General features: G+C 71.6%; 40 protein-coding genes (1 of these 40 running past the window's edge). 29 read left to right on the forward strand and 11 right to left on the reverse strand.

Going from position 1 to position 43,861, the window contains the following annotated elements:
• The 4 genes from IEZ31_RS34710 to IEZ31_RS34725 form a co-directional block, all read left to right on the forward strand.
• Positions 1–468, forward strand: the 3' portion of a protein-coding gene (locus IEZ31_RS34710; protein ID WP_190254291.1) for an LppX_LprAFG lipoprotein. 330 nt of this gene lie to the left of the window's left edge; the window shows 468 of its 798 coding nt (coding positions 331–798); the start codon falls outside the window, past its left edge; the stop codon is at positions 466–468.
• A gap of 296 nt (positions 469–764) precedes the next feature.
• On the forward strand, positions 765–1,550 hold the full coding sequence (locus IEZ31_RS34715) for a hypothetical protein (RefSeq protein ID WP_190254292.1): 786 nt from the start codon (positions 765–767) through the stop codon (positions 1,548–1,550).
• Positions 1,551–1,739: 189 nt separating this feature from the next.
• Positions 1,740–2,468 carry a hypothetical protein gene (locus IEZ31_RS34720; RefSeq protein ID WP_190254293.1) on the forward strand — a complete coding sequence of 243 codons (729 nt, stop codon included), beginning with the start codon at positions 1,740–1,742 and terminating at the stop codon, positions 2,466–2,468.
• A gap of 104 nt (positions 2,469–2,572) precedes the next feature.
• The gene (locus IEZ31_RS34725) at positions 2,573–3,715 is read left to right on the forward strand and encodes an acyl-CoA dehydrogenase family protein (RefSeq protein ID WP_190254294.1); all 1,143 of its coding nucleotides are present in this window, start codon (positions 2,573–2,575) and stop codon (positions 3,713–3,715) included.
• Here the strand turns inward: IEZ31_RS34725 and dhaL are convergent.
• Together dhaL and dhaK are read right to left on the reverse strand one after the other, a co-directional pair.
• A complete protein-coding gene (gene dhaL, locus IEZ31_RS34730) occupies positions 3,690–4,307 on the reverse strand; it encodes a dihydroxyacetone kinase subunit DhaL (protein ID WP_190254295.1) in 618 nt (205 codons plus the stop codon). The genes IEZ31_RS34725 and dhaL overlap by 26 nt on opposite strands.
• Positions 4,308–4,309: 2 nt before the next feature.
• Entirely contained in the window at positions 4,310–5,308 is a 999-nt protein-coding gene (gene dhaK, locus IEZ31_RS34735; RefSeq protein ID WP_190254296.1) for a dihydroxyacetone kinase subunit DhaK, read from the reverse strand.
• A 44-nt stretch (positions 5,309–5,352) separates the two neighbouring features.
• Between dhaK and dhaM the strand changes: the two genes are divergently transcribed.
• From dhaM to rny, 7 genes are all read left to right on the forward strand, one after another.
• Positions 5,353–5,745: a dihydroxyacetone kinase phosphoryl donor subunit DhaM gene (gene dhaM, locus IEZ31_RS34740; protein WP_190254297.1), complete on the forward strand. Its 393-nt coding sequence runs from the start codon at positions 5,353–5,355 to the stop codon at positions 5,743–5,745.
• On the forward strand, positions 5,729–5,989 hold the full coding sequence (locus IEZ31_RS34745) for an HPr family phosphocarrier protein (protein ID WP_190254298.1): 261 nt from the start codon (positions 5,729–5,731) through the stop codon (positions 5,987–5,989). Before dhaM ends, IEZ31_RS34745 begins: the two co-directional genes overlap by 17 nt.
• Positions 5,990–6,021: 32 nt before the next feature.
• Complete coding sequence (locus IEZ31_RS34750) at positions 6,022–7,290, forward strand: MFS transporter (protein WP_190254299.1); 1,269 nt, start codon at positions 6,022–6,024, stop codon at positions 7,288–7,290.
• A gap of 9 nt (positions 7,291–7,299) precedes the next feature.
• Entirely contained in the window at positions 7,300–7,500 is a 201-nt protein-coding gene (locus IEZ31_RS34755; RefSeq protein WP_190254300.1) for a DUF3046 domain-containing protein, read from the forward strand.
• Between the two features lie 157 nt (positions 7,501–7,657).
• On the forward strand, positions 7,658–8,707 hold the full coding sequence (recA, locus tag IEZ31_RS34760) for a recombinase RecA (RefSeq protein WP_190254329.1): 1,050 nt from the start codon (positions 7,658–7,660) through the stop codon (positions 8,705–8,707).
• A 375-nt stretch (positions 8,708–9,082) separates the two neighbouring features.
• Positions 9,083–9,784: a regulatory protein RecX gene (locus tag IEZ31_RS34765; protein WP_229836112.1), complete on the forward strand. Its 702-nt coding sequence runs from the start codon at positions 9,083–9,085 to the stop codon at positions 9,782–9,784.
• A gap of 1,507 nt (positions 9,785–11,291) precedes the next feature.
• Complete coding sequence (gene rny, locus IEZ31_RS34770) at positions 11,292–12,989, forward strand: ribonuclease Y (RefSeq protein ID WP_444542474.1); 1,698 nt, start codon at positions 11,292–11,294, stop codon at positions 12,987–12,989.
• 74 nt (positions 12,990–13,063) lie between these two features.
• On the opposite strand, the gene IEZ31_RS34775 is transcribed toward rny, so the two are convergent.
• From IEZ31_RS34775 to IEZ31_RS34795, 5 genes are all read right to left on the reverse strand, one after another.
• On the reverse strand, positions 13,064–15,811 hold the full coding sequence (locus IEZ31_RS34775) for an ABC transporter substrate-binding protein (protein WP_190254301.1): 2,748 nt from the start codon (positions 15,809–15,811) through the stop codon (positions 13,064–13,066).
• 83 nt (positions 15,812–15,894) lie between these two features.
• Complete coding sequence (locus IEZ31_RS34780) at positions 15,895–16,764, reverse strand: amino acid ABC transporter permease (RefSeq protein ID WP_190254302.1); 870 nt, start codon at positions 16,762–16,764, stop codon at positions 15,895–15,897.
• Positions 16,761–17,417 (reverse strand): amino acid ABC transporter permease, encoded by a 657-nt coding sequence (locus IEZ31_RS34785; protein ID WP_190254303.1) that lies wholly within the window; start codon positions 17,415–17,417, stop codon positions 16,761–16,763. Before IEZ31_RS34785 ends, IEZ31_RS34780 begins: the two co-directional genes overlap by 4 nt.
• A gap of 60 nt (positions 17,418–17,477) precedes the next feature.
• Positions 17,478–18,446 carry a glutamate ABC transporter substrate-binding protein gene (locus tag IEZ31_RS34790; RefSeq protein WP_190254304.1) on the reverse strand — a complete coding sequence of 323 codons (969 nt, stop codon included), beginning with the start codon at positions 18,444–18,446 and terminating at the stop codon, positions 17,478–17,480.
• A gap of 67 nt (positions 18,447–18,513) precedes the next feature.
• Positions 18,514–19,257 carry an amino acid ABC transporter ATP-binding protein gene (locus tag IEZ31_RS34795; protein ID WP_190254332.1) on the reverse strand — a complete coding sequence of 248 codons (744 nt, stop codon included), beginning with the start codon at positions 19,255–19,257 and terminating at the stop codon, positions 18,514–18,516.
• A gap of 115 nt (positions 19,258–19,372) precedes the next feature.
• On the opposite strand from IEZ31_RS34795, the gene surE reads away from it, so the two are divergent.
• Together surE and miaB are read left to right on the forward strand one after the other, a co-directional pair.
• Positions 19,373–20,158 carry a 5'/3'-nucleotidase SurE gene (gene surE / locus IEZ31_RS34800; protein WP_190254305.1) on the forward strand — a complete coding sequence of 262 codons (786 nt, stop codon included), beginning with the start codon at positions 19,373–19,375 and terminating at the stop codon, positions 20,156–20,158.
• 13 nt (positions 20,159–20,171) lie between these two features.
• Entirely contained in the window at positions 20,172–21,641 is a 1,470-nt protein-coding gene (miaB, locus tag IEZ31_RS34805; protein WP_229836107.1) for a tRNA (N6-isopentenyl adenosine(37)-C2)-methylthiotransferase MiaB, read from the forward strand.
• A gap of 267 nt (positions 21,642–21,908) precedes the next feature.
• Here the strand turns inward: miaB and IEZ31_RS34810 are convergent, their stop codons facing one another.
• Complete coding sequence (locus IEZ31_RS34810) at positions 21,909–23,117, reverse strand: DUF349 domain-containing protein (protein WP_190254307.1); 1,209 nt, start codon at positions 23,115–23,117, stop codon at positions 21,909–21,911.
• Between the two features lie 195 nt (positions 23,118–23,312).
• Between IEZ31_RS34810 and IEZ31_RS34815 the strand changes: the two genes are divergently transcribed.
• From IEZ31_RS34815 to dapF, 3 genes are read left to right on the forward strand one after another with little or no spacing between them, the layout of a single operon-like run.
• Positions 23,313–23,990, forward strand: coding sequence for a class III extradiol dioxygenase subunit B-like domain-containing protein (locus IEZ31_RS34815; RefSeq protein ID WP_190254308.1), 678 nt, complete (start codon positions 23,313–23,315; stop codon positions 23,988–23,990).
• Complete coding sequence (miaA, locus tag IEZ31_RS34820) at positions 23,981–24,874, forward strand: tRNA (adenosine(37)-N6)-dimethylallyltransferase MiaA (RefSeq protein WP_190254333.1); 894 nt, start codon at positions 23,981–23,983, stop codon at positions 24,872–24,874. The genes IEZ31_RS34815 and miaA overlap by 10 nt, the downstream gene beginning before the upstream one ends.
• A 4-nt stretch (positions 24,875–24,878) precedes the next feature.
• The gene (gene dapF / locus IEZ31_RS34825) at positions 24,879–25,733 is read left to right on the forward strand and encodes a diaminopimelate epimerase (RefSeq protein WP_190254309.1); all 855 of its coding nucleotides are present in this window, start codon (positions 24,879–24,881) and stop codon (positions 25,731–25,733) included.
• Positions 25,734–26,476: 743 nt separating this feature from the next.
• Here dapF and IEZ31_RS34830 read toward each other — a convergent pair.
• The gene (locus IEZ31_RS34830) at positions 26,477–27,949 is read right to left on the reverse strand and encodes an NAD-dependent malic enzyme (protein WP_373294740.1); all 1,473 of its coding nucleotides are present in this window, start codon (positions 27,947–27,949) and stop codon (positions 26,477–26,479) included.
• A 110-nt stretch (positions 27,950–28,059) separates the two neighbouring features.
• Between IEZ31_RS34830 and hflX the strand changes: the two genes are divergently transcribed.
• Both hflX and IEZ31_RS34840 read left to right on the forward strand, forming a co-directional pair.
• On the forward strand, positions 28,060–29,478 hold the full coding sequence (gene hflX, locus IEZ31_RS34835) for a GTPase HflX (RefSeq protein ID WP_373294738.1): 1,419 nt from the start codon (positions 28,060–28,062) through the stop codon (positions 29,476–29,478).
• A gap of 231 nt (positions 29,479–29,709) precedes the next feature.
• Positions 29,710–31,182 carry an SdiA-regulated/phytase-like domain-containing protein gene (locus IEZ31_RS34840; protein WP_190254311.1) on the forward strand — a complete coding sequence of 491 codons (1,473 nt, stop codon included), beginning with the start codon at positions 29,710–29,712 and terminating at the stop codon, positions 31,180–31,182.
• A gap of 114 nt (positions 31,183–31,296) precedes the next feature.
• Here the strand turns inward: IEZ31_RS34840 and lexA are convergent, their stop codons facing one another.
• Positions 31,297–32,085 carry a transcriptional repressor LexA gene (gene lexA / locus IEZ31_RS34845; protein ID WP_190254312.1) on the reverse strand — a complete coding sequence of 263 codons (789 nt, stop codon included), beginning with the start codon at positions 32,083–32,085 and terminating at the stop codon, positions 31,297–31,299.
• Between the two features lie 299 nt (positions 32,086–32,384).
• Between lexA and IEZ31_RS34850 the strand changes: the two genes are divergently transcribed.
• The 3 genes from IEZ31_RS34850 (at position 32,385) to IEZ31_RS34860 (ending at position 36,397) form a co-directional block, all read left to right on the forward strand.
• Positions 32,385–32,672: a LysM peptidoglycan-binding domain-containing protein gene (locus tag IEZ31_RS34850; RefSeq protein ID WP_229836108.1), complete on the forward strand. Its 288-nt coding sequence runs from the start codon at positions 32,385–32,387 to the stop codon at positions 32,670–32,672.
• 278 nt (positions 32,673–32,950) lie between these two features.
• The gene (gene nrdR, locus IEZ31_RS34855; RefSeq protein ID WP_190254313.1) at positions 32,951–33,502 is read left to right on the forward strand and encodes a transcriptional regulator NrdR; all 552 of its coding nucleotides are present in this window, start codon (positions 32,951–32,953) and stop codon (positions 33,500–33,502) included.
• 57 nt (positions 33,503–33,559) lie between these two features.
• Positions 33,560–36,397: a vitamin B12-dependent ribonucleotide reductase gene (locus IEZ31_RS34860; protein WP_190254314.1), complete on the forward strand. Its 2,838-nt coding sequence runs from the start codon at positions 33,560–33,562 to the stop codon at positions 36,395–36,397.
• On the opposite strand, the gene IEZ31_RS34865 is transcribed toward IEZ31_RS34860, so the two are convergent.
• Entirely contained in the window at positions 36,398–38,125 is a 1,728-nt protein-coding gene (locus IEZ31_RS34865; protein WP_190254315.1) for a hypothetical protein, read from the reverse strand.
• Between the two features lie 185 nt (positions 38,126–38,310).
• Between IEZ31_RS34865 and IEZ31_RS34870 the strand changes: the two genes are divergently transcribed.
• The 8 genes from IEZ31_RS34870 to IEZ31_RS34905 form a co-directional block, all read left to right on the forward strand.
• Positions 38,311–39,501, forward strand: a complete 1,191-nt coding sequence (locus IEZ31_RS34870) for an acyltransferase family protein (RefSeq protein WP_190254316.1) — start codon at positions 38,311–38,313, stop codon at positions 39,499–39,501.
• A gap of 135 nt (positions 39,502–39,636) precedes the next feature.
• A complete protein-coding gene (locus IEZ31_RS34875) occupies positions 39,637–40,086 on the forward strand; it encodes a hypothetical protein (protein ID WP_190254317.1) in 450 nt (149 codons plus the stop codon).
• Between the two features lie 14 nt (positions 40,087–40,100).
• The gene (locus IEZ31_RS34880) at positions 40,101–40,574 is read left to right on the forward strand and encodes a hypothetical protein (RefSeq protein ID WP_190254318.1); all 474 of its coding nucleotides are present in this window, start codon (positions 40,101–40,103) and stop codon (positions 40,572–40,574) included.
• A 10-nt stretch (positions 40,575–40,584) separates the two neighbouring features.
• On the forward strand, positions 40,585–41,034 hold the full coding sequence (locus IEZ31_RS34885) for a hypothetical protein (protein ID WP_190254319.1): 450 nt from the start codon (positions 40,585–40,587) through the stop codon (positions 41,032–41,034).
• 31 nt (positions 41,035–41,065) lie between these two features.
• Positions 41,066–41,407 carry a hypothetical protein gene (locus IEZ31_RS34890; protein ID WP_190254320.1) on the forward strand — a complete coding sequence of 114 codons (342 nt, stop codon included), beginning with the start codon at positions 41,066–41,068 and terminating at the stop codon, positions 41,405–41,407.
• A gap of 17 nt (positions 41,408–41,424) precedes the next feature.
• A complete protein-coding gene (locus tag IEZ31_RS34895; protein WP_190254321.1) occupies positions 41,425–42,888 on the forward strand; it encodes a DUF7782 domain-containing protein in 1,464 nt (487 codons plus the stop codon).
• Complete coding sequence (gene dtd, locus IEZ31_RS34900; RefSeq protein ID WP_190254322.1) at positions 42,888–43,310, forward strand: D-aminoacyl-tRNA deacylase; 423 nt, start codon at positions 42,888–42,890, stop codon at positions 43,308–43,310. The genes IEZ31_RS34895 and dtd overlap by 1 nt, the downstream gene beginning before the upstream one ends.
• A gap of 87 nt (positions 43,311–43,397) precedes the next feature.
• On the forward strand, positions 43,398–43,861 hold a 464-nt coding region (locus IEZ31_RS34905), incomplete at its 3' end, for a sigma-70 factor domain-containing protein (protein ID WP_373294739.1).

Raw genomic sequence — 43,861 nt, forward strand, 5'->3', positions numbered from 1 at the left:
TACTACGCGAAGATCAGTGGGCTGCCGCTGCCCGGCTTCGACGGCAAGAAGTGGCTCAAGCTCGACCCGGCCAAGCTGACCGTGAAGGACGCGCTCGGCTTCGGCGACCCCAAGGACCCGGTCGAGCTCAAGTCGCTGCCGAGCAGTGTCGCCACCGCGGAGACCACCGACGGCAAGACGATCAAGGGCACGATGGACTTCAGCAAGAAGACCTGGGGCTCGGTCGACGACGACGCCGTCAAGGCGCTCGGCGACAAGGCGAAGACCGTGCCGTTCGAGGCGACCGTCGACGACAAGGGCAACCTCGCGTCGCTGAAGGTCAGCGTGCCGGCCTACGGTGACACCAAGGCGGAGGAGATCGCGCTCACGTTCAGCGACTTCGGCGCGCCGGTCACGGTCACGACGCCGGCCGCGGCCGAGGTCATGGAGGCGCCCGCCTCGGTCTACCAGATGCTCAACCAGGCGTAGGACCACCGCACCCGGGGCCGGCCGTGAGCCTGGCGGGCCCCGGGGCTCCATCCGGGCCGGTCGTCCACGTGTGCGCGGGCCGAGGAAAAGCCGCTGTCCGCCGCGGGCGCGGTTGGCTCGGGGCCGCTACCGTCGAGCGGGTTGCCGTTGCCGAGGTGCGGTCCGCGGCGGCCGGTGGCGGGGCGACATTCCGCTCGCTTCGGTGGGTTGTGAGGAGGCGGGGAGACACGGGCTGACGGCTGGGGACCGACCGGGATTGGCGGCGTCGCGCGGGCGTCGATGCGAGGAGGGGATGTATGCGTACCAGCAGGATCATGGCGGCCGTCGCGGTGGCGGCGATCGCGTTCACGAGCGGTTGCGGAGGCGGCGACGAGCCGAAGACCGGGGCCACGAGCGGCAAGGCACCGGCATCCGCGTCGCCCTCGCCGGCGGACGCGAAGAGCGTGCTGGACAAGGCGGTCAAGGGCCTCAACGCGTCGACGTATACGTATCGGATGGCGATCGCCGAGGGCACGTTCTCGGGTGCGATCGATCCGGCCGGCAAGCAGCAGGTCAAGGCCGAGGGCGCGGTCGGCGGGGTGAAGTTCACGATCGAGGGGATCGTGGTCGGCGCCGACTACTTCTACAAGAGCAGCGCGGCGGCGCCGGGCATCGACCCGAAGAAGTGGTACAAGCTGGATCGGTCGAAGGTCACCAAGCCGGAGATCGTCGGGCTGATCGAGGAGAAGGACCCGACCGGGAGCCAGACCTTCGTCGGGCGGGTGGGCAGCGCGAAGCTGGAGAGCCCGACGACGGTCACCGGCACGTTCGACCTGAGCGCCGGCGGTGACCTCGGGATTGACGACAGTGCGGTGCTGGCGGCGCTCGGCGAGAAGGCGAAGAACGCGCCGTTCACCGCGACGCTCGACGACCAGCAGCGGCTGACGGCGCTGAGGATCACGGTTCCGGCGTACGGGACGGTGGGGGAGCAGGCGATGACGGTCGAGTACGCCGGCCACGGCCAGCCCGTCGCGGTCGCCGCGCCGAAGGCCTCGGACGTCTTACCGGCCACGGCCGCCGTCTACGCCCTGCTGAACCGCTGACCCGGCCTCCCTGGCGCCCGCTCAAGGGAGCGCGGTGCTGGGAGGGTTGGTTGTTGGCGCGGAGAGTGCGCGGCTCGGAGCGGGTGCGCCGGCCCGCGAGTTGCCGGGGCGCTGCGGGCGGAGGGCGCCGGCCGCCCTGAGCGGACCGGGAAGAGCGGGGCGGGGCGGGCAGGCACTACGCTGCGGCAGATGAGGTCGGCATTCGTCGCGCTCGTTGCGCTGTTGGCGCTGGCTGGGTGTTCGTTCGGGGCCGACCCGGACAGGCCGAAGGCGTCCCCGGCCGCTTCGGCCTCGCCGACCGGGCTGGCGGCCGGCCTGTCGGCGTTCGGGATGGGCAGCTACCGGTTCAGCGTGACGGCCAACGAGGGGAAGTACCAGGGGGCGATCGACCCGGTCGCCGACCTGCTCGACGCCTCCGTGGCGGTGACGTCCGACGGGGCCAGCCTGAAGATCGACACGGTGTCGGTGGGCGGGGTGGCGTACACGCGGCTGACCGGGTTGCCGATGCCGGGTTTCGACGGGAACACCTGGTACAAGGTCGATCGGGCGCGCATGACCCGGCCCGGGGCGCTCGGGATCAGCGCGATCGAGGACCCGACCGGGGTGCAGGCGTTGGTCGCGGCCACGCACGACGTGCGGCGGGACGGGGACCGGTACAGCGGGACCGTCGACATGACCCGGGTCGCCGCCTGGGGGCCGGTCAACATCGCCCGGGTGCTGCAGCTCGGGGAGGCGGCGAAGGCGGTGCCGTTCGAGGCGACCCTCGACGGGCAGGGGCGGCTGGTCACGATGAAGGTCAACATTCCGGACAATACGGTGCAGGCCACGTACTCGGACTTCGGGGCGCGGGTCAGCGTGACGGCGCCGACGGGAGCGGAGCCGCTGCCGGACCACCTGTACGGCATGCTCGGGCTGTGACGAGCCTAGGCCCTGCCTGATGCCGTCCTGCCTGATCGCCGTCCTGCCTGATCGGCAGGACAGGACCTAGGCGAGACCGTGTCTCGCGTCGCACACTTGCGCGCATGGAGCAGCACCTGTATGAGGCGGAGCATCAGGCCTTCCGGGAACTGTGCAAGGAGTTCCTGGCCCGCGAGGCGGTTCCGTTCAACGACGCGTGGGAGAAGGCGGGGATCGTCGACCGGGAGGTCTGGCGGAAGGCCGGGGCCGCCGGGCTGCTCGGGATGGACGTCGACGAGGCGTACGGGGGCGGCGGGCAGCGTGACTTCCGGTTCAACGCCGTGCTCGTCGAGGAGATCGTCGCGGCGGGCGCGTCCGGGCTCGGGTTCGGGCTGCACAACGACGTCGTCGCGCCGTACCTGACCGAGCTGGCGACCGACGAGCAGAAGAAGCGGTGGCTGCCCGGGTTCTGCTCCGGCGACATCGTCACCGCCATCGCGATGAGCGAGCCCGGGGCGGGCTCCGACCTGGCCGGGATCCGGACGACCGCCGTGCGGGACGGCGATTCCTGGGTGCTCAACGGGCAGAAGACGTTCATCACCAACGGCGAGATGGCCGACCTGGTGATCGTCGTGGCCAAGACCGACGCGGCGCGCGGGGCGCACGGCATCAGCCTGTTCGCGGTCGAGACCGGGACGCCCGGGTTCAGCCGGGGGCGGCGCCTGGAGAAGGTCGGGCTCAAGGCCAACGACACGGCGGAGCTGTTCTTCGACGACTGCCGGATCCCGGCCGACCACCTCCTCGGCCAGGAGAACCAGGGCTTCTACCACCTCATGGCCAACCTGCCGCGCGAGCGGCTGGGCATCGCCGTCGCCGCGGTCGCGGCGGCCGAGCACATTCTCGGGATCACGCTGGAGTACGCGCGGACCCGGGAGGCGTTCGGCCGGCCGATCGGCCGGTTCCAGCACAACCGGTTCCTGCTGGCCGAGCTGGACACCGAGGTGACGATCGCGCGGACCTTCCTGAACGCCTGCATCCTCGAGCAGAACGCGGGGCGCCTGTCGGTCGTCGACGCGGCCAAGGCCAAGTGGTGGACGACGGAGCTGCAGAACAAGGTGGCCGACCGCTGCGTGCAGCTGCACGGCGGGTACGGGTTCATGCTGGAGTACCCGGTCGCCAAGGCCTGGCTGAACAGCCGCGTCCAGACGATCTACGGCGGCACGACGGAGATCATGAAGGAGATCATCGGCCGGGGTCTGGGCCTGTAGCCGCGGTCGCGGCCGCAGCGTCGGCCAAGGCGGCGAAGACCAGCGACATCGAGGTGGCGCCCGGGTCCTGGTGGCCGACGCTGCGCTCGCCGAGGTACGACGCGCGGCCCTTGCGGGCCTGCAGCGGCACCGTGGCGCGCATGCCGTCCGCCGCCGCCCGGGCCGCCGCCGCGGCGTCGCCCGTCGCCTCGAACGCCTCAACGGCCGGCACCAGCGCGTCGACCAGCGTCTTGTCGCCGGGGACGGCCTTGCCGAGCTTCTGCACGGCATCCAGCCCCGCCCGCAGCGCCTCGGCGAGGGTGGCGTCCTGCTGCAGCGCCTTCCCGATCGCGCGGAAGGCCTGACCGTACAGCGGGCCGGAGGCCCCGCCGACCTTGGACACGAGCGTCGTCCCGGTCTTGACCAGCACCTCGCCGCCGGTCGCCAGGTCGGCGCCGGCGAGCGCCGCGACGACGGCGTCGAAGCCGCGGCGGAGGTTCACGCCGTGGTCGCCGTCGCCGATCGCGGCGTCGAGCTGGGTCAGCTCGTCGGCCCGCTCGCGCACGGCGGCCGCGATCCCCTCGACCCAGGCGCGGGCGAGATCCGCCTCCATGCTCAGGCCCCCCAGCGCAGGCCGGGCGTGCGGACCGGCGCGTCCCACAGCCGCAGCAGCTCGTCGTCCACCCGGCAGACCGTCAGGGACAGGCCGGCCATGTCGAGGCTGGTCACGTAGTTGCCGACGAGGGAGCGCGCGACGCCCACCCCGGCCTCGTCCAGCAGGCGGGAGATCTCGCCGAACATGAGGTACAACTCGATGAGCGGGGTCGCCCCGAGCCCGTTGACCAGGACGATCGCGGGCTCGCCGGACGGGATCGGCTTGGCGGTCAGGATCGCCTCGACGACCAGCGCCGCGATCTCCTTCGCGGGGCGCAGCTGCTGCCGGCTGCGGCCGGGCTCGCCGTGGATGCCGACGCCGACCTCGATCTCGTCGGCGGGCAGGTCGAACCCGGGCTTGCCGGCGGCGGGCGTGGTGCACGCGGTGAGCGCGACGGCGAACGACGCGGACCGCTCGTTCACGCGGCGGCCGACGGCGGCGACGTCCGCGAGCGGCGCGCCCTCCTCGGCGAGCGCGCCGGCGATCTTCTCGACCAGCAGCGTGGCGCCCGTGCCGCGCCGCCCGGCGGTCCACGTCGAGTCCTCGACCGCGACGTCGTCGTCGACGAGCACCGTCTCGACCCGGATGCCCTCGTCGTCGGCGAGCTCGGCGGCCAGCTCGAAGTTCATGACGTCGCCGGTGTAGTTCTTCACGATGTGCACGACCCCGGCGCCGCCGTCGACGGCCTTCGTGGCGGCGATGATCTGGTCGGGGACCGGCGACGTGAACACCTCGCCCGGGCAGGCGGCGTCGAGCATGCCCGGCCCGACGAACCCGCCGTGCAGCGGCTCGTGCCCCGACCCGCCGCCCGAGACGAGGCCGACCTTGCCCGCCCGGGGCGCGTCGGCGCGCACCACGAACTGCTGGTCGAGGTCCACACGAAGTTCCGGATGCGCGGCGGCCACCCCGGCGAGCGCCTCCCGCACGACGTCCGCGGGGTCGTTCAAGAACTTCTTCATGCCAGTCATTTTGGCGGTACGGCGGGCACATAGCATTGCCCGACATGGGGCAACCGGTGGGAATCGTGCTCGTATCGCACAGTGAGCGGCTGGCGCACGGGCTGCGCGACATGCTCGTCCAGGTGGCGGGCGAGCAGGTGCCGATCGAGGCGGCCGGCGGCACCGACGACGGCGCGCTGGGGACCAGCTACGACCGCATCCTGGTGGCGATCGACCGGGCCGACCGGGGCGCCGGCGTGCTCGTGCTCACCGACCTGGGCAGCGCCGTGCTCACCGCGCAGACCGTGCTCGAGGACCGGGTCGCCAACGACGCCGTGCTGGTCGACGCGCCGTTCGTCGAGGGAGCGGTCGCCGCGGCGGTCCTGGCCAGCACCGGGGCCGACCTGGAGGCCGTCACGCAGGCGGCCGTGGAGGCCCGCGATGTCCGCAAGCTCTGAGCTGCCGGTCGTCCTGCCCGTCGACCTGCACGCCCGCCCTGCCGCGGCACTTGTCCGGGTTGTCGCGGGATTCAGCAGTACCGTCGAAATCTCCCAAAATGGGAAACAGGCCAACGCCAGGAGCGTCCTCGCGGTGATCGGGCTGGGGGCGCGGGCGGGATCGACGGTCGTCGTGCGCGCGACCGGAGACGACGCCGAAGCGGCGCTCAACGCCGTGGCATCGACGCTGGAGAACACCGAGTAAGGAGTGGTGCGGGTCGCGGTGCGTACGCGACGATGTCGTGCGTGACCGCTCTCGCTGCTCCGCCCGCCACCGACGTCCCTCGCCTGCAACGCCGCACGCTCGGCCTGCTGGTCTCGATGCAGGTCGTCGGCGGCCTCGGCGTGGCCAGCGGGGTCTCCGTCGGCGCGCTGCTGGCCGCGTCGATGGCCGGTCCGACGGCCGCGGGCCTGGCCGGCAGCTCGGCCGTGATCGGCGCCGCGTTGATCGCGATCCCGGCCACTCGGCTCATGCGGACCGGCGGGCGGCGGCCCGGGCTGGCGTTCGCGTACGCGGCCGGGGCGCTCGGCGCACTGCTCGTCGCGGCGGCGGTGTGGTGGGACAGCGTGCCGCTGCTGTTCACGGGGACGTTCCTGTTCGGCGGGTCGAGCGCGGCCAACCTGCAGTCGCGGTACGCGGCGGTGGACCTGGCGGCGCCGGACCGGCGGGCGCGGCACCTGTCGGTCGTGGTCTGGGCGACGACGCTCGGCGCGGTGGCGGGGCCGAACCTGGCGCCGTGGGCGGACCGGTGGCTGGCCCGGTTCGGTGTGCCAGAGTACGGGGGGCCGTACTTGTTCAGTTTTGTGGTGTTCGTGCTGGCGTGTCTGGTGTTGCTGGTGTTCTTGCGGCCCGATCCGTTGCTGACGGCTCGTTCCCTGTCCGAAGTTCCGGGCAAATCGGACTCCGCGTCTCGTGGGGTGTGGCGGGCTGCGGTGCGGACGGTCCGGGCGAGCCCCGGGGCGCGGGTCGGGGTCGTGTCGGTCGCGGTCGGCCACGTGGTGATGGTCGGTGTGATGTCGATGACGCCCGTGCACATCGGCGACTACGTGCACGACCACGGCGACCTGCTGCGCGTGGTCGGGCTGGTGATCAGCATCCACATCACCGGGATGTACGCGCTGTCCCCCGTCATCGGCTGGCTCGCCGACCGCTTCGGCCGCCGGCCGGTGATCCTGGGCGGCGTCGGGGTGCTGCTGCTTGCCTGCTTGTTCAGCGGTACCGCCGGCGACAACACCCCGCGGCTGTCCATCGGCCTGGCGCTGCTGGGCCTGGGCTGGGGCTGCACGATGGTGGCCGGTTCGACGCTGCTGACCGAGTCGGTGCCGGTGGAGCAGCGGGCCGGCGTGCAGGGGCTCTCCGACGTCGTGATGGGCGTCGCCGGGGCCTCCGCCGGAGCGCTGGCCGGCGTCGTGGTCGACCTGTTCGGGTACCCGGCGCTGACGGCCGTCGCCGCGGTCGGGGTCGTGCCGTTGCTGGCGATGGTGCTGCGCCGGTCGGCTGCTTAACTTGATGCCGTGCGTTTGACGGATTTCTGGCAGCGACTGGATCAGGTGTTCGGCGTCGGGTACGCGAAGAGCATCGCCCACGACCAGGTGCTGTCCCAGCTCGGGGGCCGCACGATCGACGAGGCGCTCGCCGGCGGGGAGGAGACCGCCGTGGTGTGGCGGGCTGTAGTCGCCGCATACCCGGAGCGTGTCCCTGCCCGCCTGAAGTGATGTTTTTCGGCGTGTCAGCATGTTGATCGTACAGATGTACGGGTACTCTCCTCACTCGTTGGGCGCCACTGCGGCAGTTTTTGTCATACCCGGCGCTTAGCGTGTCAGCGTGACCAAACGAACGCCGACGAAGACCGCGAACCCAGGGGTGACGGACATGGCAGTACAACCCGATCGGGAGAAGGCGCTCACGCTCGCCCTCTCGCAGATCGACAAGCAGTTCGGCAAGGGCTCCGTGATGCGTCTCGGCGAGCGTGTCATTGCCCCACAGGCGGTGATCCCGACCGGCTCGATCGCCCTCGACGTGGCGCTCGGCATCGGCGGCCTGCCCCGCGGCCGGGTGATCGAGGTCTTCGGACCGGAGTCGAGCGGTAAGACGACGGTGGCGCTCCACGCGATCGCCAACGCGCAGGCACAGGGCGGCATCGCGGCGTTCATCGACGCGGAGCACGCGCTCGACCCCGACTACGCCAAGGCGCTCGGCGTCGACACCGACGCGCTGCTCGTCTCCCAGCCGGACACCGGTGAGCAGGCGCTCGAGATCGTCGACATGCTGGTGCGCTCCGGCGCGCTCGACATCATCGTCATCGACTCGGTCGCCGCGCTCGTGCCGCGCGCCGAGATCGAGGGCGAGATGGGCGACAGCCACGTCGGCCTCCAGGCCCGCCTCATGAGCCAGGCGCTGCGGAAGATCACCGGTGCCCTCAACAACTCGGGCACGACGGCGATCTTCATCAACCAGCTGCGGGAGAAGATCGGCGTCATGTTCGGCAGCCCGGAGACCACGACCGGTGGTCGCGCGCTGAAGTTCTACGCGTCGGTCCGCCTCGACGTGCGGCGCATCGAGAGCCTGAAGGACGGCACCGACGTCGTCGGCAACCGGACGCGCGTCAAGGTGGTCAAGAACAAGGTGGCCTCGCCGTTCAAGCAGGCCGAGTTCGACATCATGTATGGCAAGGGCATCTCGCGCGAGGGCTCGCTGATCGACGTCGGCGTCGAGCAGACGATCATCCGCAAGTCCGGCGCGTGGTACACGTACGATGGCGACCAGCTCGGCCAGGGCAAGGAGAACTCGCGCAAGTTCCTGCGCGACAACCCCGACGTGGCGGCCGAGATCGAGAAGAAGATCAAGGAGAAGCTCGGCGTAGGGGTCGGCCAGGCCACCGACGCGGCCGGCGGGCCGGAGACTGCTTCCGTCGACTTCTGATCGGCGTTGCTGATCGTCGCCGAGACCACCCGGTGCCGGCGGGCGTGGGCCAAGCCGCGCCAGGCCGGCACCGGGTCTCGGTGCTCTGCAGAGCGCTGGCTACGGGGGCCGGAGGTGAACGGTATGCCGGACGACGGCGAGATCGCGCTGCCGTCGTGGTTGGTCGACGCGCAGAACGACGACGGGCCGAATCCCTGGCTGTCGCCGCCTGCGGCGGATGCGCGGCCGGCTCGGGCGGGGATGAGCCGGGAGCGCCGAAAACCCGAGGTGCCGTCGTGGGCGGGGCCGGAGTCGGGGACCGGGTCGCCTTGGGCGGACGCGGTGCCCGGTGCGCCGGCTGATGCTGCCGCCGGGGACGCTCGCGTGGACGCCCCGGTGGCTCGTGTTCCGGATGGCCGCTCGGCCGGGGGGCGGGCTCGGGACGCTCGGAGCGCTCGGGGGCGAGCGCGGGGGGATCGGAGCGCTCGGCCGGATCGTGCCGGGGCCCCGGATCGCGCCGGGGCTGCGGATCGGTCGGGGCGCGGTGCGTCGCCGGTTGATCCGCGGGAGGCGGCGCGGGAGATCTGCCTGCGGCAGCTGGCGATCCGGCCCCGCACTCGGGCGGAGCTGGCCACCGCGATGCGCAAGCGCGGCGTGGACGACGAGATCGCCACGGAGATCCTCGACCGGTATGACGAGGTGGGCATCATCGACGACGCCGCCTTCGCCCGGGCGTGGGTGAGCAGCCGGCACCACGGGCGGGGCCTGTCCCGCCGGGCGCTGGCGGGCGAACTGCGGCGCAAGGGCGTCTCGTCGGACGAGGTCGGGGAGGCGCTGGAGCAGGTCGCCCCGGACGTGGAGGAGGAGACGGCGCGGGCGCTGGTGGTACGCCGCCTGCGGGTCGAGTCGAGGTCCACTCCCGAGGTGGCGTTCCGGAGGATCGTGGGGATGCTGGCCCGGAAGGGGTATCCGCCCGGGCTCGCCATCCGCCTGGTCAAGGAGGCCATGTCCGAGCGCGACGCCGAGGCGGCCGAGTTCGCGGAGGCTGTCGACCCGGACGCGCTGGCCGACGCCACGTACGACCCGGACGCCGGCTGACCCTGCCGCCTCGCACGTCGGCCGCTGGGGCGCGTGGTTGCCCGCGAACGTGCGGGCTGTCCGTCCGCGCGCCCGCCGTGGGCCTCGTGCTCGCCGCGTGTGTGCCGCCTGCCCGTCTGACCGCCTGTCCATGTGCGGTCGGGCTGTTCGCACGCCTGCTTGAGCGGTGCCGGCTTCGTCCGCCCGCTTGCCGAGGGCCTGCCTGGCCACCCGCTGGTTCCCGCGTGTCCGGCCGCCCACTTGCTGTCCACTTGATGGCCCGGCCACCCGATTGCCACAGGTGTCCGTTCGTATGCCGGGTACCGGCAGGTTCTGGGCGTTTCTGCCGGTTGGCCGTTCATGATCGCGGACGTTTGTGGGTCGTACTCGACACGGAAGACCTCGGCGGAGGGTGATCGTGACCAGTGGCTGGCTGCCGGGTAGCTTCTACGACGGTCGTCGATGGGGTGTTGGCCGGGACCACGCACTGTGGTGGAATGGTCGCTGGTTCTTGGGTCGCCGCGGTGGCGCGTTGTTGTTACTCGGTCACCTCACGTCGAACATTGGTGCCGCTCGTCGGTTGACATGCCGGAAACATCCGGGCAAAAGACCCTGATAGGGTGTTTCGGCCGGGGAAGGTACTTGACGGACTTACGTCCCGTATGGTGCCCGATCATGAGTCCTTGACCGAAGCGCCCTTGACGACCTAGCCTCGGCGTTACCAGATGGAGACCGCCCAACCACCGCGGGTTTACCGCACAACATAGATCGCGTCACAGATCAGCAACACTTACGAGATTTTGCACTGGAACGATGCGCCGCGCCTTGCGGGAGGTGGCGGCGCTGGCAGCGACCCAGCAGCGGGGCTTTCTAAGCCTCGATATCGATGTACCTTGATGGCACCTAGGTCGGGCGTCTCCTCCCCATCACCCGCGTCGCACCTCGTTGTGCGGCGCCGAGCGGAGCGAGGTGACGTCGTGACGGAATGCGCCCGTGTCATCCTCTGCGACCCGAACGCCCCACCGGGCGGCCGCGCCGGTCGGGCCGAAGCCGTCCGGGATACCGTGGACATGTCCGGCACCGCCGACGCCGCGGACGATCCCACCAGCGAACGCCGTAGGGCCCTAGCCGTCCAGACGTGGCGCGGCGCCGGAGCCTTGGGTGCCGGTGGAGCTGACACTCTCGGGAAGAGTGGCGCCCCCGACCAGCCCGGCGAGCGAGGCGAGTCCGACGAGCGAGGCGAGTCCAGCGAGCGAGGCCCGAAGACCCGCGGGCCGGCCCGGAGGCGCCGCCGCAAGGCCGGCAGAGAGCGCCGGGACGCAGCCGCAGGCCGGGCTGGAAGGTCTGTTGCAGTAACGGTGCGCGGTGGGGATTGTGTGCCTCCGCCGCACGCCGGGCAAGGCGTGCGCACACAGAACAGTGGGGCCTACCGCTTCGAGGTGACCGCGTGACCGGGCAGATCGTCCTGACGGCCGCCGTGGCCGTCCTCGTCGTCGTGGTTGTCGTCGTGCTCGTCGCGGCGCTCAAGGTGATCCGCAAGCTCAACGTTCCCCTGGGACCGGTGCAGGTCCCCGCGGATGATCCCGCCTTCCTCGCCGAGAAGGATCGGCAGGAGCACTCGCTCGCCAGCCTCCGGACGGCGGCCGAGGACGCGACCGCGGCGGTCGACGAGGCGCGGGCGGCCGCGGCGGCGGCGCGGACCGAGGCGGCGGCGGCCAAGGCCGAGGCCAGCGCCGCCCGGTCGGAGGCGCGCCGGATCCTCGACGCGGCCCGGGCCGAGGCCGACTCGCTGCTCGAGCGGGCCCACCGGCAGGCCGAGGCCGACGCCGAGCAGGCCCGGGCGGCGGCGCGGAAGGCGGGCGAGCGCGAGGTCAACCAGCTCACCGCCGTGGCGAAGGAGCAGTCGCAGGACGCCGAGCGGCGGCAGCGGCGGCTCGACGAGCGGGAGCGGCTGCTGGCCGAGGAGGCCGAGCGGCTGGCGGAGCGGGACCGGCGCATCAGCGGTACCGAGGCGGATCTGGCGGACCGGGAGGGCAACGCGGTCCGGCGGGAGGCCGAGCTCGCGGAGGGCGAGGAGCGGCACCGCGCCGAGCTGGAGCGGATCGCCGGGCTCACCGCCGACGCGGCCCGGGTCGAGGTCGTCGAGACGATCGAGGGGCAGGCCAAGCGCGAGGCGGCGCTGCTCGTGCGGGACATCGAGAACGACGCGCGGAACACGGCCGAGCAGCGGGCCCGGCACATCGTCGTCGACGCCATCCAGCGGGTCGCCAGCGAGCAGACCGCGGAGAGCGTGGTCAGCGTGCTGCACCTGCCCAGCGACGAGATGAAGGGCCGGATCATCGGCCGCGAGGGGCGCAATATCCGGGCGTTCGAGTCGACGACCGGGGTCAACCTCATCATCGACGACACGCCCGAGGCGGTGCTGCTCTCCTGCTTCGACCCGGTGCGGCGCGAGATCGGGCGGCTGACGCTGGAGAAGCTGGTGCTCGACGGGCGGATCCACCCGCACCGCATCGAGGAGGTCTTCGAGCAGGCGAAGCACGAGGTGGAGCGCCTCTGCCTGCGCGCGGCCGAGGATGCGCTGGTCGAGGTGGGCATCACCGACCTCCACCCGGAGCTCATGACGCTGCTCGGGCGTCTCCGGTACCGCACCAGCTACGGCCAGAACGTCCTCAAGCACCTCGTGGAGACCGCCCACATTGCCGGCATCATGGCCTCCGAGCTGCGCCTGGACCCCGCGCTCATCAAGCGCTGCGCGTTCCTGCACGACATCGGCAAGGCGCTCACGCACGAGGTCGAGGGCAGCCACGCGCTCATCGGGGCCGACGTGGCCCGCAAGTACGGCGAGTCGGACGAGGTCGTGCACGCGATCGAGGCCCACCACAACGAGGTGCTGCCGCAGACCATCGAGGCGGTCCTGACGCAGGCCAGCGACGCCTGCTCCGGCGGGCGTCCGGGCGCGCGGCGGGAGAGCCTGGAGGCGTACGTCAAGCGCCTCGAGCGCATCGAGGAGATCGCCGGCGGCAAGTCCGGCGTCGAGAAGGTCTTCGCGATGCAGGCCGGCCGCGAGATCCGGGTCATGGTCCGCCCCGACGACGTGGACGACATCGGGGCGGCCGTGCTGGCCCGCGACGTGGCGAAGCAGATCGAGGAGGAGCTGACCTACCCCGGCCAGATCCGCGTCACCGTCGTGCGCGAGTCCCGCGTCACGGAGATCGCCCGTTAAGGCCTGTTCATAGCTGGGCCCGCCGCGGCCCGGCCTCAGTGACGAACAGGCCGCAGTCGAGTCCGGACCAGGACCTACGCCGGCGGGATCGCCGTGTCGATCTTCATGTAGGGGTTTGCCACCTTGTAGGACCAGATGACCGGGTCGGGGACGTCGAGGTTGCCGCTCGCGTCGAACTTGATCTCCCGAGCCACGCCCTTGCCGGTGTACGCGCGGACGTACTTCACCATGTCCTCCCGCGTGGCCTTGCCGGCCTGCAGGCCCGCCAGGAACACGTTGGCGGCGTCGTACGACTCCGGGCCGTAGTAGGTGGGCGTCTGCTCGAACTTCGCCTGGTACTTCGAGGCGAAGTCCCCGCCCGCCTTCTCGGCCGGCAGGCAGGGGCAGGTCGCGATGAGGCCGTCGGCGACACCGGCGGTGTTGTTGACGAAGCCCTGCGTGAACACCTTGTCGGAGGAGACGATCGGGAAGTTCGGCTTGGCCGTGCGCAGCGCCTTGACGAAGACGGCGCCGTCGTCGGCCTGGCCGGCGAAGTACACCGCGTCGTTGCCGCCGTCGGTGACCTGCTTGACCGCCGACGCGAAGTCCTTGTCGGCCCGCTTGATCGACACGGTCGTGCCGGCCAGGCTGCCCAGCGTGTTGGACACCGCCTTGCGCCCGACCTCGCCGAAGGCGGTGTCGTCGTAGACGATCGCGATCTTCTTGGCCTTGATCGTGTTCTTGAGGTACCGCGCGCCGGCATTGGCCTGGTCCTCGTCGGAGCCGATGATCCGGTAGAACGTGCCCCAGCCCATGGTCGTCAGGTCCACGTCCGCCGCGAACGGCGCGATCATCGGGATGCCGGCCGTGTTGAGGATCGGGCCGGCGCTGATGATCTCGTTGCGGTACACCGGACCGATCACGCCGATGATCTTCGAGTCGGCGACGAGGTCGTTGGCCTTCGACTTGCTGAGGTCTTCCTTGCCCTGCGTGTCGAACTCAGCGAAGGTCACGGGGCAGTCGGTGTGCTTCAGGTTGTACTCGTCGACCGCCATCCGGACGCTGTTGCGCATCATGATGCCGTCGTCCGAGCCGGTGCCCGACGCCATGCCGAGGTACGCGATCTTGTAACCGCACGCGGGGGAGGCGGGCGGCGCCGCGGCCTGCGACGTGCCGCCGTCGCCGCCCGGGGTCTCGCCTCCGCCGCCGTTGCGGTTGCCGAACCACACGATCCCGCCGATGACCAGCAGCAGCGCGAGCACGCCACCGCCGATCGCCAGGAAGGTGCCGGTCCGCTTCTGCGGCGGCGGAGGAGGCGGAGCCTGCCATGGGGGAGTCTGCTGTACCACCGGAGGCACCACCACCGGCGGGCGCTGCTGCACGACGGGGGGCGGCGGCGGCTGGTACACGGGCGGGCGCTGCTGCGGGAACGCCACGGGCGGGCGCTGCATCGGCGGCGGGCTCACCGGCGGCGTGCTGACGGGCGGCGGGCTCACCGGCGGCGTGCTCACCGGAGGAGGCGTCTGCTGCGCCGGCACCGCCGGCATCGTGCCGGTCTGCAGCACCGGCGGCAGGTGCGGGGTCATCGACGGCATGCTGAACGCCGGCGACACGGGCTGGCCGGACACCGGGGCGGCCGAGACCGGCGCGGCCGCCACGTCGCCGCTCACCTCCATGCCCCCGCCCGACGTGGGGCGCGGGCCGCCGGAGGTCGGCGACGGGACGATCGGCGTGCCGGTGGTGCCGCCGACCGAGGCCCGCCCGGTCGGCGGGGCCAGGTGCAGCGCGCCCTCGGCGACGACCAGCTCGGGCTGCTCGATCGCGGTCGGGGCCAGGCCCAGCGCGCGGTGCAGGAGGGTGGCGGCGAGCGGGATGCGGCTCGAACCGCCGACCAGGAAGACGGCCGCGACCTGCGACTGGGCGGCGCCGGCCGACTGGATGGCGATCTGGGTGGCGGTCACCGTCCGGTCGAGGATCGGCTTGGCGAGCTGCTCCAGCTGCTCCCGGCCGATCGGCACGCTCTCGTCGAAGAGGGGCACGTGGACGTACGTCGTCGCGGCCCGGCTCAGCATCTCCTTGGCCAGCCGGGCGTCCTCCCACAGTTGCCAGGCGGCCCGGCGGTCGGACTCGCTCTCCGGGTTGGTGAGCCGGCGCCACTGGTCGCCCTCGCGGCCGGCGAAGTTGCGCCCGAGGTACGCCACGACGGCCGCGTCGACGTCGAGGCCGCCCGCGTCGGGGAGGCCCTCGCTCACCAGCATGTCGAAGCCGCCGCCGGCGTTGCGGCGCACGACGCTCGCGTCGAAGGTGCCGGCGCCGAAGTCGTAGACGACGGCGATGCCGCCGACAGGCACGTGCGTGCCAACGGTGCCCACGAAATAGGAGGCGGCGGCGACCGGCTCGGAGGACAGCAGCGGCGCGGGCAGGCCGGCGGCCGTGGCGGCCTGGGCGAGCGTCTGGCGGCGCTGCTGCGGCCAGGTCGCCGGGTGGGTGATGTTGACCTGGCCCGGCTTGGCGCCCGCGACCCGCTCGGCCTCGGTGGTGACCCGGCGCAGCACGCTCGCGACGAGCTCCAGCACGGGCACGTCGCGCTCGCCCAGCCAGACGGTCCCCTCCTCGACCCGCCGCTTGGGATACGGCTCGAACCGGTGCGGCTGGAGGCGCGCCGAGTGCATGGCGTCACGCCCGGTGAGGATCGTGCCGTCGGCGTTGACGTACACCGCCGACGGCAGCAACGGCGAGCCGTCGAAGAGCAGTGGCTTCGTTCGCCCGTCCGGCCAGCGCAGGACGGCGACGGTGTTCGAGGTGCCGAAGTCGATGCCTAGCCTGAAGCCACTGTCCGCCACGCGGGCAGCGTACGCAGCGGACGCAACCTTGCCAATGCCGGGTCCAGAGCCGACTGGCCCCGACCGAAATGGGCTAGAGCTGCTCAAACGGCCGCACTGCCGGTCTCGGTGGTCACCGGAACGGGCCGGGCGGTGGTCTTGATGCTGCGGCTCCCGCGGTTCATGCGCCGCTGCAGCCACCACGCGAACCAGCTCAGCAGGCCGCAGGTCGCGATATAGATCGCCGCGACGATGAGGTAGCTCGGCACGTACGGCAGCCCGAACGCGAGCCGGCCGCCGATCTGCTTGCCCACGAACAGCAGCTCGGGCACGGTGATGATGAAGCCGAGCGCCGTGTCCTTGAGCAGCACGACGAGCTGGCTGACGATCGCCGGGAGCATCGAGCGCACCGCCTGCGGGAGCAGGATGAGCGTCATGACCTGCGTCTTGCGCATGCCGATCGCGTAGGCGGCCTCCGACTGGCCGCGGGCGACCGCCTCGATGCCGGCCCGGAAGATCTCGGCGAGCACGGAGCCGTTGTACAGCGTGAGCCCGACCACAAGCGGCCAGAACGGCTCGATCTTGAAGCCGAGCTGGAGCGGGCCGTAGTAGGCGAAGAAGATCAGGATCAGCAGCGGGATCGCGCGGAAGAGCTCGACGACGACCGTCGACGGCGCGCGGAACCACGCGTGGTCGCTCAGCCGGGCGGCGGCGAAGATCGCGCCGAACAGCAGTGCCAGGACCGCCGCGGCACCGGCCGCGCGCAGCGTGGTCAGGTAGCCGTCGAGCAGCTGCTCCTGGATCGCCGTGTACTGGAACTGCTGCCACTTGATCGCGTCGAACTGGCCCGTCTCGTTGAAGCGCCACACGATGTACACGAGGAGCGCCACGATCCCGACGGCGCTCACCACGCCGATGATCCGGTTGCGGATCCGCGCCTTGGGGCCGGGCAGGTCATAGAGGACGTTCGTCATCGCGCGACCTTCCAGCGCTGCTCCAGCCGCCGCTGCAGGTAGACCAGCGGGGCGATGATGACCAGGAAGCCGATGGTGACCCAGAGCAGGACCTGGATCTGGTTCTCGCCGCGCTCGGCCAGGTAGGCCCGGATGGCGCCGGCCTCGGCGACCGAGAAACCGGCCGCGATCGTGGTGTTCTTCAGCATCGCGATGAGCACGCTCATCATCGGCGGCACGATGTTGCGGAACGCCTGCGGCAGCACGACCGAGCCGAGCACCTGCGTGAACGTCATGCCGAGCGCGCGGGCGGCCTCGGCCTGCCCGACCGGCACCGTGTTGATGCCGGAGCGCAGCACCTCGCAGACGAACGCGCTGGTGTAGGCGATGAGTGCGACGCAGGCGCTCGGGAAGTAGTCGATGTTGACGTCGAGCTTCGGCACCGCGAAGACGAGCAGCGCGAAGACCAGCGTCAGCGGCGTGTTGCGCAGCAGCAGCACGTACGACGTGCCGAACGCGCGCAGCGCCGGGACCGGCGACACCCGCATCGCGGCGAGCAGCGTGCCGACGACCAGGGAGCCCGCGGCGGCGATCAGGAACAGCTCGACTGTCGCCAGGAAGTGCGGGCCGATGATGTCCCAGTTGTCGGTGAGAACACTGAGGAACGAACCCATGCAGACCTCGGTCTTCGATGGAAGGGGCGCCGCGCGAGCGGCGCCCCTTCACGGTGTCGACTAGTACTTCTCGAGCGCCGGCGGCTTGCCCGCGGAGCCGGACTTGCCGAGCGTTCCGTCGTAGATCTTCTGCCACGTGCCGTCGCCGAACGCCGACTCCAGGGCCGCGTTGATCGCGTCACGCAGGGCCTTGTCGTCGTGGTTCAGGCCGATGCCGTACTTCTCGGGGTACGGCTGGCTCGTCGCCGGGTTGATGAACGGCTTGCCGACGACCTTGAGCAGCGAAGGGTTCTGCGCCGCGTAGCCCTTGAGGATCGCGTCGTCGGTGGTGACCGCGTCGACCTTCTTGTCGATCAGCTGGGACACGCACTCCGAGTAGGTGGCGAACTCGACGATCTTGCCGCCGGGCTCGGTCAGCTTCTGGTCGCGCACCCGCTGGATCGGGGTGGAGCCGGTCACCGAGCAGACCGTCTTGCCCTTGATCGAGTCGGAGCCGGTGATCGACGAGTCGTCCTTGCGGACCAGCAGGTCCTGCGCGGCGATGAAGTACGGGCCGGCGAAGGAGACGTCGGCCTTGCGCTTGTCGGTGATCGAGTAGGTGCCGACGTAGTAGTCGATCTCACCGCTCTTGATCGCCGTCTCGCGGTTGGCGGACGGGATCTCCTTGAACTCGATCTTGGCCGGGTCGACGCCCAGCTTCGACGCGATGTACTGCGCGATCTCGATGTCGAAGCCGCAGCGCTTGCCGCTGGCGTCCTTGTAGCCCAGGTTCGGCTGGTCGAACTTCACGCCGACGACGACCTTCGAGGCCGACTTGATCTTGTCGTACGTCGGGCTGCCCGTGATGGCGACGTTGCTCGCCGGCGTGAACGTCGTCCCGGACGAGGTGCAGGCGTCGCTGGCCGGCGCGTTCGAACCCGTGGCGCCACCGGGGGTCTCGGGGACCGGGTCGCCCTCCTTGCCACAGGCGGCAAGGCCCAGCGCCAGCGTGGCGACGGCGGCAACCGCCGCGATCCGCGTGATTCGCATGTCTTGCGTGCTCCTTCCATTACCGCTAAGCCGCCCGGGATCGCCGGGCGGCCGGGAAACGCACCGGTCAGTGCGTCAGGATCTTCGAGAGGAAGTCTTTGGCGCGGTCGCTGCGGGGATTCGCGAAGAAGTCGGCGGGCGGTGCCTCCTCCACCAACTGGCCGTCGGCCATGAAGACGACGCGGTTGGCGGCGTGGCGGGCGAAGCCCATCTCGTGGGTGACCACGACCATGGTCATGCCCTCCCGCGCCAGCCCGGTCATCACGTCGAGGACCTCGCCGACCATCTCCGGGTCGAGGGCGCTCGTCGGCTCGTCGAAGAGCATGGCCTTCGGCTGCATGGCCAGGGCGCGGGCGATCGCCGCGCGCTGCTGCTGGCCGCCGGAGAGCTGCGCCGGGTACTTCTGGGCCTGCTGCCCGATGCCCACCCGGTCGAGCAGCGACATGGCCCGCTCGCGCACCACGGCCGCCTTCTCCTTGCGCACCTTGACCGGGCCGAGCATCACGTTCTCCAGCACGGTCTTGTGCGCGAAGAGGTTGAACGACTGGAAGACCATGCCGACCTCGCTGCGCAGGCGCGCGAGCGGCCGGCCCTCTTCGGGCAGGCGCGTGCCGTCGAAGACGATCTCGCCCTGGCTGATGGGCTCCAGTCGGTTGATCGCGCGGCACAGCGTCGACTTGCCCGAACCGGAGGGCCCGACGACCACCACGACCTCGCCACGGCCGATCGACAGGTTGATGTCCCTCAGAACGTGCAACTCGCCGAACCACTTGTTCACGCCATTGAGCACGATCAAAGGTTCGTCCGTCATCGTCCGCCTCACTGCGTCGGTCGCTTTCGTGGAAACGTTAGCGGTGCCAATACCCTCGATCCGCCGCGAAGCGGTCACGGACGGATAACGGCGGCACCCTGCGACACTGTTGACCATGCGAATCCTGGTCACGAACGACGATGGCATCGACAGTCCCGGCCTGCACGCCCTCGCCGCGACCGCCGTCCGCTTCGGGCACGAGGTCGTCGTCGCGGCTCCGGCGAAGGAGGCCAGCGGTGCCAGTGCGTCACTCACCGCGGTCGACGCGGGGGGACGCATCGCCATGGCCGAGCGGATGCTGCCGGGGGTGCTGTCGGCGGTACCGGCGTTCGCCGTCTCCGCGTCGCCCGCGTTCATCGTCCTCATCGCGACCCGGGGCGCGTTCGGCGAGCCGCCGGACGTGGTCCTGTCGGGGATCAACCGCGGGCCGAACACCGGCGCCGCCGTGCTGCACTCCGGCACCGTCGGAGCGGCGTTCACCGCGGTCGACAACGGCTGCCGGGCGATGGCCGTCTCCCTGGCCGTCTCCTTCGACCCGCGGTCCGACGCGGTGCCGCACTGGGACACCGCCGCCGAGGTGGCCGGCGACCTCATGCCGCTGCTCACCGGCCCGTTCGTGCTCAACGTCAACGTCCCCAACGTCGAGGCGGGCGCCCTGCGCGGCTACCGGCGGGCCCACCTCGCCGAGTTCGGCACGGTCCAGATGACGCTGCTGGAGCAGGGCCACGGCTACGTGCGCATGTCCCTGGAGCAGCTCGACTCCGGCGCGGAGCCGGGCAGCGACGACGCGTGGCTGTTGGACGGGTATGTCGCGGTCACCCCGATCCGCCCGCCGCACGAGGCGGTGGACGTACCGCTGCCCGGGTTGGTGGATCCGGCCGGCGACCACGTCGGGGGCTAGACTTCACGCTGCCATGACTGCTTCCCGCACCTTCAAGGTGATCACGTACGGCTGCCAGATGAATGCGCACGACTCCGAGCGCATCTCCGGGCTGCTGGAGGACGCCGGCTACGTGCCGGTGGGCGCCGACGCCGACCCCGACGTCGTCGTGTTCAACACCTGCGCGGTGCGGGAGAACGCGGACAACCGGCTCTACGGCAACCTCGGGCACCTGCGCCCGACAAAGAACGCGAAGCCGGACATGCAGATCGCCGTGGGCGGCTGCCTGGCCCAGAAGGACCGCGGCGAGATCGTCCGCAAGGCGCCCTGGGTCGACGTCGTGTTCGGCACGCACAACATCGGCTCGCTGCCGGTGCTGCTGGAGCGCGCCCGGCACAACGCCTCGGCCGAGGTCGAGATCCTGGAGTCGCTGGAGGTCTTCCCCTCCACCCTCCCGACCCGCCGCGAGTCGACCTACGCCGGCTGGGTGTCGATCTCGGTGGGCTGCAACAACACGTGCACCTTCTGCATCGTCCCCGCCCTGCGCGGCAAGGAGAAGGACCGCCGGCCGGGCGACATCCTGGCCGAGGTCCGGGCGTTGGCCGCCGAGGGTGTGCTGGAGGTGACGCTGCTCGGCCAGAACGTGAACTCGTACGGGGTCGAGTTCGGCGACCGCTTGGCCTTCGGCAAGCTCCTGCGGGCCTGCGGGGACGTCGAGGGCCTGGAGCGGGTCCGCTTCACCAGCCCGCACCCGAAGGACTTCACCGACGACGTGATCGCGGCGATGGCCGAGACGCCGAACGTCTGCCACTCCCTGCACATGCCGCTCCAGTCGGGCTCCGACACGGTCCTGCGCGCGATGCGCCGCTCGTACCGTTCCTCGCGCTACCTGGAGATCATCGACAAGGTCCGCGCCGCGATGCCCGACGCCGCCATCACGACGGACATCATCGTCGGCTTCCCGGGCGAGACCGACGACGACTTCGAGCGCACCCTCGACGTGGTCCGCGCGGCCCGTTACTCGAGCGCCTTCACCTTCCAGTATTCGAAGCGTCCCGGCACCCCGGCCGCCACCATGGACGACCAGGTGCCGAAGGCCGTGGTGCAGGAGCGCTACGACCGCCTGATCGCCACCCTCGAAGAGATCAGCTGGGACGAGAACAAGAAGCTGGTCGGCTCGTCGCTCGAGGTGCTGGTCGCGGTCGGTGAGGGCCGCAAGGACGGCGCGACGGGCCGCCTGTCGGGCCGCGCGCGCGACGGCCGCCTGGTCCACTTCGCGGCCGACCCGGCGGCGGGCATCCGCCCGGGGGACATCGTTCACACCACGGTCACCTACGCCGCCCCTCACCACCTGAACGCGGACGGTCCGATCCTCACCCACCGCCGCACCCGGGCGGGCGACGCCTGGGCGGCCGGCCGGGTGACCCGCACGCCGGGGGTGACGCTGGGCATGCCGACGATCGGCGCCCCGCCGCCGCAGCCCGCGGCGACGACCTGCGGCTGACCGCCGCCCGCCTCCGCATTCTCCGGCAGCCGCCCCGCCCCCCGCCCCGGCTCATGATCGTGGGAAACATCTGGTTGCCGGGGGACAGCCAAGTTCTCCGCACGATCATGGGCGCGGACCGGGGCTCCGGCCGCGGTTCGGCGCGGATTGGCCGAACTGCCCGCGGTGACCGGGGCGGAAAACGACGTTGACCACTACACGCAGGACGCGTGTAGTGGTCAACTTTTTTATGTCGGACGGGCTGTGCCCGTCACTGAGGATGCCTCGTCAGCCGGTGTGCTCGGCCATCGCCAGGAACTTGCGCTTCGACTCCAGGGCCTTCTCCGCCTCCCGGATGCGGCGCTGGTCGCCCGCCGCCTGGGCGCTCGCCAGCTGCTGCTCCGCCCGCGCCACCTGCTCGCGCATCTGGGCCAGGAGGGGGCTCGCCTCGGGCGGGGTGCGGCGCCAGGCCGCGTCCATCGCCGTCTTCACCTTGTCCTCGACCGCGCGCAGGCGACGGTCCAGGCCGGTCTGCGCCTCGCGCGGGACCCGCCCGACATCGTGCCAGGTGCCCTGGATCTCCCGCAGCTTGGCCTGGGCGGCCTTCGGGTCGCCGTCGATGTCGAGGCTCTCGGCCTGGGCGAGCAGCTCCTGCTTGCGGTCCAGGTTGCCCTTGAACTCGGCGTCGCGGGCGCTGAAGACGTCCGAGCGGCGCTTGAAGAAGGCGTCCTGGGCCGCGCGGAACCGCTCCCAGAGGCGCTGCTCGGTCTCCTTCGCGGCGCGCGGCGCGGCCTTCCACTCGGTCATGAGCTCCTTGAGGCGGGCGGCGGTCGCGTTCCACTCGGTGGAGTCGGCGATCTGCTCGGCCTCGGTGACCAGCTCTTCCTTGCGGCTCTGGGCCTGCTTGCGGCTCGCGTCGAGGGACGCGAAGTGGGCGCCGCGGCGGCGGGTGAAGGCGTCGCGAGCGGCAGCGTACCGCTTCCAGAGCTCGCCCTCGGCCTTCTTCTCGACGCCGTGGATCGACTTCCACTCGTCGAGGATCTCCTTGAGGCGGTCGCCGGCCGTCTTCCAGCCGGTCGCCTCGGCGGCGATCTGCTCGGCCTCCTCGACCAGGCCGGTCTTGCGGGCCAGGGCCTCGGCGCGGGCCGCGTCGCGCGCCGCGCGGGCGGCGCCGGCCTTCTCCTCGGCGATCGTGGTCAGCTTGTCGAGCCGGGCGGCGAGCCCGTCGATGTCGCCGACGACGTGCGCCTCGTCCAGGCCGCTGCGCAGGCGGCGAATCGTGGACAGCGACTGACCGGCGTCGGCCGCCCCGCTGCCGAGCCGCGCCTCGATGAGGTCGACCTCGGTCACCAGATCGGCGAACCGGCGCGCGAAGTGCGCGAGGCCCTCCTCCGGCGTCCCGGCTTGCCAGGAGCCGATGGCTCGTTCCCCCGCGGCCGTCTTCACGAACACGTTGCCGTCAGCGTCGATCCGTCCAAACGTCGTAGGCTCGCTCATCTGCCATCCTCGCTCCCGGCGCCCGCAGGATCGGGTATCCCACCGTCGCGCCGCCATCGCACAGCAAAGTTCCCCAGGGCATTGTCACAGGTGTGCCCCGGGGCCGGTCGAGGGCCTGCGGCCGAACCGTGACCATTCCGGTGCCAAGCACGGGTCGCACGGCCGGGCAGCGACCGTCCCCGATAACGTTATGCCGTGTCACTCGTCGCCGCCGCGGTCTGCCCACATCCGCCGTTGTTGCTGCCGGAAGTGGCCGCCGGAGCGGCGCACGAGCTCGACGACCTGCGGTCTGCCTGCCACGTTGCCGTGACCCACCTGACCAGCGCCTCGGTCGACTTGCTCATTGTCGTTGGTGCCGATACCACGACGGTACGCCGTCGTCCTCCCTTCGGTGGGACCCTGTCCCCGTGGGGGATCGACCGGCCGGTCGGTGAGCTCGGTGGCGATCAGCTTCCCCTCAGCCTGCTCATCGGCGCCTGGCTGGCCCCGGCCGCGAGCGGCTTCCAGAGCGTCGCGGCGACCGCCTCGCCGGACGAATGCGCACAACTCGGTCGGGGGCTGGCCGCCGAGGCCGCGCGCGTCGGGCTGCTGGTGCTCGGGGACGCGTCCGCCTGCCGCAGCGAGAAGGCGCCCGGATACCGAGACCCGCGCGCCGAGCCCTTCGACGCCGCCGTGGCCGGCGCCCTGGCCAAGGCCGACACCGAGGCCCTCCTGCGGGTCGACCCGGGGCTTGCCGGCGAGCTGCTCGTCGCCGGGCGGGCGCCGTGGCAGGTGCTGGCCGGGGCGGCCGAGGGGGTCGCCTGGGCGCACACCGAGCTGCTGTATGACGACGCTCCGTACGGGGTCGGTTACCTGGTGGCGAGCTGGCGGTGACCACAGTCGTCGCCATCGTCGGCCCGACCGCCGCCGGCAAGTCCGCCCTGAGCCTCCGCCTGGCCCACGCCCTCCGCGGTGAGGTCATCAATGCCGATTCGATGCAGCTGTACCGCGGGATGGACATCGGCACCGCCAAGCTCACCGTCGCCGAGCGGGAGGGCGTCCCGCACCACGTCCTGGACATCTGGGACGTGACCGAGCCGGCCAGCGTGGCCGTCTACCAGGAACTGGCCCGCGCGGCGATCGACGACGTGGCGGCCCGCGGACGGGTGCCGCTGCTCGTCGGCGGCTCCGGCCTCTACGTGCGGGCCGTGCTCGAGGACTTCGAGTTCCCGGGCACCGACCCCGACCTGCGGGCCGAGCTGGAGGCGGAGCTCGAGCGGGTGGGCCCGGCGCCGCTGTACGCCCGGCTCGCCGCGGCCGACCCGCTCGCCGCCGAGCGGATCCTGCCGAGCAACGGCCGGCGGATCGTCCGCGCGCTGGAGGTCAACGCGCTCACCGGGTCGACGTTCACGGCGCGGCTGCCGGAGCCGCGCCCGGTGTACGACAGCATCCAGATCGGCGTGGACGTCGACACCGCCGAGCTCGACGCCCGCATCGCCCGCCGGGTCGACGCCATGTGGGCGGCCGGGCTGGTCGCCGAGACCCGCGAGCTGGAGCGCCGGGGGCTGCGGGAGGGGCGGACGGCCGGCCGGGCGCTGGGGTACCACCAGATTCTCACCCTCCCGGAGGAGGAGGCGCGGGCGGAGACCGTGCGCGCCACCCGGCGGTTCGTGCGGCGGCAGCGCTCGTGGTTCCGCCGCGACCCGCGGATCGTGTGGCTCGACGGGGCGGCGGCGGACATCACCGAGGCGGCGCTCGGGCTCGTACGGCAAGATTGACGCCATGCGCTTCGCGAAAGGCCACGGCACGGGCAACGACTTCGTCATCCTGCCCGACCCCGACGGTGTGCTCCCGCTGACGCCGGCGTTCGTCGCCGCGCTGTGCGACCGGCGCCGCGGGATCGGCGCCGACGGCGTCCTGCGCGTGGTCCGCAGCGCCGCCCACCCCGACGCCGAGGCCTCGTCCGCCGCGGCCGAGTGGTTCATGGACTACTGGAACTCGGACGGTTCCCAGTCGGAGATGTGCGGCAACGGCGTGCGCGTCTACGCGCGGTACCTGGCGGAGGCTGGCCTGGTCGCCCCCGAGGGCACGTTCAACCTGGTCACGCGGGCGGGCGTCGTGCCCGTCACCATGGGCGAGGAGATCACCGCCGGGATGCCGGTCCCCCGGGTGTACGTGCAGAGCGAGGCCGGCACCAACGGCGCCGTCTTCACCGGCACCGCCGTCGACGTCGGCAACCCTCACCTGGTCTGCCCGGTCGACGAGGCGACCCTGGAGCGGCTCGACCTGACCGCGGCCCCGGCGATCGACCCGCTGATCTTCCCGGCCGGCGTGAACGTGGAGTTCGCGGCGGTCGGCAACCCGCCCGCGGGCGCCGACCTGTACCGCCGGATGCGCGTCTACGAGCGCGGCTCGGGCGAGACCCAGTCCTGCGGCTCCGGGGTGTGCGCGGTGGCCGCTGTGGCCCTGCACCACGCCGGCCTGGAGTCGGGCGTGGTGGTCGTCGACGTGCCGGGCGGCCGGCTGACGGTGACGTCCTCGCCGGCCGAGTGCCTGCTGCGGGGGCCGGCGGTGATCGTCGCGCACGGCGACGTCGACGCCCAGGCGATCCGCCAACTCGCCCCGCTCCACTCGTAGCCACCTGCCTGCTGCCGCTGCCTGCTGCCGCTGCCGCTGCCCGCTGCACGCTGCCGCTGCACGCTGCCGCTGGCGCTGCACGCTCGCCCGCCGTGCCTGCCCGCTGCGGTGCGCCCACTTCCACGATGTTTGCCCGCGGCGGTGCCCCCCACTCCCGCGATCTTGGAGTTGTGGTCCCGGATTTGTCGGAAATGACGGCATAAGTCAGGAGCCGCAGCTCCAAGATCGCGCTGGGTGGAGCGCTGGGTAGAGCCCAGGTCGGGGCTCGCAGGGCAGTGTGCAGGGCGGGGCGCAGGCCGCGGCACGCAGGCCGGCGCATAGGGCGCGGGCCGGGGCGCAGGGCGCAGTGCAGTGTGCAGGGCGGGGCGCGGGGCGGGGTGCAGCCCGGGGCAGGGTGCGGGGGCGCAGTGCAGGGCGGGGGCGCAGCGCAGGGCGGGGGCGCAGCGCAGGGCGGGGTGCGGGGGCGCAGTGCAGGGCGGGGTGCAGGCCGACGCGCAGGGAGCTGGGCGCAGCTCAGGGTCGGGTGCAGGTCGGCGCGCAGGGAGCGGGGCGCGGGGCGGAGCGTGAGTGAGCGCGGACGCGAGTGCGCGGGAAGAGCGAGGCGGCGGGCGCGAAGGGCGGGCGGGCGCCCGGAGGACCTGTTCGCCGGGCGGTGGCACAGCTGAGACGTTGGTCGATCTACCCGCACTCTTTGTGATCAAAACGAGGGTAGATCGACCAACGTTTATGGAAGCGGGCGGCGGCTAGGAAGCGGAGCCGTCCGGGGTTGAGTCCAGGGCCGGGCCGCGGGCCGCCGCGCGCACCGCCGCCGCCACGGCCGGGGCCACGCGGGCGTCGAACACGCTCGGGACGATGACGGTCGGGTTGAGTTTGTCCTCGCCCACCGTGTCGGCGATCGCCTGGGCCGCCGCGATGGCCATCGCCTCGGTGAACTCGCGTGCCTGGGCGTCGAGCATGCCGCGGAAGACGCCCGGGAAGGCCAGGACGTTGTTGATCTGGTTGGGCTGGTCGGAGCGGCCGGTGGCGACGATCGCGGCGTGCTCGCGGGCCTCCCGCGGGTCGACCTCGGGGTCGGGGTTGGCCAGGGCGAACACGATCGAGTTCGGTGCCATCGTGGCGATGTCGTCGCCCGTGAGCAGGTTGGGGGCGCTCACGCCGATGAAGACGTCGGCGCCGCGCAGGGCCCCGCGCAGGTTGCCGCTGTAGTTGTTCTTGTTGGTGTGGTCCGCGAGCCACTGCCAGGAGTCTGACAAGTTGGTCATCCCGCGGTGGAGCGCGCCGGGCCGGTCCGTTGCGATGACGTCGCCGACGCCCTGGTGCAGCAGCAGCTTGATGATCGCCGTGCCGGCCGCGCCGGCGCCGCTGATCACCACGCGCACCTGGTCGATCGGCTTGCCGACCACGCGCAGGGCGTTGGTGAGGGCGGCCAGGACGCAGATGGCCGTGCCGTGCTGGTCGTCGTGGAAGACCGGGATGTCGAGCAGGTCGCGCAGGCGCTCCTCGATCTCGAAGCAGCGGGGCGCCGCGATGTCCTCGAGGTTGATGCCGCCGTACGCGGGCGCGATCGCCCGCACGATCGAGATGATCTCCTCGGTGTCCTGGGTGTCCAGGACCACCGGCCAGGCGTCCACCCCGCCGAAGCGCTTGAACAGGGCGGCCTTGCCCTCCATGACCGGCATCGCCGCGTAGGGCCCGATGTTGCCGAGGCCGAGCACGGCCGAGCCGTCGGTGACCACGGCGACGGTGTTGCGCTTGATCGTGAGGCGGCGGGCGTCGTCGGGGTTCTCGGCGATGGCGAGGCAGACGCGGGCGACGCCCGGCGTGTAGGCGCGGGACAGCTCGTCGCGGTTGCGGAGGGCGACCTTGGGGGCGACCTCGATCTTGCCGCCGAGGTGCAGGAGGAAGGTGCGGTCGGAGACCTTGCGGACGTCGACCCCGTCGAGCTTCTCCAGGCCGGCCACGACCTGCTCGGCGTGGCTGGAGTCGGCGGTGTCGGTGGTGAGGTCGACGACGACGTTGTTGCTGTCGGAGTCGACGACGTCGACGGCGGTGACGATGCCGCCGGCCTCGCCCACGGCGGTGGTCAGGCGGCCGATCGCGGAGGCGTCGGCGCGGACGGAAACGCGGATGGTGATGGAGAACCCGGCGCTGGGCAGACGGTGTGTGGCAGGTGTCACCGCCCCATTCTCACTCGTTCGCTCACCCCGTTGCCGCACCGGGGACCGCGTGATCGTGACAGGTCGATGCACGTACGGCCAATATCAAGTGCCATCGGGTGTCTGAGGTGTCAGGATTGACGGGTTGTATCGGCAGTCCCTAGGAGTGCATGTTGCGAGCACGAGCGACGTTCGAGGACCTCGAGGACGAGGTCGAGTTCGACACGGGTGATCTGGAACTCGAGGAGCGTCACGCTCTCCGTCGCGTCGCCGGCCTGTCCACCGAGCTCGCCGACGTCACCGAGGTCGAATACCGACAACTGCGCCTGGAGCGGGTGATTCTGGTCGGCGTGTGGACGGAGGGCAGCGCCACCGACGCCGAGAACTCCCTGACCGAGCTGGCCGCGCTCGCCGAGACGGCCGGGTCGCTGGTGCTCGACGGGCTGATCCAGCGGCGCGGCCGGCCGGATCCTTCGACGTACATCGGGCGCGGCAAGGTCGACGAGCTGCGCGCGGTCGTCCGGAGCAGCGGCGCCGACACCGTCATCTGCGACGGCGAGCTGTCGCCGTCCCAGCTGCGCACCCTGGAGTCGCAGGTCAACGTCAAGGTCATCGACCGCACGGCGCTGATTCTCGACATCTTCGCGCAGCACGCCAAGAGCAAGGAGGGCAAGGCCCAGGTCGAGCTGGCGCAGCTGCAGTACTTCCTGCCGCGCCTGCGCGGTTGGGGTGAGGCCCTCAGCCGGCAGGCCGGTGGCTCGGCCAGCGGCAACGGTGGCGTGGGCCTGCGCGGCCCCGGTGAGACCAAGCTCGAGACCGACCGCCGGCGCATCCGGCACCGCATCGCCCGGCTCAAGCGCGAGATCGCCGCGATGGCGACGATCCGCGACACCAAGCGGGCGACCCGGCGGCGCAACCGGGTGCCGAGCGTGGCCATCGCCGGCTACACCAACGCCGGCAAGTCCAGCCTGCTCAACCGGCTGACCGGCGCCGGCGTGCTGGTCGAGGACGCGCTGTTCGCCACCCTCGACACGACGACCCGGCGCAGCCGCTCGGCCGACGGCCGGGTGTACACGCTGTCCGACACGGTCGGGTTCGTCCGGCACCTGCCCCACCAGCTCGTCGAGGCGTTCCGGTCGACGCTGGAGGAGGTTGCGGAGGCCGACCTCGTGCTGCACGTGGTCGACGGCGCGCATCCCGACCCGGAGGAGCAGGTCCGCGCGGTGCGGGAGGTGCTCGCCGAGGTGGGTGCGGATGCGGTACCGGAGCTGCTGGTGGTCAACAAGGTCGACGCCGCCGACGAGGAGACCCAGTTGCGGCTCAAGCGCCTGTGGCCCGACGCGGTGTTCGCCTCGGCGCGCACCCTGATCGGGATCGAGGACGTCCGGGCCGCCGTCGAGCAGCGGCTGCCCTGGCCGGCGATCGAGCTCACGGCCGTGGTGCCGTACGACCGGGGCGACCTGGTCGCGCGCGTCCACTCGATCGGCGACGTGCTCGAAACCGCTCACCTGGCCGAGGGAACGCGCATCCGCGCTCGCGTGAACGACGCGCTGGCGGCGGAGCTCGCCCCATTTGTAGTGTCCTCGTAGTTTTTCTGCGATTACGTGGAGTGAGAGCCGGACCGGGCACACCCATGAATGGTCCGGCTCTGCCAAACTTGTGCGATGCGACTGCGGGTGGGCTCCTGGACTGCTGCTGTTCTCAGTCTGTTGGCTGGGCTTTCAGCAGCGCCAGCGGCCGCCGCACCCTCGCCCTCCGGTCAGCCGTCCCCGGCCGTGGCGGGCGCCGGACAGCCCATCTGCACCCCCGACAACAAGCAGGTGACGGAGATCTCGGGGCTGGTGGCCACGGCCAACGGCTTCATGGCGGTGCAGGACAGCCAGTCCAACGGCAAGCCCAAGATCTATCAGCTCGACAACAACTGCAAGCTGCTGAGCACGATCGGCTACCCGACCCCGGCCCGTGACCCCGAGGACCTCGCGGTCGACAAGAACGGGACGTTCTGGATCGCCGACATCGGCGACAACGATGAGGCGAGCGGCGGCACCAAGGAGCCGCGCAAGACGGTCGCGGTGTGGAGCCTGCCGAGCGGCTCCAGGGAGCCGACGATCAACCGCCTGGCGTATCCGGACGGCAAGAAGCGCGACGCCGAGGCGATGCTCCTGGCCGCCGACGGCAGCCCGATCATCATCACGAAGACCCCGGTCGGCGAGGTGTGGGTCCCCGAGGGCCCGCTGCAGCCGAAGGCCGAGGCGGGCGTGAAGATGAAGAAGGTCGGGCAGTTCAACCCCCAGGACACCAAGACGGCCAACCCGCTGGGCCTGCTGGGCTGGAAGCTGATCACGGGCGCGGCCACGTCCCCGGACGGCTCGAAGGTGGTCATCCGCACCTATTCGGACGCCTACGAGTTCGACGTCCCGGGCGGCGACGTGGTCAAGGCGATCACCAGCGGCAAGCCGCGCATCACCCCGCTGCCCAACGAGGTGCAGGGCGAGGCCATCACGTATTCCGCGGACGGCAAGACGTACATCACGGCCTCCGACGTGGAGGGCTCGAAGAAGGCGCCGCTGCTGCGGTACACGCCGACGAACGTCCAGCCGGGCAAGGGCGAGGGCGCCAACCTGCCCACGCCGAAGTCGGACGACCCCGGCTTCCTGGCGAGCCTGACCCTCCAGGACATCACGTATGCGGTGGCTGCCATCGGCATCGTCGGCCTGATCCTGGTGGTGGCCGGCATCGTCGGCATCCGCCGGGCGCGGGCGGCCCGCCGCCTGGCCGGCCCCGCCGGTAGTGCCCGGGGCGCGGCCTCGGTCGGCGGCATGGACGGCGACGGCCCCGGTGGTCCTGGCGGTCCCGGCGGTCCCGACGACGACGGCCCACGCGGCGGCGGCACGGTCTACGGCGCGCAACCGGCCCCGGCGTCCCGCGGCGGCGGCGGCAACGTGTACGGCGGGGCCCCGTCGTCCCCGGCCCCCCAGGGCACGACGTACGGCGGCGGCACCACGTACGGCTCCGGTTCCGGCGGCGGCTCGACCTACGGCGGCGGCTCCGGCGGCGGTTCCGGCGGCGGCTCGGGCGGTGGCTCGACCTACGGCTCGCCGCAGGGCGGAACCTACGGCTCGCCCCAGGGCGGCTACGACCAGCCTCCGGGCCCGCGGGGCTTCGGCCAGGCGGGCGGCTTCCCGCCTCCGCCTCCGCCGCCGGGCAACCACGGCTCGCGTGGCGTGTATGGCCGCGGGCAGCAGCCCGACGACTACGACGGCCACGAGCGCGGCTACGCACCGCACCGCTGAGCCCCGGGCGGGGCCGCTCCATGATCAATGGAGGCATCTGGCTGCGATAGCGGCCGAAAGTCGCCATCGATCATGGGTCCGGAACAGCGACAGAGCCCCCGCCACAGGCCCGGGTCAGATGCGGCGGACCACCGTGACCACGCGGCCCAGGATGGTGGCGTGGTCGCCCGGGATCGGGTCGAAGGCCGCGTTCTGCGGCATGAGCCAGACGTGGCCGTCGCGGTTGCGATAGGTCTTCACGGTGGCCTCGCCGTCCAGCATGGCCGCCACGATGTCGCCGTTGTTGGCGTTGGGCTGCTGGCGGACCACGACCCAGTCGCCGTCGCAGATGGCCGCGTCGAGCATCGAGTCGCCCTTGACCTGGAGCATGAAGAGGGTGCCCTCGCCGACCAGCTCGCGGGGGAGAGGGAAGACGTCCTCGACGGCCTGCTCGGCCAGGATCGGGCCACCGGCGGCGATGCGGCCCAGGACCGGGACGTAGGCCGGGGACGGGCGGGCGGCGCGGGCGGCCTCCTCGTCGACCGCGACGAGCTCGCTCGGCGGGCGGACGTCGACGGCGCGCGGGCGGTTGGGGTCGCGGCGCAGGTAGCCCTTCCGCTCGAGCTCCTTCAGCTGGTAGGCCACGCTGGAGGGCGAGACCAGGCCGACGGCCTCGCCGATCTCGCGGACGCTCGGGGGATAGCCGTTGCGCTCGACGGCGCTGCGGATGAACTCCAGGATGCGGCGCTGGCGGACGGTCAGGTCGGCGGCGAACAGGTCGGGGAAGGCGCTGACCACCGCCGTGACGGCGCGCATCTCCGGCTCGCCGCCGCGACGGCGGGCACCGCGGCGGGCGCCGCTGCCAATCGCGGTGACCTCGGCCGGCTCGCTCGCGGGTGCGTCGGTGCGGTCGTCGGCTGACACGTCGTCCTCCCTCTGTTGGCGCGCGCAGCCGAGCTGCGCCGCGGACGAGCCGTGGGGCCGGCCCGTCGGCCCGGCCCGCCTTCGGGTGGCGGCCCGGGTTTGTCGCACATTTCGGGTATCCCGATCAAACGCCTTGATCGTGTGTGGATCACCGTAACGCTGAGGTGCGACAGTTTCAAACATCTGTACTACGTGGCGCGCCGTTTTTTCGGCGAGTCGCTTGAATCCAGTCTCCTCGCTCTGGTACACAATCGTACGTCCGTTCGATCGAACGGCTGTACGGAAGCGAGGGCCTGAACATGCCGATCCGCCTGACCCGACGGGGTCGCATCGTGGTGTTCGTGTTCCTGCTCGCCGTGGTCGGCGGGATCGCCGCCCTCGTCTCGGCGCCCGGGCAGGCCGCCGACCCGCCCGGCCCCGTGCCGACCGTCGTCGTGCAGCCGGGCGACACGTTGTGGGACATCGCGGGGCGCGTGAAGGGTGATCGCGGGCGGAACGCGACCGTCGAGGACATCCGCCGTCTCAATAACCTGGACGGGTACGGGATCGATGCCGGACAGCGGTTGATCTTGCCGCGCACGCGCTGACCAGCGCGAACCTTGCCACCTGGCCGTCCAGCGTATTGAGACGGGCGACACATTCGTGTCGGGATCCGCGTTTGACTTGCGTCGGCGTAGTCGTCGGCATAGCGTCTACCCCTAGATGTAGTAGTTACAGGGTTGTAAGTCGTCCACAGGTTGTGGATTCGGCAATCACCCTTACCGACCGTAATTTCCGGCGGAGTCCCGTCCAAGGGACGACCGCTGGACGTTCGTGTGCGTTTTATCCGGACATATCCGGCGTAGACTGAGAGAAGGTCCATCGAATGCGGTGCCCGTATTGCCGGCACGCCGACTCGCGGGTCGTGGACTCCCGCGAGGCCGAGGATGGCCAGATCATCCGGCGGCGCCGGTCCTGTCCCGAGTGCGGCCGGCGGTTCACGACGGTCGAGGAGGCCGTGCTCGCCGTGGTCAAGCGCAGCGGGGTGACCGAGCCGTTCAGCCGCTCGAAGATCATCGCCGGAGTGCGGAAGGCCTGCCAGGGCCGGCCGGTGGACGAGGACGCCATCGCGCTGCTCGCCCAGAAGGTCGAGGAGACCGTGCGGGCCCGGGGCGCCGCCGAGCTGCCCAGCCACGAGGTCGGGCTGGCCATCCTGGCGCCGCTGCGCGACCTGGACGAGGTCGCCTACCTGCGGTTCGCCAGCGTGTACCGCTCCTTCGACTCGCTGAGCGACTTCGAGCGCGAGATCGCCGCGCTGCGGGCCGGGGCCGCGCAGGAGCCGAAGGACCGGCCGGACAAGCACAGCAACAAACAACAGGGGGAGGCCGCCGAGGCGGCCGACAACGGGCTGACGGCGACCGCACGCCCGGTCGTCTGAGGCGAAGCGCAGCGAAGACGTTCACCACCACAGAGAAGCAACCAGAGGGGGCCGCGGATGGCGGGGGAGACGAAGACGAAGACGTCGGCACGCAAGGGGCTGCGTGTCGAGCGGGTGTGGACCGCCGAGGGCGTCCACCCCTACGACGAGGTGCAGTGGGAGACCCGCGACGTCGTCATGACGAACTGGCGGGACGGCTCGATCAACTTCGAGCAGCGGGGGGTCGAGTTCCCGACGACGTGGAGCGTCAACGCGGCGAACATCGTCACGACGAAGTACTTCCGCGGCGCCGTCGGCACGGACAAGCGCGAGCGGTCGCTGCGCCAGCTGATCGACCGCGTGGTGTCGACGTACCAGAAGGCCGGGCAGGAGCACGGGTACTTCGCCACCGACCAGGACGCGGAGGTCTTCGGCCTCGAGCTGACCTGGATGCTGCTGCACCAGGTGTTCAGCTTCAACTCGCCCGTGTGGTTCAACGTGGGCACGCCGAGCCCGCAGCAGGTCAGCGCCTGCTTCATCCTCGCCGTCGACGACTCGATGGACTCGATCCTCGACTGGTACAAGGAGGAGGGCCTGATCTTCAAGGGCGGCTCCGGCTCCGGCGTGAACCTGTCCCGGATCCGCTCCTCGAAGGAGCTGCTCAGCAGCGGCGGCACGGCGAGCGGCCCGGTGTCGTTCATGCGCGGCGCCGACGCGTCCGCCGGCACCATCAAGTCGGGCGGCGCCACCCGCCGGGCGGCCAAGATGGTCATCCTCGACGTCGACCATCCCGACGTGGAGGAGTTCATCGAGACCAAGGCCCGCGAAGAGGACAAGATCCGCGCGCTGCGCGACGCCGGCTTCGACATGGACCTCGGCGGCAAGGACATCGTCAGCGTCCAGTACCAGAACGCCAACAACTCGATCCGGGTCTCCGCCGAGTTCATGCGCTCCGTCGAGGACGACACCGAGTTCGCGCTGCGCGGCCGGCTGGACGGCAGCGTGGTGTCGACGGTCAAGGGCAAGCAGCTGTTCCGCAAGCTCGCGCAGGCGGCGTGGGAGTGCGCCGACCCGGGCATCCAGTACGACGACACGATCAACGACTGGCACACCTGCCCGGAGACCGGCCGGATCACCGCGTCGAACCCGTGCAGCGAGTACATGCACCTCGACAACTCCAGCTGCAACCTGGCCTCGCTCAACCTGCTGAAGTTCCTCGGCACCGACGGCTCGTTCAACCACGAGCGGTTCGTGCAGTCGGTCGAGTTCATCATCACCGCGATGGACATCTCGATCTCGTTCGCGGACTTCCCGACCGAGAAGATCGGCGAGACCAGCCGGGCCTACCGTCAGCTGGGCATCGGCTACGCCAACCTCGGCGCCCTGCTCATGGCGAGCGGCCTCGCGTACGACTCGGCGGGGGGCCGGGCCGTCGCCGCGACGATCAGCAGCCTGATGAGCGCCACCGCGTACCGCCGGTCGGCCGAGCTGGCCGGGATCGTCGGCCCGTACGAGGGCTACGCCCGCAACGCCAAGCCGCACCAGCGGGTCATGCAGAAGCACGCCGCGGCGAACGACGCGATCGACACGCTCGGCTCCGTCGACGCCGCCATCAAGGTCGCGGCGACCGAGGAGTGGCGCCGGGGCAACGAGATCGGCGCGAAGCAGGGCTGGCGCAACTCGCAGGCCAGCGTGCTCGCCCCGACCGGCACCATCGGCCTGATGATGGACTGCGACACCACCGGCGTCGAGCCGGACCTGGCGCTCGTGAAGTTCAAGAAGCTGGTCGGCGGCGGCTCGATGCAGATCGTCAACCAGACCGTGCCGCGCGCCCTGCGCACCCTGGGGTACCAGGAGGAGCAGGTCGAGGCGATCGTCGAGCACATCTCGGCGCACGGCCACGTCGTCGACGCGCCCGGCCTCAAGCCGGAGCACTACAGCGTGTTCGACTGCGCCATGGGCGAGCGCACGATCGCGCCGATGGGCCACGTGCGGATGATGGCGGCCATCCAGCCGTTCATCTCCGGCGCCATCTCCAAGACGGTCAACATGCCGGAGTCGGCGACCGTCGAGGACGTCGAGGAGATCTACTACCAGGGCTGGAAGCTCGGCCTGAAGGCGCTCGCGATCTACCGCGACAACTGCAAGGTCGGCCAGCCGCTGTCGGCGGTGAGCAGCGCCAAGAAGGAAGAGAAGGCCGAGGAGCCGGCCGAGGTGGTCGTCAAGACCGAGAAGGTGATCGAGTACCGCCCGGTGCGCAAGCGGCTGCCGAAGAAGCGGCCCAGCTCGACGGTCTCGTTCTCCGTGGCCGGCGCCGAGGGCTACCTGACCGCGTCGTCCTACCCGGACGACGGCCTCGGCGAGGTCTTCCTCAAGATGTCGAAGCAGGGCTCCACCCTGGCCGGCGTCATGGACGCGTTCTCGGTCGCCATCTCGATCGGCCTGCAGTACGGCGTGCCGCTGGAGACCTACGTCAGCAAGTTCGTCAACATGCGGTTCGAGCCGGCGGGCATGACCGACGACCCGGACATCCGCCTGGCCAGCTCGGTGATGGACTACATCTTCCGCCGCCTGGCCCTGGACTTCCTGGACTTCGACACCCGCTCGGAGCTGGGAATCCTGACGTCGGCCGAGCGCGCGGCCCAGCTGCGCGCCGAGGCGGCCGGCGAGACGGACGTCGACCTGACCGAGATGCGCAACAGCGCCCCGGTGGAGAAGGTGGAGAAGCCGGCCGAGAAGGCCAAGCCGGTCGAGGTCGCCGCGCCGCGCGCGGTCGGCTCGTCGACCGAGCTGCTCGAACTCGTCCAGGGCAAGGCCGCCGACGCGCCGCTGTGCTTCACCTGCGGCACGAAGATGCGCCCGGCGGGCTCCTGCTACGTCTGCGAGGGCTGCGGCTCCACCAGCGGCTGCAGCTGATCAATCGAGGAGCACGACCGAAACGGCACGTGACGGATGGCGGGCGCTGACCTCCAGCGCCCGCCGTTCGGCGTCCGGGGACAGGGCGACCAGGCGGAGCGGGCCCGGGGTCTGCTCCACCACCGCGTCCAGGCGGCGCGGGGAGGTCACCGGCTCCGGGCCGTAGGTGGCGGTCGCCATCGCGCCCGATGTGCGCTGGAGGGTCTGCAGGAAGAGCGTCATCCGGTACGAGTCGTAGCCCTTGTCGTCGCCGACGATGACCGTCGGGCCGGACGGGTAGCGGGCGTAAGTGCGCAGGATCGCGTCGGCCGCCGTGAACAGCGGGGTCGGGCGGTGCTGACGGCCCACGACCGCGGACGTGCCGGTGACCGCGGCGAAGAGGGCCACCGCGAGCGGCCAGCGCACGGGGACGCGGACGGTGGCCGTCGCCAGGGCGCCCAGGCCGGCCAGGAGCAGCGCGAAGACCAGGAACAGCGCCTTGTTCGCGTAGTAGCCGCTGCCCGCGCCCGAGAGGCGCTGGGCGGCCAGCAGCGCGACGGCGAAGAGGGCGACCGGCGCGAAGGCCAGGGCGTAGCCGCGCCAGATCCGTGCCCGGCGGACCCGGCCGGACAGGAACGCCAGCGCGACCAGCACGGCCAGCGCGACGAGCGCGGTGCGGCCGAGGCGCAGGGAGCCGACCGTGAACAGCGCGCCCGCCTGGCCGGCCAGGAGCAGGCCGGCGGCCATCGGTCCCGCGGAGACCAGGGCGGCGAGCGCGCAGCACAGCAGGGCCACGCGGTGGCCGCGCGGTCGCCGCCGCCAGCACCACAGCGCGACGGCCGCGAGCACCGGCGGCAGGTACAGGTAGTACGTGAAGCCGACCGCGACCAGCAGCGCCGACACCAGCAGGAACTGCTCGCGCACGCGGGACAGCGGCCGGGCGAGCAGCGCGAGCAGGGCGACGGCCGCGGCCAGGCCGGCGGTCTGGCTCGGGTAGCCCATCCGCCAGAGCTCCACCAGCTGGCCGAGGCCGCACACGCCGGCCACGAACGCGACCAGCGGCAGCTGCCGGGCCGGGGTCAGGCCGGCCCCGCCGAGCCACTGGGCGGCCCAGACCAGGGCGAGGGTCAGCAGCACGTGCCCGCCGGCCACGTACGCGAGATAGTGCGACAGCATCGCGGTACCGCTGCCGAAATCGCCGGGAGAGGACCGGACGAAGCCGTCGACCAGCGAGGCCAGCAGGTGTGACCCCTGCGGGTAGGTGATCATGCCGCGGTAGACGAGGCGCTCCGCGGCGTCCGGTTGCTGGAACAGGTAGCCGCCGGTCCGGCGGATCGCGTCGAACACCGCCGCGTGCCGGGCGAGATCCTCGCCGTCGAGCACGATGGCCAGGCGGCCGGTCAGCCCGTCGCGCAGCAGCGGCCGGGCGAGCAGCGCCGCGACCGCGGCGACCGCCGACAGCGCGACGACGTCGCTCCGGCGCGGGCGCGGCAGCGACGGCCCTCGACCACAGCACGCGGCGATCGCGATCAGCGCCGTGAACGCGAACCCGGCGACGGCGACCGGGTGCAGGCCCCAGGGCCAGACGGCGAACACCAGCCCGCCCAGGCACACGGCGCCGGTCAGCAGCGCGACGGCGAGGGCGAGCCGGTCGAACAGCGTGCGCCCGCCGCGCAGCACGGCGGCGACGGCGACCACCAGCAGCGGCGGCAGCACGTAGGCCACCCCGGCGGCGTACAGCAGCACCACGACCGCCCACGCGCCCGCGACCAGAGCGGCCGTGCGCAGTTGAACCCGGTTGGCCGACAGCGGTCGTGGCGTGGCGTCCGGAGCGAGAGGGGTAAGAACTGGCACAATCCGCTTAACGAACAAGTCGGGCATTCAGCATCTTTGGTGCGTCATGGGTCGTTGGATCCGGCGGTACCACCGACGGATTGGACCCTGACGTGCGGATCTTCACGACGACGCTGCAGACGCGGTACGACCCGAAGGCCAACGGTCTGGGCCTGCTCCGCCTCGTGCTCGCCCTCGCGGTGCTGGTCGCGCACTCCTGGCCGCTCGGCTCGGGCGCCGCCAACCCCGGCCTCGGCCTCACCCGCGGCCAGACCGACCTCGGCGCGCTGGCCGTCGACGGGTTCTTCGTCCTCTCCGGGTTCCTGGTCGCGGCGAGCGGCCGCCGGCTCGGCCCGGTCCGCTTCGCCTGGCACCGCTGCCTGCGGATCTTCCCCGGCCTCTGGACCTGCCTGCTCGTGCTCGCGTTCGTGCTGGCCCCGCTGGTCAGCCTGGCCACCCGCGGGCGGCTCGGCGACCCGGGCGCCTCGCTCGCCTACGCGTGGGGCAACTGGTTCGGCAACCCGCACGTGTGGGGCGTCGGGGACCTGTTCGCCGAGACCCCGTACGGCCGGCTCACGCACGCCAGCGTGTTCAACGGTTCGCTGTGGAGCCTGGTGTACGAGCTGAGCTGCTACGCCGGCATGATCGCGCTGATCGCCGCCGGGGTGCTGCGCCGCCACACCTGGCTCGTGCCCTTGCTCGCGCTCGCCGCCTACGCCGTGATCGTGAGCGACTTCCTGCGCACGGTGGGGACCCACGGGCTGGCGACGCGGCCGGTGCAGCGGGGCGGGATCGGCCCGATCCCGCTGATCGGCCACCTGAACCTGCAGCTGACGATCTATCTGGGCTTCCTGTTCCTGCTCGGCGCGTCGATCCAGTTGTACCGCCACCGCGTCCCGATCCACCCGGCACTGGCCCTGCTGGCCGGCGCGGCGCTCGTGTCCTCGATGCTCGTGGGCGGCTTCTTCGTCGTGGGCCTGCCGGCGTACGCCTACCTGCTCGTCTCGGCGGCCGGTGTCCTCCCGCCGGCGGTGCACGGCATCGGCCGCCGCCGCGACTACTCGTACGGCATCTACATCTACGCGTTCCCCGTGCAGCAGCTCGTCGCGCTCGCCGGCGGCGCCGCCTGGGGCGTGCTGCCCTACATCGCGCTCTCGGCGACCGGCGCGCTGGTCCTGGCCGCGCTGTCGTGGCACCTGGTCGAGCGGCCGGCGCTGTCGCTGAAGGACTGGACGCCGCGGCGGGTCGCGACCGAGCCCGCGGCGAAGACGCCGGTCGGCGCGGCTCCGTAGCGGTCGCGCCATCCTCCAATGTGGACCCCGCCCAGGCCTGGGCCCGGACCGGAAATTCCTTCACGTCGAGACCGCGCCGCCTGTCGACAAGCCGACAACTACGCGATTCTGGGAAGCCTCAAGATTCCGCGTGTGATGAAGAGGATTCTTCTGCCGGTCGCCTTCGCGGCGATCGCGCTCGCCGGCTGCTCGTCCGAGGAGCCGGCCGAAACCACCGCCGCGGCGTCGAGCGCGGCGCCGTCCACCGTGGCCCCGACGAGTGCCGCCGCGCCGTCCAGCGCGGCGGCGTCCAGCGACGCGGCGGGCGGCGGCTGCCCGGTCGACGCCGCGGCCCTCCGCACGGCGTTCCAGGCCAACGCGGAGGTCGCCGGCGCGATCCTGCTGGGCAAGGGCTTCAAGGACATCAGCTGCTACCAGGGCTGGGCCACCGCCCGCACGCAGCCGGAGCAGGCGGACTCCGCGGTGGTGGTGTTCAAGTACGACAGCGCGAAGAAGACCTGGGCCGCGGTCATGGGCGGCACCGATGGGGTCTGCAAGGCGAACGTTCCGGCGGCGGTCCAGCCGCACCTGAAGAACTGCGTTTAGGCCGAGGTGTTGTCATGCTGAAGAAGATCCTCCTGCCGGTCGCCTTCGCGGCGATCGCGCTCGCCGGCTGCTCCGACGAGGAGCCGGCCGGCTCGCCCGCGGCGGCCGGGCCGACGAGTGCGGCCGCACCGTCGAGTGACGCACCCACCAGCGCGGCGCCGTCCAGCGCCGCCCCTGCCGCCTCCGCGTCGGCGTCCGCAGGCAAGGACGGCTGCCCGGTCGACGCCGCGACCCTCAAGAAGGCATACGAGGCCAGCAAGAAGGTGTCGGAGGCGGTCATCCTCGGCAAGGGCTTCGCCGAGATCAGCTGCTACCAGGGATGGGCCACCGCTCTCACCCAGCCGGAGCAGATGGACGTCGCCGTGGTCGTGTTCAAGTACGACACGGGCAAGAAGAGCTGGACCGCCCTTGCCGGCGGGACCGACAACCCTTGCCGCAACCTCGTTCCGTCGACGATCCAGTCGAAACTCAAGCATTGCAACCAGTAAATTCCTCGATGTGCTGAAGAAACTCATCCTCCCCCTGGCCGTCGCCGGAGCGCTCACCGGCTGCTCCGGCGACGGCCCGACCCCGAGCGTCGCGCCGACCACCCTCGCGCCGAGCCCGGAGGAGTCCCTGCCTCCGCAGACCGGCCCGGCGCCGACCAAACCCGGCGCGAGCCCGCAGGCCGGCTGCCCGGTCGACGCGGCCACCCTGGAGAAGGCGTTCGACGCCAACCCACAGCTGTCGGCCAACATCCAGCTCGGCTCGGGGCTGACCGACATCAGCTGCGCCAAGGACTACGCCACGGCCCGGACCCGGCCGACGAACGCCGATCCGGCGACCGTGCTGTTCAACTACGACGGCGCGAAGAAAATGTGGGTCGCGCTTGCGGGCGGAACCGACGGGGTCTGTGACACCGTGGTACCGCAGGCCATCAAGGCCGAACTCAAACACTGCACCGCCTAGTGGAATGTCCCGTCTTGTGGTCATATAGACCATGGACCGTGAAGCACTGCTCCGGCTCCTCTCGGAGGAGCCGGGTGCGGCCTTCGAAGCGTGCGGTGCGGCGATCCGCGCGGGTGCGGAATACGTCGTGTGGGACCACACGGTGCCGGCGGACGCGCTGGCCCGAAGCTACGCGCGGCGGGCGCAGCACATGGCAAAGATCGGCAACCCCATGCTCGGCGGCGCCGAGGCGATCGAGCAGCTCCAGGCGTCGGGCGACCGGCCCTTGCGCACCGGCGAGGCCAAGGTCGAGGACCCGCCGACCCATTTCCAGATCTTCCTGACCGCCGACGCAAGCCGGGTCGTCGCCTGCATCGGGATCGATCAGCGTTGACATAGCAGGATGGCAGGGTGGACGCACTGCTCGACACCGCCGGCCTGGCCCGGCTGCGCGAGGCGCTCGCCTCGGCCGGTTACACCGCCCAGGGGATCCGCGACCAGCTCGGCCCGGCGGCGACCGACGCGATGGCCCGCAACGACTTCCGGGCCGCACTGAAGATCACCGAGGAGCGGGGCGGCCGGCTCGCCACCCTGATCCGGCTGTTCGTCTGCGGGCAGACGGAGCCGCTCGACCGGGTCGCCGACGCGCTGGCGCCGCTGCCGCTGGAGTCGGCGACGGCCCTGCTGGAGGCCGACGGCGACGGCGTGCGGGCGGCCGTCGAGCTGGAGCCCTACGGCGACTGGTGGGTCGTCGCCGACCTGTCCGCCGGCATGCGCCCCGGCCACCCGCTGCCCGGCGATCACGTGCTCGGCATCGGCGGCGCCTCGACGACGCTGGCCGCCGCGACCCTGCGGGCTCCCGTCGGCTCCGCGCTCGACCTGGGGACGGGCTGCGGCGTGCAGGCCCTGCACCTGTCCACGCACGCCGGCCGCGTGACCGCGACCGACGTCCTGCCCCGCGCGCTGCGGTTCGCGGCGACCACGGCCGCGCTGAACGGGCTCGACTGGGAGCTGCTGGAGGGCGACCTCGTCGCGCCCGTCGCCGGCCGCCGCTTCGACCTGGTGGTCAGCAACCCGCCGTTCGTCGCCGGGCCGGGCTTCTCGGACCACACCTACCGCGACTCCGGCCGCCCCGGCGACGCCGTCTGCGCCGAGCTCGTCGCCGCCGCGCCCGGGCTGCTGGCCGACGGCGGGCACATGCAGTTCCTGGCCAACTGGCTGCACGTCGCCGGCGAGTCCTGGGAGGACCGGGTCGCCGACTGGCTGGCCGGCACCGGGCTCGACGCCTGGGTCATCCAGCGCGAGGTGTCCGATCCGGTGGCGTACGTCAACCTGTGGCTCAGCGACGCCAGCGAGGACCCGCGCGCGCAGCCGGCCCTCGCCGCCGCCTGGCTGGACTGGTTCGACGCGCAGAAGGTCGACGCGATCGGCTTCGGGGTGGTCACGCTGCGGGCCGGCGGGAACGACGACCCGACGGTGCGCATCGAGGACCTGCGGCAGACCGTCGACGGCCCGCTCGGTCCGCTGATCGGCGACTGGTTCGGCCGGCAGGACTTCCTGCGCCACGGCGACCTGCTCGGCACCCGGTTCCGGGCGGCGCCGGGGCTGCGGCTGCGGCAGGAGGCCGTGCAGGGGCCGGAGGGCTGGGAGGTCGAGCGGCAGCTGCTGACCCTCCCCGACGGGCTGCGCTGGATCGAGGAGGTGGACCCGGTCGCGCTGACCCTCGTCGGGTCGTGTGACGGGACGGTGACCCTGCGGGATCAGGTCGACGTGCTCGCGCTGGCTCATGAGGTACCGCCGGATGTGCTCCTGGAAGTGGCGGTGCCGCTCGTGTCGCACCTGGTGGAGCGCGGCGTCCTGCTGCCGGTGGCCTGATGCGGGCCCTGGTCCAGACCGTTTCGCGGGCCTCCGTGACGGTCGCTGACGAGGTCGTCGGGTCGATCACGGACGGCCTGCTCGTGCTGGTCGGCGTGACGCACACCGACTCGGTGGCGACCGCCGCGACAATGGCCCGCAAAGTGCACGAACTGCGCATCCTGGACGACGAGAAGTCCGCCGCCGACGTCGGGGCGCCGCTGCTCGTCGTCTCGCAGTTCACGCTCTACGGCGACGCTCGGAAGGGCCGGCGGCCGACCTGGATCGCCGCCGCCCGGCCCGAGGTCGCCGAGCCGCTGGTCGAGGAGTTCTGCGCGGCACTTCGCGTCCGCGGTGCAATGGTGCAAACCGGGCGGTTCCGCACCCACATGCTCGTCGAGAGTGTGAACGTGGGACCACGGACGGTGCTGCTGGAGGTCTGATCGCCACCGGGACTCACGGATTCGTGCCACGGCTCCGCCGCCTCACCGCCACTTCACGCCCGCTCAGCGAAGCTTCTTCCCGTAGGAATGATCGAGCCACTTGTCAAACCACGGGAGGCGAGCGAAGTGGCCCAGCCGCTGACTGACACCACGGACTTCAACGCGACGGATGTCTCGGATGTTGAGGCCGACGAGCAACACGAGCCCCAGCTCGACACCGCGGGCGTCTCAGCGGACCTGGTTCGTGCCTACCTGAACACGATCGGCCGCACCAAGCTGCTGACGGCCGAGCAGGAGGTCGAGCTCTCCAAGAAGATCGAGGCCGGGCTGTACGCCGAGGAGAAGCTCACCAACGGCGACGTGCACCCCGCGTGGATGAACACCTTCGAGATCGTGATCCGCGAGGGCCGCGCCGCGAAGGCGCACCTCCTGGAGGCGAACCTCCGGCTGGTGGTCAGCATCGCCAAGCGGTACACGGGGCGCGGCATGGCCTTCCTGGACCTCATCCAGGAGGGCAACCTGGGCCTGATCCGCGCGGTCGAGAAGTTCGA

The sequence above is a fragment of the Dactylosporangium sucinum genome (assembly GCF_014647515.1).
GTDB lineage: Bacteria > Actinomycetota > Actinomycetes > Mycobacteriales > Micromonosporaceae > Dactylosporangium > Dactylosporangium sucinum.

What these genes read in the sequence shown, in the direction of transcription:
- IEZ31_RS34880 (WP_190254318.1), top strand. Translation starts at nt 40,101, where the DNA reads ATGCTGAAGAAGATCCTCCTGCCGGTCGCCTTCGCGGCGATCGCGCTC.
- dtd (WP_190254322.1), top strand. Translation starts at nt 42,888, where the DNA reads ATGCGGGCCCTGGTCCAGACCGTTTCGCGGGCCTCCGTGACGGTCGCT.
- IEZ31_RS34860 (WP_190254314.1), top strand. Translation starts at nt 33,560, where the DNA reads ATGGCGGGGGAGACGAAGACGAAGACGTCGGCACGCAAGGGGCTGCGT.
- IEZ31_RS34850 (WP_229836108.1), top strand. Translation starts at nt 32,385, where the DNA reads ATGCCGATCCGCCTGACCCGACGGGGTCGCATCGTGGTGTTCGTGTTC.
- IEZ31_RS34715 (WP_190254292.1), top strand. Translation starts at nt 765, where the DNA reads ATGCGTACCAGCAGGATCATGGCGGCCGTCGCGGTGGCGGCGATCGCG.
- dhaM (WP_190254297.1), top strand. Translation starts at nt 5,353, where the DNA reads ATGGGGCAACCGGTGGGAATCGTGCTCGTATCGCACAGTGAGCGGCTG.
- dapF (WP_190254309.1), top strand. Translation starts at nt 24,879, where the DNA reads ATGCGCTTCGCGAAAGGCCACGGCACGGGCAACGACTTCGTCATCCTG.
- IEZ31_RS34780 (WP_190254302.1), bottom strand. Translation starts at nt 16,764, where the DNA reads ATGACGAACGTCCTCTATGACCTGCCCGGCCCCAAGGCGCGGATCCGC.
- surE (WP_190254305.1), top strand. Translation starts at nt 19,373, where the DNA reads ATGCGAATCCTGGTCACGAACGACGATGGCATCGACAGTCCCGGCCTG.
- recA (WP_190254329.1), top strand. Translation starts at nt 7,658, where the DNA reads ATGGCAGTACAACCCGATCGGGAGAAGGCGCTCACGCTCGCCCTCTCG.
- dhaK (WP_190254296.1), bottom strand. Translation starts at nt 5,308, where the DNA reads ATGAAGAAGTTCTTGAACGACCCCGCGGACGTCGTGCGGGAGGCGCTC.
- nrdR (WP_190254313.1), top strand. Translation starts at nt 32,951, where the DNA reads ATGCGGTGCCCGTATTGCCGGCACGCCGACTCGCGGGTCGTGGACTCC.
- miaB (WP_229836107.1), top strand. Translation starts at nt 20,172, where the DNA reads ATGACTGCTTCCCGCACCTTCAAGGTGATCACGTACGGCTGCCAGATG.
- IEZ31_RS34890 (WP_190254320.1), top strand. Translation starts at nt 41,066, where the DNA reads ATGGACCGTGAAGCACTGCTCCGGCTCCTCTCGGAGGAGCCGGGTGCG.
- dhaL (WP_190254295.1), bottom strand. Translation starts at nt 4,307, where the DNA reads ATGGAGGCGGATCTCGCCCGCGCCTGGGTCGAGGGGATCGCGGCCGCC.
- IEZ31_RS34790 (WP_190254304.1), bottom strand. Translation starts at nt 18,446, where the DNA reads ATGCGAATCACGCGGATCGCGGCGGTTGCCGCCGTCGCCACGCTGGCG.
- IEZ31_RS34725 (WP_190254294.1), top strand. Translation starts at nt 2,573, where the DNA reads ATGGAGCAGCACCTGTATGAGGCGGAGCATCAGGCCTTCCGGGAACTG.
- IEZ31_RS34750 (WP_190254299.1), top strand. Translation starts at nt 6,022, where the DNA reads ATGTCGTGCGTGACCGCTCTCGCTGCTCCGCCCGCCACCGACGTCCCT.
- hflX (WP_373294738.1), top strand. Translation starts at nt 28,060, where the DNA reads ATGTTGCGAGCACGAGCGACGTTCGAGGACCTCGAGGACGAGGTCGAG.
- IEZ31_RS34810 (WP_190254307.1), bottom strand. Translation starts at nt 23,117, where the DNA reads ATGAGCGAGCCTACGACGTTTGGACGGATCGACGCTGACGGCAACGTG.
- IEZ31_RS34785 (WP_190254303.1), bottom strand. Translation starts at nt 17,417, where the DNA reads ATGGGTTCGTTCCTCAGTGTTCTCACCGACAACTGGGACATCATCGGC.
- IEZ31_RS34795 (WP_190254332.1), bottom strand. Translation starts at nt 19,257, where the DNA reads ATGACGGACGAACCTTTGATCGTGCTCAATGGCGTGAACAAGTGGTTC.
- IEZ31_RS34720 (WP_190254293.1), top strand. Translation starts at nt 1,740, where the DNA reads ATGAGGTCGGCATTCGTCGCGCTCGTTGCGCTGTTGGCGCTGGCTGGG.
- IEZ31_RS34875 (WP_190254317.1), top strand. Translation starts at nt 39,637, where the DNA reads ATGAAGAGGATTCTTCTGCCGGTCGCCTTCGCGGCGATCGCGCTCGCC.
- IEZ31_RS34745 (WP_190254298.1), top strand. Translation starts at nt 5,729, where the DNA reads ATGTCCGCAAGCTCTGAGCTGCCGGTCGTCCTGCCCGTCGACCTGCAC.